This window comes from Blastococcus sp. KM273128 (genome assembly GCF_021698975.1).
Classification (GTDB): Bacteria; Actinomycetota; Actinomycetes; order Mycobacteriales; family Geodermatophilaceae; genus Blastococcus.
Map to the genome: position 1 here is coordinate 1 of NZ_SSXA01000027.1, position 44,997 is coordinate 44,997.

Genomic DNA, 44,997 nt, shown 5'->3' on the forward strand with positions numbered 1-44,997 from the left:
CCGGGCTACCGCGTCCTCACCACACCACCGGCACCACCGCCAGCACCACCGGACCCGGACGACGACCCGCCACCGTTCTGACGGCGCGGCCGGTCCGCCCGCCCCGAGCCGCGCTGACCGGGTGGGCGGGGCCGGCGGTGACCGGCATGCAGGCCGAACAGGCGACGAGGCCTATCCCCAGTAGAGGCGGAAGCCCACGCGCCGCCGGCCGTCCTCGGTCAGCGTGGACATGTCGACGATCTGCCGGGCCTGCACGTCGACCGGGTCGTCCGACAGGAGCTCGAGGTACCGCCGGTGCTCGGCCAGCGAGGCGACCGCCGTCTCCACCTGGTCGCTGACGTCGACCTCGTGCGGCGGATCGGTCAACTCCCCCACCGCGATGTACTGGACGCCCGACCACCGCTCCTCGGTGAGCTCCGGGAAGATCCACTCGTTGCCCGCATCGGCCACGGCGTCCAGCACGGACTGCCCGAGGGCCTGGTGGTCGGCGGAGTTCAGGTAGGCCGGTGACACCCCCGGCGGGCTCCACGTCGGCCCGAAGTACCCGGTGACCACGAGCTCGGGCCGGTGCCGCCGGATGGCCGCGGCCAGATCACGGCGCAGGTCGGGGCCGGCGACCAGCACGCCGTCCCGGTGGTCGAGGAACTCCACCTCGCTGACCCCGACGACCGCCGCCGACCGGCGCTCCTCCTGCTCGCGCAGCGGCCCGGCCTCCGCCGGCGGGACGCCGGCCATCCCCGCCTCGCCGCGGGTCGCCAGCAGGTAGTGCACCTCCTTGCCCGCTGCCGTCCAGGTGGCGACGGCGGCGGCGAGGCCGTACTCGATGTCGTCGGGGTGGGCAGCCACGACGAGGGCGCGCTGCCAGTCGTCGGGCATCCGGGTGGGCGGCATGCGCCCCTGCTGCCCGGGTGCACCGCGTCGAAACCTCAGCGCGCCGTCGCCCCGGCCGGCGGCGCGGCACGGACCAGCAGCAGCACCAGCAACCCCCCGGCGACGCCGGCGACCCCGCAGGCCACGAACAGCGAGCCCAGCCCGTCGGCGTAGGCGACGCCCAGGACGTCGGCCAGACCGGCCCGGGCGGCCGGCTCGGCGTTCGCGATCAGTTCCGGAGCCTGCCCCGCCGACAGCGCCGACGCCGTCCCACCCGGCGCGGGGACCTCCCGCATCCGGAGCGTCGCCGCCGCCGCGCTGGTGAACACCGTGCCCAGCGCGGCCACCCCGATGGCGAACCCGAGCTGCCGGGCCGTGTTGACCGCGCCCGAGGCCATGCCGCTGCGCTCCCGCGGCACGGTAGCCAGCGCCGCCGACGCGAGCGTCGGGTTGGCCATCCCGACCCCGACGCCGAGCACGGCGAGGCCCGCGACGAGGGTCCGCCACGACGAACCCGCGTCGACGACCGACATCAGCAGCGCGCCGCTCCCGATGAGCAGCAGCCCGCCTCCCAGCACGAACCGCGGCGGCAGCGTCTGCAGGTACCGCCCGCCACCCGCCGCCACCCCGAAGCTCAGGGCCGACAGCGGGATGAACACGAGCCCGGCCTGCAACGGGGACAGCCCGCAGATCGACTGGAGCCACAGCGAGATGTAGATGAGCTGCGCGAACGCCGCACCGTTGAGCAGCAGCGCGGCCAGCATGATGCCGCTGAAGGAGCGGTCGCGGAACAGCCGCACGTCGAGCATCGGCGCGGCCCGGCGCCGCTCGACCGCCACCCAGGTGGCCAGCACGAGCAGCCCCCCGACCATCGGCCCCCACGAGCCGGGACGGCCCCAGCCCTCGGCGGCCGCGCGGACCAGCCCGAGCACCAGCGCCCCGGCACCGAGGCTGAAGAGGGCGATCCCGGGCACGTCCGGTCGCGGAGCCCCGGGGTGCCGCGCCTCCTGCACCACGCTGAGGGTGAGCGCCACCGCCAGCACGCAGACCGGCAGGTTGACGAAGAAGATCCAGCGCCACGAGAGCTCGGTCAGCGCGCCGCCGATGATCGGCCCGAGCGCCGCCGAAGCCCCGACCACCGCACCCCAGACGCCGAACGCCGTGCCCCGGTCGCGCCCCTCGTAGCTGGTGTTGATCAGCGCGATGGTGGTCGCGAACATGATCGCCCCGCCGATGCCCTGGACACCCCGCGCGGCGATCAGCCAGCCCGGTCCCGGGGCGAGGCCGCAGGCCAGCGACGCCAGCGCGAACAGCACCAGCCCCACGACGTACAGCCGGCGTCGCCCGTACAGGTCCGCCAGCGACCCCGATCCCAGGACGAGGGCCGCCAGGGCCAGGGCGTAGACGTCGACCACCCACTGCAACTGGGTGAACGAGGTGTCGAGGTCGGTGGCGATGTCGGGCAGCGCGACGTTCACGATCGTGACGTCGATCAGGAGCATGAAGGTGCCGGTGCAGATCGCAACCAGCGGGAGCCACGGGCGCACCGGTCAGCAGTGCCCGGTCGGTGCAGTCTGCAACCGACCTGCCCGGGAGACCTGCGTCATGCGCGGCCGCGGGCCACCCGGAGCGCTGCCGCCACCAGCGGGACCTGCAGGGGCAGCCGCACCGCGGCCGCGGCCAGCACCGGCGGCCGCCCCCGCCCGAGCCGGAGGTGGTGCAGGTGCGCGGGCACGAACGCCAGCAGCAGCGCCGCGGCCGACCACCCGCCGGCCCACCGGGTGCGCGGGGCGGCGAGCAGCGCCGCGGCACCGATCTCCGCCACGCCGCTGCCCAGCACCCAAGCGCGCGCCGGCCCGAGCTCCGGCGGCACCAGCCACTCGTAGGTGCGCGGGCGCACCAGGTGCAGCACCCCCGAGCCGCCCAGCAGGGCCGCCAGCCACGTCGCGCTCCCCGGCTTCCGCATCCGCCCACCGTAGGGTGACCCGCCGTGGGCGCCCTCGACCTGCTGCTGGTGGCCGGGGTGGCCCTCCTCGCGGGGAGCGTGAACTCCATCGCCGGCGGTGGGTCGCTGATCCTCTTCCCCACGCTCGTGGCGCTCGGGCTGGGCACCGTCGAGGCGAACGTGACCAACTCCGTCGCCCAGTGGCCGGGCTACCTCGGCGGCGTGGTGGGCTTCCGCCCGGAGTACCGCGGCCAGCGAAGCCGGCTGATCCGGTTCTCCGTGGTGGCCGTCCTCGGCGGGACGCTCGGCAGCATCCTGCTGCTGGTCCTGCCGTCCGCGGCCTTCGAGCTCGTCGTCCCCGTCCTGGTCCTGCTGGCCAGCCTGCTCCTGGCGGTGCAGCCGCTGCTCACCCGCCGGCTCGGACGTCGCGGGGACGCCGGCGGTCGCCCGGACCCCTGGTGGCTCTACGTCGCGCTGTTCCTCGCCACCGTCTACGGGGGTTACTTCGGCGGCGCCCTCGGCGTCATCCTCGTCGGCGTCCTGGGCCTGGGGCTGGGCCGCCTCAAGCTCGCCAACGCCCTCAAGTCGGCCATCTCCGCGGTGACCGCCACCGTCACCCTCGTCGTCTTCGGCTTCTTCGGGGACGTGCACTGGGCAGCGGTGGGCGTCGCCGCACCGGCGAGCCTCGTCGGCGGCTTCCTCGGCGCGCGGATCGCCACGCGCATCCCGGCGACGCCGCTGCGGGTCGTCATCGTCACCGTCGGCGTGGCGGTCTCGGTCTACCTGTACCTCCGCAGCTGACCCGGGCGGCGCCTGACCCCGACGGGTGACCGGTCCGCTCCCGGGTTCACGCCGGCGCCGACGGGGCCGATACCGGGACCATGCCTGGTCGCGTGCACTCCCGGCTCTTGCCCGGAGCGCCCCGGTGGCTGCTGGGCCTCGTCGCGCTCGTCGCCCTGCCCACCGCGCTGCTCGCGACCGCCACCCGGCTGGCCCCGGGCACCACCGCCCCCGACCCGCGGCTCTTCCTCCCGCTGCTCCTGGTCCTGCACGTGCTGCTGCTCGCCCTGCTCTGGTGGCGGGTCCGCAGCGTGGCCACCGAGCTGCCGGTGTGGAACCGGTTCGCCCTGGGCGCGGCGGTCTTCCTCCTCTGCGTGGCGGCCTCCGCCGTCCTGCAGTTCGTGCCCGTACCTCGTGCCGTGGCCCTCGCGCCGCTCTACTGGAGCGGCGCGCTGGTCTTCCCCCTCTGGTACGGCGCCCTCGTCCGGTGGAACCGCCACAGCACCAGCACCGCCGACCCCAACGACGCCCTCAACGGCATCTCCGCGATCCTGGCGATCGTCGCGATCCTCGACGTGGCGCTGAACCGGCCGGGCACCCGGCTCGGCGAGCTGCCCTGGTGGGAGCTGCAGGCGGTGTTCGCCCAGCTCGCCGTCGGGGCGGTGGTGCTCGGCACCGCGCTCACCCTGCCGTCCCTGAGCGGCATGGGGCGCGACCCGCGCACCTGGCTCATGGTCGCCGCGCAGGCCCTCTGGGTGGTGAGCGCGATCGGCACGCTGGTGGCGGGCGGGCAGGCCGACGGCTGGGGGCCCGTCGCGCACCCGCTGGTCATCCTCTGCCTCGCCGTCGCGGCCACCTGCCGCTCCCGCCGCTCGGCCCCCCGGCCCGCGGACGCAGGGGCGGCCACCATCGGCGCCTTCGTCGTCATCCTCGCCGCCACCGGCACCCTGGCCGTCGGCGCCCTCGTCGACGCCACCCCGCTGGGCATCTGGTGCGCCGGGGCCGCTGCCGTCGGCGCCGGGCTGCGCATGGCGGTCAACGTCCGCGACCTCGCCCAGCTCACCGCCACCCGCCGGGAGGCGCTCACCGACGAGCTGACCGGTCTGGCCAACCGCCGCGCGCTGCTGCGCCACGTCGAGGAGCTCACCGCCGAGGGGACCCCGGTCGCGCTCGCCCTGCTCGACGTGGACAAGTTCAAGGAGGTCAACGACGCGCTCGGGCACGCCGCCGGCGACGAGCTGCTCGGCCTGGTGGCCCGGCGGCTGGAGCCTGCGCTCCGCGCCGGCGACCTGCTCTGCCGGCTCGGGGGCGACGAGTTCGCCGTGGTGGCCGCCCTCGAGCCGCAGGACCCGCAGACCGAGGCCGCGCTCGCGCTCGGCACCCGGCTGCACGGCTGCATGACTGCCCCGTTCCCCGTCGAGGGCATGGTCGTGCACGTGTCGGCGAGCATCGGGGTGACCACGACCGGCAGCGACGCCGCCGGTTCTGCCCAGCTGCTGCGCCGCGCGGACGTGGCCATGTACGACGCCAAGCGCACCGGGATCGGCGTCGTCCGCTACGACGGCGACCGGCACGCCGACAGCAGCGGCCACCTCGCCCTCGTCGAGGAGCTGCGCCGTGCTCTCCCCGCCGGGCAGCTCGTGCTGCACCACCAGCCGCAGGTCGACGTCCGGACCGGGCGCGTGCACGGCGTCGAGGCGCTGGTGCGCTGGGCCCACCCGGAGCGCGGCCTGCTGGGGCCCGCCGACTTCCTGCCGCTGGCCGAGGTGCACGGGCTGATGGGCCCGCTCACCGAGGCCGTGCTCGCCCGGGCGGTGGAGCAGCTCGCCGACTGGCGCAGCCGCGGTCTGGAACTGCGCATGTCGGTCAACCTGTCGGCGAGCAACCTGCTCGACGCCGGGCTGCCCGCCCGCATCGGCGCCCTCCTCGACGAGCACGGCGTGCCCGCCGCGGCCCTGGTGCTCGAGGTGACCGAGACCGTGCTGCTCACCGACCCCGACCGCAGCCTCGCCGTCATCGGCGCCCTGGCCGAGCTGGGCACCCCGGTGAGCATCGACGACTTCGGCACCGGCTACTCGTCGCTGGCCTACCTCCGCGACATGCCCGTGGCCGAGCTCAAGCTCGACCGGACGTTCACCGCCGATCTGCTCACCGATCCCCGCACCGAGGCGATCGTCGCCAGCACCATCGCGCTGGCCCACCGGCTCGGTCTGCACGTGGTCGCCGAGGGCGTCGAGCAGGAGGCCACCCTGGACCACCTCGAGCGCTTGGGATGCGACACGAGCCAGGGCTACCTGCACTCGCGGCCGGTGCCCGCCGAGGCGCTCGAGGCGTGGCTCGCCGGCCTGGGGGCGCCCGCCCGCTGAGCGCCGGCGGTGGTCAGCGCAGGTGCGCGGTGTCGTTCAGCAGCCGCACCGACGAGCGCCCGTCGGAGGACCAGGCCACCGTGCACAGCGAGGCGGCCTCCAGGAACACCCGGTGGACGACGTCGTCGCCCGCACCCAGCCCGGCGGCCAGCAGCAGCTTGATCGGCGTGACGTGGCTGACCACCAGGACCGTCCGCCCGGCGTGCCGGTCGAGGACCCGCTGCCGCGCCCGCGCCACGCGGCGGCCCACGTCGGCGATCGACTCCCCACCGGGGGCGGCCACCGCCACGTCGGCCATGAACCGGCGCACCGCCAGCGGGTGCCGGGCCCGCGCCTCGTCGGCGGTGAGCCCCTCGAGGTCGCCGAAGTCCAGCTCGACCAGGTCGTCGTCGAGCTCGACCGGCAGGCCCAGGCGCGCGGCCACGATCTCGGCGGTCTCCCGGGTCCGGCGCAGCGGCGAGGCGACGACCACCTCGATGCCCAGCTCGGCCGCCCGCTCGCCGGCCGCCTCGGCCTCGGCCCGGCCGGTGCGCGACAGCGCCAGGTCGTTGCGGCCGCTGAACCGGCGCTCGGGGGTGTGCTCGGTCTGCCCGTGCCGCAGCAGGTGCGTCACGGTGGTGACGACGGGCGCCGGCTCCGCGGTCGGCTGGACGTCGTCCTCGGCCACCGTGGGCTCGGCGGCGGCGTCGCGGTGCACCGGCCGGCCGTCCATCGCGCTGTTGGCCAGCGCGTCGGCGGCACCGTTCTGGGCGCGCGGCACCCAGGTGTAGCGGACGCCGCCGAGCTTGCGGGCGATCGCGCGGGCCTGCAGCGCGAGCTGCTGCATGTCCGGGTGCTTGATCTTCCAGCGGCCCGACATCTGCTCCACGACGAGCTTGGAGTCCATGCGCACCTCGACCTCGGCGGAGGCGTCGAGGTCCAGCGCCGCCTGCAGCCCGGCGACCAGCCCGCCGTACTCGGCGACGTTGTTGGTGGCGCGGCCCACCGACGCGGCGCGCTCGGCCAGCACCCGCCCGGTGTCGGCGTCGCGCACGAGGGCGCCGTAACCGGCCGGACCCGGGTTCCCCCGCGAACCGCCGTCGGCCTCCACGACGAACCGGCGGCTCACAGGCCGCTCTCGGCGGTCCGGACCAGGATCCGCCCGCAGTTCTCGCACCGGACCACCTCGTGCGGGTCGGCGTTGCGGACCGCCGCCAGCTCGCGGCCGTTGAGCTCGATGCGGCACCCCTGGCACTGGCGGGCGCGCAGCATCGCCGCGCCGGTCGTGCCGGTCTGCGTGCGCACCCGGTCGTACAGCGCCAGCAACGGCGCGGGCAGGCCCCCGGCCACCGCGGCCCGGGCGCTCTCGTGCCGGCCGGTGCCGTCGGCGATGTCGGCGAGCGCGTCGTCGCGCAGCTGCTCGGCCCGCTCCAGCTCGCCGCGCGCCTGCTCGCGCGCCTCCTGGGCCGCCCGCAGCGTCGCCTCGGCGGTCTCCAGCCGCTCCATGAGCTCGAGCTCCTGGTCCTCCAGGGTCGACTGCCGCCGCGCCAGGGACTCCAGCTCCAGCTGCAGGCTCGTCGTCTCCCGCGCGCTGATCCCGCCGGCGTCCAGGCGCTGCTGGTCGCGCGTCGCGCGCTGCCGGACCGTCTCGACGTCGGCCTCGAGGCGGGCCACCTCGCGCTGCAGGTCGCGCACCTCGGTCTCGGCCCGGACGACGTCGTCGGCGAGCGTCCGCTCGGTCTCCGCCGCCGCCTCCACGGCGGCCGCCTCCGGCAGGGTCCGCCGCCGGTGGGCGAGCTGGGTCAGCGCGACGTCCTCCGCCGCGAGCTCCAGGAGCTTCTGCTGCTCGAAATGGTCCACCTTCACGTGGTCAACCTACCTGTGCACCCACCTGCCCCGGCCTCCGTGCAGGGGCCCGCCGCGAGCGTGCGAGCGGTGGGGGGCACGGGGGTCTTTCTGCTACCTGCGGGCCGATCAGCGCAGCGCCAGCTCGGCCTCCACCGCGGCGACAGCGGCACCCGGGGCGGGCAGCCCGCCGGAAGCCAGCACCACGCCGTCCACGACCAGGGACTTCACGGCCATACCCGCGCGCACCGAGCGGCGCAGCGCGGCGCCCCGCAGCCCACGGCGGCGCCCGGCCCGGACCAGCTCCGGGACCAGCCACAGCTAGTTCGACGGCGACACCACCTCGATGGCGACGTCGTCCGGGAGCCGGGCACGCAGCGCGCGGTAGACGTCGCCGACCGCGTCCGACGCCGGGACGTGGCAGTGCGAGCCGCCCTCGTCGAAGGGCCGGACGTCGCCGCTGCAGCAGCCGCCCCCGCCGACGGGCGCCCGCGCCCCCCGGACGAGGACGACCCGCGAGGTCACCGGCGGTCGTCCTGGTCGGCCCCACCCAGCGGGACGTCGGAGGTCGCCTCGTCGGGGTTGGCCCGGGCGACGACGGACTCCCGTCCGGTGCCCGTTCCGTCGACAGGCACCGCCGGCCGCTCCCGCCGGGCCGCGAGCAGCGCGATCGCCGCCTCGACGATCAGCCACACCGCCAGCACGAAGATCAGCGCGTCCAGCGGCGCGAGCACCCACTGGTCGTCGCGGACGAAGTTGCGCAGGTTCACGAGCAGCGCCCACGTGGTCATGACGAGCAGGAACACCAGCGGGATGAGCGCAGCGATCGGGTTGCGACCGCGCCGCGTGACCCACACCGCGACGACCGAGAGCGCGAGCCCCGCCGTCAGCTGGTTGGTGGTGCCGAACAGCTGCCACAGGACGCCGAAGGTGTAGCCGGCCTCCCCGCCGCCGGGCAGCAGCGCCATGGCCAGCGGGATGACCACCGCGACCGTGGTGGCCACCGTCAGGTTGCGCGACAGCGCCCGCACCCCGATCAGCTCACCGATCTCCTGGACGACGTAGCGCTGCAGCCGGACGCCGGTGTCCATCGTCGTCGCCGCGAAGCTGATGACGACGACGGCGGCGAAGATCGTCGCGAGGTCGAGCGGGATGGCCAGGTTGTTGGCGAACTGCGCGACGCCGTTGACGAAGTTGCCGACCGCGCCGCCCGAGGCGGTGGCGAAGTCGGGGTACAGCGCCTCCCAGTCGGCCTGCGACGCGGCGACCCCGGAGGTGGCGGCCAGGACGGCGCCGGTGGCCAGGGAACCCTCGCCGACGGCGCCCATGTAGCCCACGTAGCGGGCGTCGGGCTCCTTGTCGAGCTGCTTGGACGTGGTCCCCGAGGAGACCAGCGAGTGGAACCCGGAGATCGCCCCGCAGGCGATGGTGATGAAGAGGAAGGGGAAGAAGCTGGGCGAGCCCTCGGGCACGTCGTTGACCACCGGCGCCGCGATGGTGTTCATGCCGACGATCACGCCGAGGCCGATGACGCCGAGGGCGATGAACAGCTGGTGGCTGTTGATGTAGTCGCGCGGCTGCAGCAGCACCCACACCGGGATGCGCGAGGCGATCCAGGTGTAGATGAACAGCAGCACGACCCAGACGTTGCGCGTCTGCTCCACGCCGAGCGCCTCGGCGAGCCCGTCGAGCGAGATCGGGAAGGCGTTGCCGACCAGGATCAGCGCGTACAGCACGATCACGCCCGCGATCGACGGCAGCAGCGCCGAGGAGCGGGTCCGGTAGATGTACACGCCGATCGCGATGGCCAGCGGGATCTCCAGCACGATCGGGATGACCGCGCCGGGGTTGGCGACGAACAGGTTGCCGATGACGACGGCGAACACCGCGCGAATTAGCGTGAGCAGAAAGAAGATGGTCGCCAGAAGGAGCTTGCACGGACAGGCTTAGTGAAGTCGTCGGCCAGGGTGCCGATGTTCGCCGACAATTCGCAAAGGACGGGACCCAACTCGACCCAACGATCGTCGGGTCGGGTTGGGCCTCGCGATGAGATATGACCTGCTGGTGTCAAGCGCAGCGGTGGTTCGGGCAGTGACCGTAGAGCGAGTAGCCCGTGATGTGGGGATAGGGATTGTAGTTCCACACAGGCCGGCATTCGTATGTGCTCCACGAACCTACCGCCACTGATGCGCTCCCGACAGCGGTGCACGACGCCTTTGAGGCATACCAGCCATAGTAAGTGTGTGCCTGTGCCGCGCCGGGCGTGAGCATTACTGCAAGTGACGCCAGGGCAGAGACTGCGAGCAGTCTCGCGGATACACCTTTTGCCGTTGAGCTCTTCAATGCAGACATCGCGGACTCCTTGGCTTATTGGCGGTATTGCGGATGAAGGGAAGCTGGCAGTGATCCAGCTCACAGTCAAGATGCCGTGGGCGTGTCGGTAGCGACACGCGCCATCCTCGATCGAAGCGGGATGAGAGTCCTGACTTCGCCCATGCCAAATCGTGCGCTTGCGGGGGCCGCAAGCTCCGTTGATGTGTTGTCGTTGGTCGACGCGCGACACCACGGCCCGTAGGTCGACGGCCGCAGCCGAAGGAACCGCGGCCGCGGGGTCAGCCCGCGCGGGCGCTCCAGGGGTCGGTCCGCGCCGCTGCGACGGCGACCTCGACCGCGCCGTCGAGGTCGCGGCGCAGCCGGTCGGCGGCCACCGGCAGCCAGGGCCACTCCGAGGCCCAGTGCGCGACGTCGCACAGCGCCGGCCCCGGCACCTCCCGCGCGTCGGAGACCGGGTGGTGCTTCAGGTCGCTGGTGAGCAGCACATCGGCCCCGGCCCCGGCCGCTGCGCCCAGCAGCGAGCCCCCGCTGCCGCCGCACACCGCGACGGTGGCGATCCGCCGGTCGGGGTCCCCGGCCGCCCGCACGCCCCCGGCCGTGGCCGGCAGGGCCGCGGCCGCGTGCTCGGCGAAGGCCCGCAGCGTCATCGGCTCCGGCAGCCGGCCCACCCGGCCGAGCCCGGCGCGCGGGTCCGCGGGCGAGGGCTCCAGCGGCACGGCGTCCAGGAGGCCGAGCGCGCCGGCCAGCGCGTCGTTGACCCCGTGCTCCGGGGCCCGGTCGGCGTTGGTGTGCGCGACGAACAGCGCGGCCCCGGCCCGGACCAGCCGGTGCACCAGCCGGCCCCGCGGGTCATCGGCGGGCACGCCGTGCACCGGGGTCAGGAACAGCGGGTGGTGCGTGACGAGCAGCTGCGCGCCGGTCGCCACCACCTCGTCGACGACGGCGGCCGTCGGGTCCACCGCGAACAGCACCGAACGCACCGGCTCGGCGGGATCCCCGCACACCAGGCCGACGGCGTCCCAGCTCTCGGCGAGGGCGGGGTCGTAGCGGGCGTCGAGGGCGGCGAGGACCTTCCCGAGCTGCACGGTCACGGCTGGTCAGCGTAGGCGTGGCCGCGCGCCGCCGGTCCGCCGGAATGCCAAGCTCCCCCCGTGGGCGAGCGGCGGCGTCGGGAGCGGACGCTGCGGGCCCCGGCCTGGCTCGAGGAGCTGGTGCGCACCACTCCCCCGCCGGTGCCGTGGCGCGACGTCGCCCGGTTCGCCGTCTCCGTCCCCGCGCCCCTGGCCCTCGCCGTCGCGGTGGGCGGCGGGCTGGAGCCCGGCGACGCGCTCGGCGCCGGGGTGTTCGGCACGATCGGCGCCCTCGCGGCGAGCCTGGCGCCCCAGCCCGGGCCGCTGCGCGAGCGGCTGCGCCGGACCCTCGCCGCCACCGCGTTCGGCACGCTCGGCCTGCTGGTGGGCCAGTACGCCAGCGGTGGCGGCTGGGCACCGGTCGTCGTCATCGCCGCGCTGTCGGCCGCCGCCGCGCTGATCAGCGCGGTCAGCGCCGCGCTCTCCCTGGGGGCGCTGCAGCTGCTGGTCTACACCGCCCTCGCGTCGGGGCTGGAGACACCGCTGCCGGTCGCCGCCGAGGTCGGCTTCTTCCTCTGCGGAGCGGCGTGGGCGACGGTGGTGACCCTCGCGCAGGCCCGCACCGAGCCGCTGGACCCCGACCGGTCGGCCGTCGCGGCGGTGTTCACCCGCATCGGCGAGCTGCTGGCGGCGGTGGGTGACGACGCGGCACCCGAGGCCCGCCGGGCGCTCACGAAGGCGCTCAACGCGGCCTACGACCGGGTGATCCGCAGCCGCAGCAGGTCCTCCGGTCGCAGCCGCGAGCTCTCCGAGCTGGCCGGGGTGCTCAACGCCGCCGCCCCGCTCGTGGAGGGTGCGGTGGCGGCTGCCCGCGCGGGGGTGCCCGCCGACCCGGACGACGTGACCGCCGTGCACTCCCTGGCGACGGCGGTCGCCGGCAGCGGAAGGCTCACCGAGCAGCGGCCGGGCCCGCTGGAGGAGGGCCACCCCGCCGTCCGGGCCGTGCGCCACGGCGTCCGGCTGGTGTGGAACGTGGTGGGCGACCCCGAGGAGCGGGCCGGCGCCGCCGCGGCGGTGCCGCGGCGGGACACCCGCACGCGCCTCCAGGACCTCGCCGACCGGACGCTGGCCAGCGCCGACGCCCGGGCCTTCGCCGTCCGCCTGTCGCTGTGCATGACCGTCGCCGAGATCGCCCGCCAGTACCTGCCGATCGAGCGGCCGTACTGGGTGCTGCTCACCGTCGCGATCGTCCTGAAGCCCGACTTCGGATCGGTCTTCACCCGCGCGGTGCAGCGCGGCGCCGGAACGCTGCTCGGGGTGCTGCTCGGCTCCGCGCTGCTCGCGGTGCTCCCCCGCGACGGCTGGGTGCTGGTGGCGCTGGCACTCGCGGCCGGCGTGCTGCCGTGGGCGCGCGACGCGAACTTCGGGTTGTTCTCGGTGTTCCAGACGCCGCTGATCATCCTGCTGCTCGACCTCGCGCTGCCCGGCGGGCCGGGGGTGGTCGGCGCGCGGCTGCTCGACACCCTCATCGGCTGCGCGATCGTGCTGGTGTTCGGCTACCTGCTGTGGCCGCAGACCTGGCGGGCGCCGCTCGACGAGGCGCTGCGCGAGGCCGCGCGGGCCCTCGACGCCTTCGTCGAGGCCGCGTTCACCGGCAGCCCGACCGAGCGCCGCCGCGCCCGGCGCCGCAGCTACCGCGCGCTCACCGAACTGCAGACCCAGCTGCAGCGGCGGCTGGCCGAACCACCGCCGATCAGCACGCGCGCCGCGGCCTGGTGGCCGGTGATCGTGCAGCTGGAGCGCACCTCCGACGCGGTCACCGAGGCGGTCATCGCCAGCCGCGGCGGGGAGCCGGCCCCGGACCTCGCCCAGGTCGCGGTGCTGCGCCGGGCGATCCGCGGGCTCGAGGAGGACGTCCGGTCCCGCGCCGTCCCCGACGACGCCGAGCTGCACGCCGAGGGGGTGCTGGCGCCGGTGGCCCGGGAGGTCGACGCCGCCCGCCGGCTGGTGCGCGAGGCCGCTCCCGGGCGGCGCGGCGGGCACTGAGCCGCGCGCTCCTGTTGCGGCCCCCGCCCCGGGGCCCTGGGATGGCGCCGTGGCCGGCGATCCCCCGCTCCTGACCCTGCCCTCGCTCGACGAGCCGCCCCCTCCGGGCTCGCGGACGGTGACCACCGACGACGGCGTCGACCTGCACGTGGAGTTCGACGGGAAGCCCGACGCGCCGCTCACCGTCGTCCTCTCCCACGGGTTCACGGCGCGGCTGGCGGAGTGGGAGCCGCAGCGCCCGGCGCTGCGCGGCCGGGCCCGGCTCGTGCTGTGGGACCAGCGCGGGCACGGCCGCTCGGGCTGGACGCCGCTCACCCGGGCCACCATCGACCGCACCGGGCGCGACCTCGGCCAGGTGCTCGACGCCGTCGCCCCGACCGGGCCGGTGGTGCTGGCCGGCCACTCCATGGGCGGCATGAGCATCCTGGCGCTGGCGCGGCAGCGCCCGGAGCTGTTCGGCACCCGCGTCGTCGGCGCGTTCCTGCTCGCCACCTCCGCGGGCGGGCTGGTGGGCGGCCTGACCGGGTTCATCGTGGCGGTGCTGCGCCGGCTGCACCTGCTGCGGGTCTACCTCTGGCTGCTGCAGCGGATGGCCCCGGCCCTGGAGCGACGGCGCCGGCGCGGCACGGTCCTGGGCCGGCGGGCCATCCGGCGGCTGCTGTTCGGGCGTGACGACGCCGACCGGCGCTCGGTGCGCATGGTGCAGCAACTGCTGGAGGAAACCCCGTTGCCGGTGACCATGGCGTTCTACGCGACCTTCCTCGACCACGACGAGACCGAGGCGCTCGAGGTGCTGCGCCGGGTGCCGGTCACCGTGGTGGCGGCGACCCATGACCGGCTCACCCCGGAGGCGCACGGCCGGCGGATCGCCGAGGCCGTGGGCGCCGACCTGACCGTGGTCCCGGGGGCCGGGCACAGCGTCAACATGACGCGCACCGAGGTGGTCAACCGCGCGTTCACCGGGCTGCTGGACCGGGTGGAGGGCTCCGCGCGCCGGGCGGGTTGACCGGTGGCCGTCCGGGGCAGGCAGGATGTGTCCGCCGCCACAGGTCGATGTGCGTGCACGCACCACCACACCTAACGTCGGCGGCTCCGGAACCGGACGGCCGAGGAGTGAGACGTGGACCGGATGAGTGCCCTCGACAGCGGGTTCTACTTCGCCGAGAGCGAGAACACGCCCATGCACGTGGGCTCGGTGGCGGTCTTCGAGGGACCTGCCCCGAGCTACGGCGACGTCGTCCGGCTGCTGCTGAGCAAGCTGCCGCTGGTGCCGCGGTACCGGCAGCGGGTGCGCGAGGTCCCGCTGCAGCTCGGCCGCCCGATGTGGGTCGACGACCCGCACTTCCAGATCCTGTACCACGTGCGGCACACCGCTGTCCCCTCACCCGGCGGTGACGAGCAGCTGCGCAACCTGGCCGGCCGCGTGCTCGGCCAGCGCCTGGACATGGCCAAGCCGCTGTGGGAGCTGTGGCTCGTGGAGGGCCTCGCCGAGGGGCGCTGGGCGCTGATCTCCAAGGTGCACCACTGCATGGTCGACGGCGTCGCCGGCACCGACCTCATGCAGCTGATGTTCGACCTGGACCCGGACGCCACCCACGACGACCCCCGCGACTGGACGCCGCGGCGCGACCCCTCCGCGCTCTCCCTCGTCGCGGGCGCGGTCACCGAGGCGGCGACGCAGCCGCTGCGCACCCTCGCCTCCCTGCCGACGGTCGGCAGCGCCGTCAAGGGCGTGCGGGGCTGGACCGAGTCCGGCCGCACCCTCGCCCGCACCGTGCCCTCGCTGGCCAAGCAGGCGATCACCCCGACCGCCCGGTCGCTCAACGGGCACATCGGCCCGCACCGGCGGTGGGCGTGGACCCAGGGCCGGTTCGAGGAGTTCCGCACCGTGCGCACCGCGCTGGGCGGCACGGTGAACGACGTCGTGCTCACCGCGATCACCCGGGGCTTCCGCGACCTGCTCCAGGGCCGCGGCGAGCTCTCCTCGGAGCACCTGGTGGTGCGGTCGATGGTGCCGGTCTCGGTGCGGTCGCAGCAGCAGCGCGGCTCGCTGGACAACCGGGTCTCCGCCGTCTTCGTCGACCTGCCCGTGGGTGACCCGGACCCGGCTTCCCGGTTGCGCACGATCCGCGGCCAGATGGACGAGTACAAGAAGGCGATGCAGGCCGTCGACGTGCCCTCGATGATCTCGATGGGCGACTTCGTGGCCCCGACGCTGCTCGCCATGGGGGTGCGCGCCGCCATGCAGGCCGGCCAGATGTGGTGCCAGGCGGTGACGACGAACGTCCCCGGCCCGCGCGTGCCGCTGTACGTGCTGGGCAAGCGGATGTGCTCCGCGCACGCCTACGTGCCCATCGCCGGCGGGACCCGCTGCTCCATCGGGATCTTCAGCTACCTGGACACGATGACCTTCGGCATCAACGCCGACTTCGACGCCTTCCCCGACGTCGACGTCCTCTCGGGCGGGATCCGCCGCGGCATCGAGGAGCTGCTGGAGCTGGCCCGGGCCGCCGACGGGGAGGCCGGCGCCGACCGGCCCACCGGCGGGAAGCCGAGGACCTCGGCAGCCGCCCGGTGAGCCCGGGGAAGGAGCGCGGGGGCCGTGCGCGCGGGTTGACCGTCGCCGTCACCGGGCCGACCGGCACCTTCGGCGCCGGCCTGGTGCCGCTGCTCCAGGACGACGACCGCGTCGAGAGCGTCATCGGGATGGCCCGCCGGCCGTTCGACCCGGCCGAGCGCGGCTGGACGAAGATGACCTACCGGCAGGGCGACGTCCGCGACCCCGAGGCGCTGCGCGAGGCGTTCGCCGGGGCCGACGTCGTCGTCCACCTGGCCTTCCTCATCACCGGCAACGCCTCCAGGCAGACGACCCGGGCGATCAACGTCGACGGCACCCTCAACGTGTTCCGCGCGGCGGCCGCGGTCGGTGCCCGGCGTTTCGTCTACGCGTCCTCGGTCGCCGCCTACGGTTTCCACCGCGACAACCCGGAGCGGATCGCCGAGGACTGGCCGGTGCGCCCCGCCTCGCGGCTGTTCTACGCGCAGGAGAAGGCCGAGCTCGAGCAGCTGCTCGAGGAGGAGTCCGCGGCCGCCCCCGAGCTGGACCTGTACCTGCTCCGCCCGCCGGTGGTGCTCGGCCCGCACGCCGTCGGCGGCAAGGACGTGCTGCCCGGCCCGCTGGCCCCGGTGGGCCGCCGGCTCTTCGGCCGGCCGCGGCGGCTGCCCGTCCCCGTGCCGCTGCTGGTGCCGCAGCACCCGCTGCAGTTCGTGCACCAGGACGACGTCGGGCAGGCACTGCTGCTGTGCGTCCTCGGCGCCGGCCCACCTGGGGCGTACAACATCGCCGGCGAGGGTGTCCTCACCGCCGCCGACGTCGCCCGGGAGTTCGGGGCACTGGCCATCCCGCTGCCGGCCGCGCCGGCGCAGGCCGCCGCCCGCGCGTTCGCCCGGCTGCCGTTCCTGCCGCCCGCGGCGGAGTGGGTCGAGGCGGCGAGCCGGCCGGCGATCATGGACACCACCCGCGCCCGCGAGGAGCTGGGCTGGCGCCCGCGCTACACCGGCCTGGAGGCGCTGCGCGACACGCTCAGGCCCGGGAGCCGGTGAGCTCCGCGTCCCGCATCCAGTCGCGCACCTCGGCGACGAGCCGCGCCGGCTCCTGCAGCTGCGGCACGTGCCCGACGCCGGACCACTCGGCGTAGCGCCAGTCCGGGTGCCGCCGGGCGATGTCGCGGGCGGCCTCGACCGGCACCAGCCGGTCGCGGTCGCCGTGGACGAGCAGCACCGGGACGTCGATCGAGGCCATGGCGGCCCGGTAGCGGCGCGGGTCGGCGAGCACCCGGAGCAGCGAGCGGGCGGCGCCGAGGAAGGCGCGGTCCATGCCCTGGACGTCCCGCCGTTCCTCCAGCAGGGTCACCGGCCGGTCGATGACGTCGGCGGGCACGCCTTCGGGGTCGACGCCGACCAGTTCCAGCATCTCCCGCACGCGGGCCAGGGCCGAGGTCCGCTGCCGCCGCCACAGCAGGAACCGCTCCCCGACGAAGGGGATCGCGTACAGCGCGAACATGACGGCCACGCGGGGGTCGAGCGACCGGCGCCCCCCGGGGACGGCCGGGTCGAGCAGGACCAGGCCGCGCACCGCCTCCGGGTGCTCGCCGGTCTCGAGGATCGAGATCATGCCGCCCATCGAGTTGCCGACGAGCACGGCCGGCTCGCCCACCACCTCGGTGAGGAAGCGGTGCAGCACCGCGACGTTGGCCGGCACGCTGGCCGTGCGCCCGCCGGGCTCGCTGCGGCCGAAGCCGGGCAGGTCCAGCGCCAGCACGCGGCCGTGCTCGCGCAGCGCCGGGGCGACCAGGTCCCAGTTCAGGTGGGAGCCGCCCAGCCCGTGCACCAGCACCACCGGTGGCCCGTCGTCGGCTCCCCCGAAGTCGAGGTAGTGCACCGGGCCCCCGAGGTCCACCGTGCAGCTCCGCCCGGGCGTCGCGTCCTCGCGCATCCTGCTCCCTCCGTCGTCCGTACGGTGGCACGCGGTGCCGGCTGCCGCAGCACCGCCCCGTGCCGCGCAGAACCGGACGTGAGCGTCCGCTATGACCCAGGACACAGTTCGGCAACATGTGCCCGCGCGTTCCTGGCCGGCAGGTGTGAGCCAGGCCGCATCTTGGTAGGGCCCTTCCACGAATGGACGGCAGCCAGGAGGACGACGTGGCACGACTGCAGGGTGATGGTCCGGCGCTCCCGCTCTACCTGAGCGAGCCGACGCGGGCGTTCGCGGACTACGGCCTCTACCTGGCGGCCCGCCCGCTCGTCCAGCGGCTGCCGAAGGGCGACGGCCACCCCGTGCTGGTCCTCCCCGGCCTGCTCGCCGACGACGCCTCGACCTGGGTCCTCCGGGCGACGCTGCGGCGGCTGGACTACCGCGTGCACGGGTGGGGGCTGGGCCGCAACATCGGCCCGACCGCGGTCTGCGTCAACGGGATGCGCGACAAGCTCGACTACCTGCACAACCGGTACCGCCGCGAGGTCACGGTCATCGGCTGGAGCCTGGGCGGCATCTTCGCCCGCGACCTCGCCCGCCAGTGCCCCGACGCGGTGCGCCAGGTGATCACGCTGGGCAGCCCGTTCCGCATCGAGCGGCACAGCCAGACCCGCGCCTCGAAGGCGTTCGACCGCTACGCCCACCTGCACGTGGAGCAGCGCGAGTTCCCCCTGGAGCCCGAGGGGTGCCCGCTGCCGGTGCCGGCGACGTCCATCTACTCGCACTACGACGGGATCGTGCACTGGCAGACCTGCCTGAACACCCCCGGCGAGCGCTGCGAGAACATCGCGGTCACGGCGAGCCACCTCGGCATCGGCCACCACCCGGCGGCGCTGTGGGCGGTCGCCGACCGGCTGGCCCAGCCCGAGGGCGAGTGGGCCCCGTTCCGGGCCCCGGCGTTCCTGCGGCCGGCGTTCCCGAAGCCCGCCGAGCCCGCGGCGCGCGGGCCGGTGGGCGCCGCCGCGGCTTGACCCCAGCCGCGACAGCCGACTGTCGGCCCGTGGTCCTCTCCCACGTCCGGAGACGACCACGGGCCGACACTCGGGTGCCGGGAGAAGTGGGCGCGACAGGGTTCGAACCTGCGACCGCTCGGTTGTAAGCCGAGAGCTCTACCGCTGAGCTACACGCCCCGCGCGCCCTAGGGTAGGGGCCCCCTCGGGCGCCCGTTCTCAGGCCGCGAGCGCGGCGACGGCGTCCTTCCAGCCGGACTGCTCGCGGGCGTCGCCGGGGCCGTTGACCTCGGCGAAGGAGATCGCACCCTCGGCGTCGACCAGGAACGTGCCGCGCAGCGCCATGCCGGCCTTCTCGTTGAACACGCCGTAGGCCTGCGCGACGGCGCCGTGCGGCCAGAAGTCCGACAGCAGCGGGAACTCGAAGCCCTCCTGCGCCTTGAACGCCTTGAGGCTGAAGACCGGGTCGGTGCTGATGGCCAGCACCTTCACGCCCGCGTCGGTGTAGTTGGCCAGCTCGTCGCGCAGCTGGCACAGCTCGCCGGTGCAGATGCCGGAGAAGGCGAACGGGTAGAAGACCAGCAGCACGGGGGCGCCGCGGAGGTCGGCCAGGGACACCACCTGCTTGTCCTGGTCCGGGAGGCTGAACTCGGGCGCGCGGTCACCGACGGAGAGGCTCATGGCGCCACATGCTGCCTCAGCGGCGGCTGCGGGCCGCCTTGGGGGTGACCAGCCGGATGCCCGACCAGTCCTTGGCCGCGGAGATGCTGCTGGTCTGCGAGAGCCCGGCGGTGGGGGCGACCTCGGTGACGTCACCCGGCTCGACATGCCCGGGGCGCCCCGACTTGGGCACCAGGAGCCAGACGACGCCCTCGTCGGCCAGCGAGGTCAGCGCGTCGGTCAGGGCGTCGAACAGGTCACCGTCGTCCTCCCGCCACCACAGGACGACGACGTCGGCCACCTCGTCGGTGTCCTCGTCCACCATCTCGCTGCCGGAGGCCTCGACGATCGAGTCGCGCAGGTCCTCGTCGGCGTCCTCGCTCCAGCCGAGCTCCTGCACGACCATGCCCGGCTTGATGCCCAACCGGGCCGCCATGCCGGTGCTGTCGACGCTCATCCCTGCTGCTCCTCCATGGGTCGGCCTGCTGCTGGCCTGGTGTGGGGTGGACGGTGCCCGGCCGGGCCGGCGACCGCGGGGGGCCGCGTCACGAACGGACCGTGCGGGCGGCGGACGGACAGGCGGCGGTGATCGACACGACCAGCGGGAGAACCACCCGCACCCCGGTCATGTCACCCCTCTCGCCGTCGTCGAGCGCCCGTTGCCCGGCCCTGGCGGCCGGGTGTCCGGACGGCGCCGTCCTGTCGAGGCACCGCAGGCGGAAGCGTAGGGCATAGCGGGCGGGGCGCAAGCCTGCCCGCACCCAGCGCACCGGTGCGTAGCGCCGCGTGTCCGACCGACACGACTTCGCCGGCAGATGGGCTCGTGACGTGACGCGGACGACGTCGTCGGGAGACGATGGGGCCATGAGCGCACCGCAGCAGCCGGACGGCGACCCCGCCCGCGCAGGACAGACCCGCGCGGTCATCACCGACGGGCTCCCCAGCCAGCTGGTCGACACCGACCCCGACGAGACGCAGGAGTGGCTGGAGTCCCTCGACGCCGCCATCGACCACGGCGGCCGCGGGCGGGCCCGCTACCTCATGCTCCGGATGCTGCAGCGCAGCCGCGAGCAGCAGGTCGGCGTGCCGGGGCTGCGCAGCACGGACTACATCAACACCATCCCGCCGGAGCGCGAGCCCTGGTTCCCGGGCGACGAGCACGTCGAGCGGCGGATCCGCGCCTACATCCGGTGGAACGCCGCGATCATGGTCCACCGCGCGCAGCGGCCGGGCATCGGCGTCGGCGGGCACATCTCCTCCTACGCCTCGTCGGCCTCCCTCTACGAGGTCGGCTTCAACCACTTCTTCCGCGGCAAGGACCACCCCGGCGGCGGCGACCAGATCTGGTTCCAGGGGCACGCCTCCCCCGGCATCTACGCCCGCGCGTTCCTCGAGGGCCGGCTGAGCGAGGACCAGCTCGACGGCTTCCGGCAGGAGGTCAGCCACCCCGCCGGCGGGCTGTCCTCCTACCCGCACCCGCGGCTGATGCCCGACTTCTGGGAGTTCCCCACCGTCTCGATGGGGCTCGGCCCGCTCAACGCGATCTACCAGGCGCGGTTCAACCGCTACCTGCACGCGCGCGGCATCAAGGACACCTCCGACCAGCACGTGTGGGCGTTCCTCGGCGACGGCGAGATGGACGAGCCCGAGTCGCTGGGCGTCATCGGCCTGGCCGCCCGCGAGGAGCTGGACAACCTCACCTTCGTCGTCAACTGCAACCTGCAGCGGCTCGACGGCCCGGTGCGCGGCAACGGCAAGGTGATCCAGGAGCTGGAGTCGTTCTTCCGCGGGGCCGGCTGGAACGTCGTCAAGGTGATCTGGGGCCGGGAGTGGGACCCGCTGCTGGCCGCCGACCGCGACGGCGCGCTGGTCAACCTGATGAACTCCACGCCGGACGGCGACTACCAGACCTACAAGGCCGAGGACGGCGCCTTCGTCCGCGAGCACTTCTTCGGCCGCGACGCCCGCACCCGCAAGCTCGTCGAGAGCATGAGCGACAAGGAGATCTGGAACCTGTCGCGCGGCGGGCACGACTACCGCAAGGTCTACGCGGCGTTCAAGGCGGCGGTGGAGCACAAGGGCCAGCCGACGGTCATCCTCGCCAAGACCATCAAGGGCTGGACGCTGGGCAGCCACTTCGAGGGCCGCAACTCCACCCACCAGATGAAGAAGCTGACCGCCGAGGACCTCGCCGCCTTCCGCGACCGGCTCTACCTGGACATCCCGGACTCGGCGCTGGACAAGACCCTGCCGCCCTACTACCGGCCCGACCCGGACTCCGACGAGATGCAGTACATGCTCGAGCGGCGCCGGGCCCTCGGTGGGGCCGTCCCGCGCCGCCGCTCGGAGTTCAAGACGCTCAAGGCGCCCGACGACAAGGCGCTCGACGTCCTCCGGCGCGGCTCGGGCAAGCAGGAGGTGGCGACGACGATGGCGTTCGTCCGCCTGCTGAAGGAGCTGCTCAAGGACAAGGAGCTCGGCCCGCGCTTCGTGCCGATCATCCCCGACGAGGCGCGCACCTTCGGGATGGACTCCCTCTTCCCGGCGCAGAAGATCTACAACCCGGCCGGCCAGCGGTACACCTCGGTCGACCGCGAGCTGATGCTGACCTACAAGGAGTCCGAGCAGGGGCAGATCCTGCACGAGGGCATCAACGAGGCCGGCTCGACGGCGTCGTTCACCGCCGTCGGCACCTCGTACGCGACGCACGGCGAGCCGATGATCCCGATCTACATCTTCTACTCGATGTTCGGGTTCCAGCGGACCGGCGACTCGATCTGGGCCGCCGCCGACCAGATGACCCGCGGTTTCATGCTGGGCGCCACGGCCGGGCGGACGACGCTCAACGGCGAGGGGCTGCAGCACGAGGACGGGCACTCGCTCCTGCTCGCGCAGACCAACCCCGCGGTCGTCTCCTACGACCCGGCGTTCTCCTACGAGGTCGCGCACATCACCCGCGACGCGCTGGCCCGCATGTACGGCGAGGACCCGGGCGCCCCGCTGGGCGGCTCCCGCTCCCCCGACGTCATGTACTACCTGACGGTCTACAACGAGCCGTTCAGCCAGCCGGCCGAGCCCGAGGGCCTGGACGTCCAGGGCCTGCTCGCGGGCATGTACCGCTACGCGGAGGGGCCGGTGACCGACGGGCCGAAGGCGCAGGTGCTGGCCTCCGGCGTCGCGGTGCCGTGGGCGCTCCGGGCGCAGGAGCTGCTGGCGCAGGACTGGGGCGTGAGCGCCGACGTCTGGTCGGTCACCTCGTGGAACGAGCTGCGCCGGCAGGCCGACGAGTGCCAGGAGCACAACCTCCTGCACCCGGAGGAGGAGCCCCGCACGCCGTACGTCACCACGCGGCTGCAGGAGACGGTCGGCCCGGTGGTCGCGGTCTCGGACTGGATGCGCGCGGTGCCCGACCTGATCGCGCCGTTCGTGCCCGGCGGCATGGCCACGCTCGGCACCGACGGCTTCGGCCTCTCCGACACCCGCCCGGCGCTGCGGCGGCACTTCCACGTCGACGCCGAGTCGATCGTGGTGCGCACGCTGGCCTCGCTGGCCGACGAGGGGCAGGTCGACCGCGCGAAGGTGCGCGAGGCCGTGGAGAAGTACCGGATCCGGGACGTGCAGGCCGCGCCGGCCGACGAGCGGTCGGACCCGAGCCCCGCCACGTGAAAGAGGACCCCCTCGCCCCCCACCGCTCGCACGCTCGCGGCGGGCCCCTGCGAGGGGGCCAGCGGCGGGGCACGGTCAGTGCCCCGCCGCCTGTTCAGCGTTCGCGGTGGTGGCGGATGACGTCGGCGTAGACGCGGCCGCTGTCCTTCACGGTGCGGCGCTGGGTCTCGTAGTCCACGTGCACCAGCCCGAACCGCTGGGCGTAGCCGCGGGCCCACTCGTAGTTGTCCAGCAGCGACCAGGCGAAGTAGCCGCGGACGTCCACGCCGTCCGCCATGGCGGTGCGCAGCGCGGCGAGGTGCCGCAGCAGGAAATCGACCCGCTGGGCGTCGTGGACGGCGCCGTCGGCCGAGACCTCGTCCTCCCACGCCGAGCCGTTCTCGGTGATGACCAGCGGCAGGCCCGGCGCCTGCTCCCCGATCCAGCACAGCAGCCGGGTGAAGGCCTCCGGGCTCACGCCCCAGCCCATCGTCGTCGTGACGCCCTCGGGGTCGAGCTCGACGACGTCCTCCCCGCCGATGAACGACGTCGGCGGCATGCCCTCGGGGCGGGCACCGGCCCGCACCGTCTCCTCGAAGTAGTAGTTGACGCCCAGCCAGTCCAGCGGCGCGCCGATGACCTCGAGGTCGCCGTCCTCCACCGGGAGGGGCGCGCCGGCGGCCGCGAGGTCGGCGACGACGTCCTCGGGGTAGGCGCCGGTGACCAGCGGTACCAGGAACATCCGGTTCTGCTGGCCGTCGAGCCGGCGCGCGGCGTCGACGTCCTCGGGCCGGTCGCTGGCCGGGGACATCGGCGTGAAGTTCAGCGTGATGCCCAGGTGGTCGACGCCGCGCTCGCGCAGCACGCCGGCGGCCAGGCCGTGGCCGAGCAGCAGGTGGTGCACCGCCCGCGAGGCCGAGACGGCGTCCCGGACGCCCGGCGCGTGCGCCCCGGACTGGTGGCCCAGGAGCGCGCTGACCATCGGCTCGTTGAGCGTCGACCAGTGCCGCACCCGGTCACCGAGGGCGTCGTGGACGATCCCGGCGTAGTCGGCGAAGCGGGCCGAGGTGTCGCGCGAGGTCCAGCCGCCGCGGTCCTGCAGCGCCTGGGGCAGGTCCCAGTGGTAGAGCGTCAGCCAGGGGTCGATGCCCTGCTCGAGCAGCTCGTCGACCAGGCGGCGGTAGAAGTCCAGGCCGCGCTGCTCCACCCGGCCGGCGCCCTCGGGCAGCACCCGCGGCCACGAGACGGAGAACCGGTAGGCCGACAGCCCCAGCTCCTTCATCAGCGCGACGTCCTCGGGGTACCGGGTGTAGTGCTCGACGGCGACGTCACCGGTGTGGCCCTGGAAGGTCCGGCCCGGGGTGTGGCTGAAGGTGTCCCAGATCGAGGGCCCGCGTCCGTCGACGTCGACGGCGCCCTCGATCTGGTAGGCGGCCGTGGCGGCGCCGAAGAAGAACCCCGGCGGGAAGGTGAGCCCTGCGGCGAGCTCCGGACGGCTGTCGGTCGAGGACATGGGCGCGCTGCTCCTTGGCGGTCGGTCGGTCCGGGGGCGCCGGCCGGCAGCGTGCCCGCACCGGCGCGGTGAGAACGCTCTCACACCTCGTGCGGTCGCCGCACCGGCACTACGGTGACCACCCGGTGGCCCGCTGCGGTCGCCGCCCGCCACGCCGAGGAGCTGCCATGACGACCACCGGTCCGCGCCCTCCGACGCCCACGCTCGAGCAGGTGGCCGCGCTCGCCGGGGTCTCGCGCGCCACGGTGTCGCGGGTCATCAACGACTCACCGCGGGTCAGCCCGGAGGCCCGGGACGCCGTCCACGCCGCCGTCGAGGCGCTGCGCTACGTGCCCAACCGGATGGCCCGCAGCCTCGTCACCCGGCGCACCGACACGATCGCCCTGGTCCTCTCCGAGTCGAACACCCAGATCTTCGCCGACCCGTTCTTCGCCCGGATCGTGCGCGGGCTGTCGGCCCGGCTGGCCGACACCGAGCTCAACCTGGTCCTCCTGGCCGCCCGGGGCCGCCGGGAGCAGGAGAAGGTGGCCCGGTACGTCCAGCAGGGGCACGTCGACGGCGTCATCCTCATCTCCCTGCACCGCGACGACCTGCTGCCCGACCTGCTCGCCCGCTCCCCCGTGCCGCTGGTGCTCTCCGGGCGCCCCTTCGACGGCCGGCCGGTGCCCTACGTCGACGCCGACAACGTGGGCGGGGCGGTGGCCGCCACCAGCCACCTGCTGCAGCTGGGGCGCTCCCGGATCGGCACCGTCGCGGGCCCGCTGGACATGGTGGCCGGCCTCGACCGGCTGGCCGGGTACCGGGCCGCCCTGGCCGCCGCCGGGGTGCCGGCCCGCCCGGAGCTGGTCGCCGAGGGCGACTTCACCGAGGCCGGAGGCGCCCGGGCGATGGCCCGGCTGCTCGGCGACGTGCCCGACCTCGACGCCGTCTTCGTCGCCTCCGACCCCATGGCGGTCGGCGCGCTGCGGGTGCTGCGGGCGGCCGGGCGGCGGGTGCCCGAGGACGTCGCGGTGGTGGGCTTCGACGACGCGGAGGTCGCCGCCACCTGCGACCCGCCGCTCACCACCGTGGCCCAGCCGCTGGACGAGATGACCGGTGGGCTGGTCGACCTGCTGCTGGAGCGGATCGGCTCGGGCGGCGCGCCGGCCGCCGGGTCCCGCGTCTGCGGCACCGCCCTGGTCCGCCGCGCCTCGGCCTAGCCGCGCAGCGCCTGCAGGGCCATCTGCGCGTAGAGGGCGACCCCGGCCGGCAGCGGCTCCTCGTCGAACACGACCAGGTTGGAGTGGTTCGGCGGGGCCGTGGCCGGGTCCACCCCGTGCGGGCGGGCGCCGAGCCACGCCATCACGCCGGGCACCCGCTGCAGCACGTAGGAGAAGTCCTCGGCGCCCATGAGCGGCGCCGGCATCAGCACGGCCGCCTCCGGGCCCAGGAGCTCGGCCGCCGTCGTTAGCACGTGCGCGGCCATGCCGGGGTCGTTCATCGTCACCGGGTAGCCCTCGATGTGCTCCCAGTGCAGCTCCATCCCGTGCGCGGCGGCGACGTGCGTGGCCACCCGCTGCACCGAGGCGACGACGTCGGCCCGCCGCTGCGCCGAGAGCGTCCGGATCGTCCCCTCCAGGAAGGCGGTGTCGGGGATGACGTTGTTCGTGCTGCCCGCCTCGATGTGCGCGACGGTCACGACCGCGGGGTCGAAGACGTCGACGCGGCGGGTGACCATCGACTGCAGGGCGAGCACGATCTCGGCCGCGACCGGGACCGGATCGGCCGCGGCGTGCGGCTCGGAGGCGTGCCCCCCGCGCCCGCGGAGCGTCATGCGCCACTGGTCGGCCGCGGCCATCACCGGCCCCGGCCGCAGGTTCACCGTGCCGCTGGGCAGCGTCGAGGAGACGTGCAGCGCGAACGCACCGCTCACCGGCGCCTCCGGGACGGCGTCGAGCAGGCCCTCCTCCAGCATGTAGCGGGCCCCGTGGAAGCCCTCCTCCCCCGGCTGCACCATGAAGACCACCTGGCCGGCGAGCTCCTCGCGGCGGTCGGCGAGCAGCCGGGCCGCGCCGACCAGCATCGCGACGTGGGTGTCGTGCCCGCAGGCGTGCATCACCCCGGGCACCTCCGAGGCGAACGGCAGGGCGCTGTCCTCCTGCACCGGCAGGGCGTCCATGTCGCCGCGGAGCAGGAAGGTCGGCCCCGGCCGGGCGCCGCGCAGCACGCCGACGACCGAGGTGGTCGTGCTGCCGGTGGTCACCTCGAGCGGCAGCTCGGCGAACGCCTCCAGCACCGCCGCCTGCGTCCTGGGCAGGTGCAACCCCACCTCCGGGTGCCGGTGCAGCCGCCGGCGCAGCTCGATGGTGCGGTCGGCGTCGGAGTACGCGGCGGCGAGGACCTCGGCGGGGCTGGTCGGCATGCCCCCACTCTGGCCCACCGGTGCCCGGTGCCGCCCGGTCAGCCCGCCCAGCTCGGCCGGCCGGCGTCGAGCTGCCAGACCAGCACGGTGGCCGACCCGGGGGCACGCACCGGGCCGTCGCCGTGCGGCCGCACGCCGTCGTCGTCGGCGAGGAGCACCAGCCCGGCGGGCGGCACGACCTCCTCCCCCGGCGCGGCGCGCCGCACCCACAGCCGCGCGTCCGCCCGCGCCAGGTCGACCCAGCCGCCGGGCGACCGGTGGACCGCGTGCGCCGCGGGCTCACCCGGCGCGGCGCTGCGCAGGTAGCACTGCAGCACCCGGGCACCCCGGCCACCGGCCACCTCGTCGTGGGCGAGCCCCGCTCCCGCACGCAGCACGGCGACGTCGCCGGCGGCCAGGTCGGCGCCGGCGCCCCACCGGTGGTGCAGCTCCCCGGCCAGGACGACGGCGACGACGTCGACGGCGCGGTGGTCGTGCCGCCCGTAGCCCTGACCGGGCCCGAGCCGGTCGTCGGCGAGCCGCAGCAGCGGGCCCAGCGAGCCGTCCCCGGGGTCGAGCACCACCCGGGAGACCGGGCCCTCCCCGCCCCCGGCGGGGGCACCGGTCGGGGGAACGTCCACGGGCCCACTCTCCCCGATCCCGGTCGGCGTGACACGCTGACCCGGTGAGCCGGGTGAGCAACCACCCGCCGAGCGACGCGACGCTCCGGCGGCTGGAGCGCGCGTCGGGGTCGTTGGCCACGCAGGCCGTCGCCCGCATGGACGACGAGCTCCCCTGGTTCCGCGCGATGCCGGCCGACCAGCGTTCCTGGGTGACCCTCGTGGCCCAGGCGGGGATCGCCTCGCTGGTCGAGTGGTGCCGCAACCCGGGCCGGCCCCCGCGGCTGACCGGCGAGGTGTTCGGCGCGGCACCCCGCGAGCTGGTCCGGGTCGTCGCGCTCAAGCAGACCGTCGACCTGATCAAGGTCACCGTCGAGGTGATGGAGGAGCGGGTCGCCTCCGTCGCCGAGCCCGGGGACGAGCAGACGCTGCGGCTGGCGGTGCTGCAGTTCAGCCGCGAGGTCGCGTTCGCCACCGCGCACGTCTACGCGAGCTTCGCGGAGAGCCGGGGCGCGTGGGACGCCCGCCTGGAGGCCCTGGTGGTCGACGCGCTGGTCCGCGGCGAGCGCTCCGAGGAGCTCTCCGGCCGGGCCGCGGCGCTGGGCTGGGCCGCGGGCACGCCGGCGGTCGTGGTGGTCGGCGCGACGCCGACCGGGGCCGCCGACCCCCACGGCGGCGTGCGCCGGGCCGCCCGCTCGCTCGGCTGCGACGTGCTGGTCGGGGTGCACGCCGACCAGCTGGTCGTCGTCCTGGGCGGCACCGGCGACCTGGAGGCGGCCGCGGAGCGGGTCGCGGACGAGTGCGGGGAGGGCCCCGTGGTCACCGGCCCGGTCGTCGACGGGCTGGGGCGGGCGGCCCACTCCGCCGCGGCTGCGCTGGCCGGCCTCCGGGCGGCGGGCGCGTGGCCCGAGGCGCCGCGCCCCGTCGCCGCCGACGCCCTGCTGGCCGAGCGCGCCCTCGCCGGCGACCCGCTGGCCCGCACCGCTCTGCACGACCAGGTCGCCGCGCCGCTGCGCTCGGCCGGCGGCGGCGTGCTCGAGACCGTGCGGGCCGTGCTGAGCACCGGCGGCAACCTCGAGGCGAGCGCCCGGGCGATCTTCGTGCACCCGAACACGGTGCGCTACCGGTTGCGCCGGGCGGCCGAGCTGACCGGGCTGTCGGCGACCGATCCGCGGGGCAGCTGGACCCTCCAGGTGGCCCTCGCGCTCGCCGCGCTGGACCGCGACCGCTCCCTCTGGCACTGACCCGGACGTCCGGTTCCCACCACGGATCGGCGCATCGACGCCCCGAACGCCCGCGGTATCTGTAGGAACCCCACAAAGATCAGCGGTGTGCTTTCGTGCCCGGTCGCCGCGCGCGGAACCGGTGACCACTGGCACGGTGAGCAGGTGCTCGCCGTCCTCGCCCCGGGTCAGGGTGCGCAGAAGCCCGGGATGCTGACCGACTGGCTCGACCTCCCCGGCGCCGAACCGTTCTTCCGCTGGGCCGGGGCGATCGCCGGTGCCGATCTGCTCGAGCTGGGCACCACCGGCGACGCCGAGGCGATCAAGGACACCGCGGTCACCCAGCCGCTCGTCGTCGCGATGAGCCTGTTCGTCGCCCGGGAGCTCGGCGGGCTGCCCGGCCCGGTGGCGCACACCCCGCACACCGGGCGCGACGTCGTCATCACCGGGCACAGCGTCGGCGAGCTCACCGCCGCGGCGCTGGCCGGCGTGCTGAGCGTCGAGGCGGCGATCGCGCTGACCGCCGTCCGCGGCCGGGCCATGGCCGCCGCCTGCGCGCAGACCCCCACCGGCATGTCCGCCGTCCTGGGCGGGGAGCCCGACGAGGTGCTCGCCGCCCTGGAGCGGCACGGGCTCACCCCGGCCAACATGAACGGCGGCGGCCAGGTCGTCGCCGCCGGCCCCCTCGACGGGCTGGCCGCGCTCAAGGCCGAGCCGCCGGCCAAGGCGCGGATCATGCCGCTGCCGGTGGCCGGCGCCTTCCACACCGCCTACATGGCCCCGGCCCGCGAGGAGCTCGAGGGCCTCGTCGGCGGCCTGCGCCCGGCCGACCCGAGCCGGCTGCTGCTCTCCAACGCCGACGGCGCGGCCGTCGACTCCGGCACCGAGGTCCTGGCCCGCCTGGTCAGCCAGGTCACCAGCCCCGTCCGCTTCGACTCGTGCCTGGCGACGATGCGCGAGCTCGGCGTCACCGCCGTCATCGAGCTGCCGCCGGCCGGGGCGCTGGCCGGGCTGGCCAAGCGGGAGTGGAAGGGGTCCGGCATCGAGGTGCTCGCCGTCAGCACGCCCGCCGACCTCGACCGCGCCCGCGAGCTCATCGACGCCGAGCGCGGCCGCAGCGAGGCCGAGCACCTGCCCGACTGGCGCATGGTGGTCGCCCCCGCCCGCGGGACGGTCAGCCCCGCGGAGATCGCCGAGGGCACCCACCTCCCTGCCGGCACCCCGCTCGGCTGCATCCGCGGCCGCCGCGAGGAGGTCAACGTCTCCGCCGGCTACGACGGCGTGCTGGCCGAGTGGCTGGTGCACGACGGGGACCTCGTCGACGCCGGCGACCCCATCGCCCGGCTCTACCCGGAGGTGACCGCGTGACCACGCTCAAGCTCGACCAGGGCGCCCCGGGCGCCCGGATCCTCGGGTTCGGCAGCTACCGCCCCCGTCGACGGGTCACCAACGACGAGCTCGCCCAGCGAATGGAGACCAACGACGAGTGGATCCAGGCGCGGGTCGGCATCGCCGAGCGCCGGTGGGCCGAGCCCGACGAGACGCTCGTGGAGATGTCGGTGGCGGCGGGCGGCAAGGCGCTGGCGGCCAGCGGCCTGGACGCCGGCGACATCGACCTGGTGCTGCTGGCGACGACCAGCCCGCCCAAGGCCATCCCCGGCCTCGCCCCGCGCATCGCCCACCAGCTCGGGGTGCCGCGCCCCGGCGCCTTCGACGTCAACGCCGGCTGCGCCGGCTGGTGCTACGCGCTCAGCGCCGCCTCCGACGCGATCCGCAGCGGCACCGCCCGCAACGCCCTGGTCATCGGCGGGGAGCGGCTCACCGACTACACCAACCTCGACGACCGGGCGACCGCGGTGATCTTCGCCGACGGCGCCGGCGCGGCGGTCGTCACCGCCTCCGACGAGCCGGCCATCGGCCCGGCGGTGTGGGGCAGCGACGGCGACCTGCACGAGGCGATCGCCATCCCCCCGGACGAGACGGGCATGAGCATGGCCGGCCAGGCGGTCTACCGCTGGGCGACGACGAAGCTCACCGACACGCTGGTCGAGGCCATGCGCCGGGCCGGCGTCGGTCCCGAGGACATCGACGTGTTCGCGCCGCACCAGGCCAACCTGCGGATCATCGAGCTGATGGCCAAGCGGCTGAAGCTGCCGGAGCGGACCGTCATCGCCCGCGACATCGTGCGCTCGGGCAACACGTCGTCGGCGTCGGTCCCGCTGGCCCTGGCCGCCCTGCTGGAGAGCGGCGAGGCCAGGAGCGGCGACCTCGCCCTCCTGCTCGGGTACGGAGCGGGCCTGACCTTCGCCGGGCAGGTCGTCGTGCTGCCGTGACCCCTCCGGCCGGGAGCGCCGCCGCTCCCCCCAGTACCCCGGGACACCCGTCCCGGACGTCGACGGCGTCCCCGCCCGGGGCCGCCGTCCCATCCGAGAGAGAGGACCCCGCGTTGGCCAGCACCCAGGAGATCCAGGCCGGACTTGCCGAGATCCTGGAGGAGGTGGCGGGCGTGACCCCCGCCGACGCCACTCCGGAGAAGTCCTTCACCGAGGACCTCGACGTCGACTCCCTGTCGATGGTCGAGATCGCGACCGCCGTCGAGGACAAGTTCGGCGTCGCCATCCCGGACGACCAGCTCGCCAACATCAAGACCGTCGGCGACGCCATCAGCTTCATCGAGAGCAACCAGTAAGAGGACATCCCGCCCCACCACTCGCACGCCCGCGGCGGGGCCCTGCAGGGGCCCCGCCGCGAGCACCCGCACGAGGAGAGATCCCATGAGCCCGTCCACCACCGACGTCGTCGTCACCGGCCTCGGGGCCACCACGCCCCTCGGCGGGGACGTGGCCGGCACCTGGGACGCGCTGCTCGCCGGCCGCTCGGGCGTCAGCCGGATCACCGAGGAGTGGGCGCAGGAGTTCCCGGCCCAGCTGGTCGCGCGCCTGGCCGCCGACCCGGTCGGGCAGCTGGACCGGGTGCGGGCCCGGCGCCTGGACCGCAGCCAGCAGGTGGCGGTCGTCGCCGCCGAGCAGGCCTGGGCCGAGTCCGGCGCGGCGGGTTCCGGCGTCGCCCCCGAGCGCATCGCCGTCGTCATCGGGACCGGCATCGGCGGCGCGCTGACGCTGCTCGGGCAGGACGACGTGCTGGAGGAGAAGGGCCCCAAGCGGGTCTCGCCGTTCACCATCCCGATGCTCATGCCCAACGGGCCGGCCGCCGCCGTCGGCCTGGCCGTCGGCGCCAAGGGCGGCGTGCACGCCCCGGTGAGCGCCTGTGCCTCCGGCGCGGAGGCGATCCGCTGGGGCCTGGACCTGCTGCGCCTCGACCGCGCGGACGTCGTGCTCGTCGGCGGCGCCGAGGCGTGCGTCCACCCGCTGCCGATGGCCGGCTTCGCCGCCATGCGCGCCATGTCCACCCGCAACGACGAGCCCGAGCGCGCCTCCCGCCCGTTCGACAAGGGCCGCGACGGCTTCGTGCTCGGCGAGGGCGCGGCCGCGCTGGTGCTGGAGCGCGCGGACTCCGCCGCCGCCCGCGGTGCCCGGGTGCACGCCCGGCTCGCCGGCGCCGGGGCGACCGCCGACGGCTACGACCTGGTCGCCCCGCACCCCGAGGGCGAGGGCGCCGGCCGCGCGATCACCGCCGCGCTGCGCGACGCCGGGCTCTCCCCCACCGACATCGGGCACGTCAACGCGCACGCGACCTCCACCCCGGTGGGCGACACCGCCGAGGCCGCGGCGATCCGCTCGTCGCTGGGCGAGCACGTGCTCGTGACCGCCACCAAGAGCCAGACCGGGCACCTGCTCGGCGCCGCCGGGGCGCTGGAGTCGGTGTTCACGATCCTCGCGCTGCGCGAGCAGGTCGTCCCGGCGACGGCGAACCTCGACGACCCCGACGACGACGCCGCCGTCCAGGCCCTCGACATCGTGCGCCGCGAGCCGCGCAAGGCCCAGCTCACCGCGGCGGTCAACGACTCGTTCGGTTTCGGCGGACACAACATCGCGCTCGTGTTCACCACCGCCTGAAGCACGACCCCGCCCCCCACCCCTCGCAGGCTCGGGCGAGCCTCCGGACGGGGCCACACGACCCGGAGGTACCCGTGACGACAGTGCAGGCCGCGCCCACCGTGACAGCGCCCGACCCCCGCGACCCGGAGGACCGGCTCCGGCGGTTCTTCGACGCGGGCTCGGTGCAGCTGCTCGGCACGCGCGACACCTCCGGGGTGCTGGCCGCCCGCGGCACGGTGCAGGGCAGCCCCGCCATCGCCTTCTGCACCGACGCCACGGTGATGGGCGGGGCGATGGGCGTCGACGGCTGCCGGCACATCGTCGACGCGATCGACGCCGCCCTGCGCGAGCGGGTGCCGGTCATCGGCATCTGGCACTCCGGCGGGGCGCGGCTGGCCGAGGGTGTCACCGCCCTGCACGCCGTCGGCGAGGTGTTCGCGGCCATGGTGCGGGCCTCCGGGCGCATCCCGCAGATCTCGGTGGTGCTCGGCCCGGCCGCCGGCGGTGCGGCCTACGGCCCGGCGCTGACCGACCTGGTGGTCATGGGCCCGGCCGGCCGCGTGTTCGTCACCGGGCCGGAGGTGGTCCGCTCGGTCACCGGCGAGAACGTCGACATGGAGAGCCTGGGCGGGCCGGACACCCACGGGCGGCGCAGCGGCGTCGTGCACGTGGTCACCGACTCCGAGCCCGCCGCGCTGGAGACCGCCCGGCTGGCCGTCGACCTGCTCGCCGCCCAGGGCGGCTTCGCCCCGGCCGGCGACCAGCCCGGCACCGACCTCGCGGCCCTGCTGCCCGCGCAGACCAACCGGGCCTACGACGTCAAGCCGCTGGTCTCCTCGCTGCTCGACGAGCCGGGGCTCGAGCTGCACCCGCGGTTCGCGCCCAACGTGGTCACCACGCTGGGCCGGCTGGCCGGGCGCACCGTCGGCGTCATCGCCAACAACCCGCTGCGGCTCGGCGGCTGCCTGGACTCGGCGTCCGCGGAGAAGGCGGCGCGGTTCGTGCGGATGTGCGACGCCTTCGGCGTGCCGCTGGTCGTGCTGGTCGACGTGCCCGGCTACCTCCCCGGCGTCGGCCAGGAGTGGGACGGCGTCGTCCGCCGCGGCGCCAAGCTGCTGCACGCCTTCGCCGAGGCGGTGGTCCCGCGCGTGACGCTGGTGACCCGCAAGTCCTACGGCGGTGCCTACATCGCGATGAACTCCCGCTCGCTGGGCGCCACCGCCGTCTTCGCCTGGCCCGGCGCCGAGGTCGCCGTCATGGGCGCCAAGGCGGCCGTCGGCATCCTGCACCGCAAGAAGCTGGCCGCGGCCCCTTCCGGCGAGCGCGAGGCGCTGCACGCCCAGCTGGCCGAGGAGCACGAGCGGATCGCCGGCGGGGTGAACCGGGCGCTGCAGATCGGCGTCGTCGACGAGGTGGTGGAGCCGGTGCGCACCCGGCAGCGGCTGGTCGAGGCCCTCGCGGCCGCCCCGCACGGTCGCGGGGCCCACGGCAACATCCCGCTCTGACGTGGGAAGGCCGTCCCGGCGCCGCTTCCCCGACGGCGCCCGGACGGCCCGCTCCAGGCTACGACGACCTCCCGGCCCAGGCGGGGGTGTCGTGCTCCGATCGTGACCTTCAGACCACCTGGTGCAGCCAGGTCACCGGGCTGCCGTCGCCGGCGTGCCGGTACACCTCGAGGTCGGCGTCCCAGGCCGCGCCGAGGAGTTCGTCGACCCCGTGGCGGAACGCCTCGATCGAGCTCGCCGTGGCGGCCAGGTGGCGCAGCTGCTGCTCGGTGACGATGAGGTCGCCGTTGGCGCTGGTGGGCGCGCGGAAGACCCCGTGACCCGGCACGTACGACATGCGCTCGCCGTCGTTGCCGTGGCTGGCCTCCTCGGTGACCTCGAAGCGCAGCATCGGCCACGCGCGGAGGGCAGCGACGAGCTTGGCGCCGGTTCCAGGCGAACCCGTCCACGCCACTTCGGCACGGTAGGCACCGTGCGCCGCGGGCTGCTCAGCCCACGACAGGGAGACCGGCGCGCCGACGACGCGTTCCAGCGCCCACTCGACGTGCTGGCAGAGCGCCTTCGGGCACGAGTGCACGAAGACGACACCCTGGGTTGACCGTCGCTGCACCGGGCACCTCCATCGACTCGATCGGTCTCGTCTTCCCCTACGGACCCATCGATTCGGTGACGCGCCGTTATCGGCAGTGGCGGAGCAGGGCTCCCGCGACAAGTTTGCACGATGGTGACCCGATCGCGCCAGCCCGGGTGCGACTCCTGGGACTAATGTGGCGATCGTCCGCCCGGCTGGCGCCTTGTCGCTGGTCAGCGAGCCATACCATCTGACGTCGTGCTGGTCCAGCGGTGTCAGCGTATTCACAGCAACCGGCACCCCGTGGACGCCGCACCGGTCCGGATCGATCCGGAACCGCCCAGGTGCCTGAAGACGTCCGGTGACGCTCCGTCACGAGATGTCCGGACCGTGGCGAGCGGGCGCGAGCGCGCGACCAGCGCATCCGGTCGCCCGGGCGTTCACCCTGCGTCGCCCCTGGGCCACGCGGCGTTGACGAACCCGCCTCAGGCGTCCAGCACGCCCACGCGGTCGCCGCCGCCGCTCTTCGCCCGGTACATGGCGACGTCGGCCCGGTGCAGGAGGTCCTCGACGTCGTGCCCCGGCTCGACCTCGGCCAGCCCGACGCTCGCGGTGACGCGGTGGCGCCGCCCGGCGAGCGCGACGGCGGCCCGCAGCCGGTCGGCGAGCAGCGCGGGCGGGGAGCCGCCGGTCACGTCGGCCAGCACGGCGAACTCGTCGCCGCCCAGCCGGGCCACGGTGTCGGTCTCGCGGACCGCGCTGCCGAGCGCCGCCCCGACCGCGACGAGGAGGGCGTCACCGGCTGCGTGGCCGTCGGTGTCGTTGACCGCCTTGAAGCCGTCGAGGTCGACCAGGCAGACCACCGTCCGGCGCCCCCGCCCCGCGGTCGCCACCGCGGCGGCGAGCCGCTCCAGGAACAGCCGGCGGTTGGGGATGCCGGTGAGCGGGTCGGTGGAGGCGAGCACCTCCTGCGTGCGGATCAGCAGCGACTGCCGGTCGTGGGCGGCCCAGGAGTTGGCCGACGACATCGCGCAGACGATCGTGAACACACCCATGACGGCGAGGAAGAACATGCCGTTGGTGGTCGCTCCCGGCAGGACGATGAAGAACAGGTAGCCGGCCATCACCGCGCTGCCCATAACCACCACGCCCGCCGGCGGGTACGCCGCGGCCATGAAGGTCAGGGCGAGGAAGAGCAGCGCGTCCAGCGGGCTCGCGGCCCCGCCGTCCAGGCGGGTGGCGACGACGACCACGACGACGGTGGCGAGCGTCCACCCGTAGAAGAGGGTCGGCCCGCGCCAGTCGCGCATCATCGCCGGCAGCGGGAGCAGCAGGACCGCCGGAGCGGCCAGCGCCACGGCGGCGGCGAGCACGACCAGGGACACGTGCCCACCGGCCGGCCCCTCGGCGAGCAGTGCGTAGCCGATACCCACCAGCGCCGAGAGCTCCGTGACCAGCACGCCCATGCGCACGTGCCGGACCCAGAAGGCGACGCGGCCGTCGTCGGCGGCCAGGGGCCGGTACAGCCCGGAGAGGGCGCGGCCCAGCGCGGCGCGCCGGTGCCGCTGCGCCCGGCGGTCCCGCACCGCTGCTCCGCTCACCTGCTGGCGATCGGCCGCCGCCACCCGATGCTTGACGCCGCGCTCACCCCGGCGGGTGACCGGTGCCACGGGAGGCGATGCCTGCCCGGGCAGGCCGACGGGTAGGGGCCACGGCGTGGGCGCACACCAGGGCATGGCCGAGGCGGGGCGGGAGGCCGTCTCCGGGATGGTGCTGGAGGCGTGGGACGCCTTCCTCGCGCAGGCGGGGTCGGTGGACCTGGACCGCCCCTCGCGCCTGCCGGGGTGGCGGGCGCACGAGATCTGCGTGCACCTGGGGTGCTGGGACGACCACGCCGCCCTGACCGACCTGATCGCCTCGGCGCGCTCCGGCGGGGCGGGGACGCCACCGGACCCCGACGCGGTCAACGCCCGGGTCGTCGCCGCCCACCGCGACGCCTCCCGCGAGGAGGTGCTGGCCGGGCTGCGCCGCAACCGCGAGGCCACCGCGCGCTACCTCGCCGACGAGCCCGTGGAGCTGGACACCGCGCCGGCGGTCTCCGTGGTGGGCCGCCTGCCGCTGCTCAGCGTCGTCCTGGGGCAGGCCTACGAGCTCGCCGTCCACGGGCTGGACCTGGTCTCCTGCGGCGCGGAGCCGCCGCCCGCCGGCGTGCTGCGGTCCGGGCTGGCCGCGCTGACCGACGTCACGGGCGCGCTCGCCGCCTCGAGCGGCATCTCCGGGCGGGTCAGCCTGGTCACCCCCGACGGCGGGTGGGGGTTCACCTCCGCCGGTGGGGGCTGGCAGGTGCGCCGGGTGCCCGCGGGGGTCGTGGACGGGCCGGCGGTCGAGGCCGCGGCGGACCTCCTGCTCGACGCCGCGTCGGGCCGGGTCAACCCCGTCCCCGCGGCGGCCCGGCGCCGGCTGAAGGTGCACGACGTGCCCGGGCTGCTGCAGCTGGCCCCGATCGTGCAGCAGGTGCCGGGCATCCCCGGCGGGCCGATCCTGCAGCTGGCCGCCCGCACCGTCGGGGGCGCCGGCGGGGTGCTCGGCCGGCTGTTCGGCCGGGGCTAGGTGGCGCTCCCGCGGGCGAGCCGCGCCCCCCGCCCGCGGGACCACCAGGCGGCCCCGGCCGCGACCACGAGCAGCCCGACCACGACGACGGGGACGACGAGGGAGGTGCTCAGGTGCGCCACCAGCACCCCGGCCGAGGCGCCGACGCCCACCTGCAGCACCGTGCTGGGGAGCAGCCCCACGGCGGTGGCCGCGGCGAACGGGCCCGGCCGGACGCCGGCGGCACCAGCCCCGTAGTTGACGGCGACGAAGGGCACGACCGGCACCAGCCGGCTGACCAGCACCGCGACGAAGGTGCGGCCGCCGGCCAGCCGGTCCAGGCGCGGCCCGACCAGCCGGCCGACCGCCGGGCGTCCCAGCCAGCGGGCCAGCCCGAAGGCGAGGACGGCGGCGAGCACCCCTCCGGCGAAGGAGACCGCCAGCCCCGCGGCGAAGCCCAGCACCGCGCCGAGCAGGGCCGAGACCACCGACCGAGGCACCGGCGCGAGCAGGACCAGCGCCACGGCGCCCACCAGCACCGGCCAGGCGGCGGCGCCGGCACCGGCCACCACCGCCCGCAGGTGCTCCGCGGACGGCAGGTCCAGCGTCAGCGCCGCCACCCCGCCGCCGAGCAGCAGGGCGCCGAGCGCCGCTGCCCGCAGCCAGGTCCGATCCGCCGTCCGCACGCCCCGATACTGCCCGAGGGCGAGCGCCGGACCGGTCAGCTGCAGCTACCGCCCAGGGAGATGCCGCGCTGCGCCAGCCACGAGACCGGGTTGGCCCGGTCGGCGTAGAGGCCACCGCGGTGGGTCTCGAAGTGCAGGTGCGGCCCGGTGGACTGGCCGCGGTTGCCGACCTCGGCGATCTGCTGCCCGCCGCTGACCACCTGGCCCGGCGACACGAAGAACTGGTTCACGTGGCCGTAGACGGTGATGACGCCGTCGGGGTGCTGGATCGCGACGGCGAGCCCGAAGCCGCTGGCCGGCCCCGCCTGCAGCACGACGCCCGGCTCCGGCGCGTAGATCGGGGTGCCGATCGGCGCGGCGATGTCGATGCCGAGGTGCATCGTGCCCCAGCGCGCGCCGTAGCAGGAGGTCACCCGTCCCTGGGTGAGCGCGGCGCCGCCGCCACCCGGGGCGGCCGCCACCGTCATGACCGCCGCCTGCTCGGCCGCCTGGGCCTCGTCGTACGCGCGGGCGGCGTCCTCGGCGCCCTTCACCTCGAGCAGCCGGATCTCGGCGTCGCGGAGCTGCTGGTCGAGCCCGGCCTTCTCCGCCGTGAGGGCGTCGAACTCGGCCTGCGCCTCGACGAGCAGCCGGTCGGCCTCGACCTGGGCCTGCTGCGCCTCCCGCGCCAGGGCGTCGCGCTCGGCGACGGCGTCCTTGGCCTCCTGGTCCAGCCGCGCCTCGCGCGCCTCGGCGACCCGCAGCTCCTCGAGCACCCGGGCGCGGTCCTGGCCGAGGAGGTCCAGCGTCGCCGCCTGCTGCAGCAGCTCACCCGGCCCCTCGGCGTGGAGGACCATCTCGATCTCGGTGAACGCCTCGTCGGTGCCCATGTAGGCCTCCCGGCCCAGGGCCGCGACGTCGTCCTGGGTGCGCCCGACGGCCTCCCGGATGGCGGCGAGCTCGGCGGCGACCGCATCGGCGTGCTGCCGGGCGCGGTCCAGCTCGGCCTGCGTGGCCAGGACGGCGCCGCTGGCCTCCTCGGCCCGCAGCGTCATCTGCTGCAGCCGCTCCTCGGCCTCGCGGACGCGCTGCTCGAGCGTCTGCACCTCGGCCGCGACGCGGTCGTGCTCGCTCTGGGCCGCGCTGGGGGCCGCGGAGGAGGCCGGCGCGCCGAGCAGGGACAGCGACAGGAGAGCGGTGAGGGCGATGGCCGCCCGGCCGGCTGCCCGGCGTGGGCGCCGCAGGGCGCCCGTCAGGTGGTGCGTGGTCGCCAAGGCGACGTTCTCCGTTCCTCGGTCCGCCTACCAGGTCAGCTGACGGGTTCGGGCCGGAACGTGCCCTACCTGCCTGCCCGTGGAGGCGCAGGCGGGATTCACCCCAGAAACATGGGTCCCCGGTCCCCGCGGCGGTCAGACCGCAGAGTTCGGCGGGGCCCGCCCGAGCCCCCGGGTTCGGGAGCGGGATCGGGTGGGCCGCGAGAGACGGTACAAGCCGAACCTGCAGATGTCACAGGGAGGTAACGGACCATCTCGGTCCGCCACTCGGGCACCGGGTCGTGCCGCGGGTACCGCGGTGCCGTCTGGCAGGCTGGTACGTCCGGGGCCGGTAGCTCAGCAGGTCAGAGCATGGGACTCATAAAACCTAGTCACTTCCCCGCGTCGGGTGCATTCCACGCTCAGCGCGCCGCCGAGGACATCGCGGCGGTGGTCACCCCCGACCCGCCATAGATCACACCGTTCCTCCAGCGTGGCGGCCTGGCGGAGTCACACGCCGGTGAGCGGCGGCCTCACCCGGTGCGGCGCCGGCAACCCGTTGACATGCGACGTCGCAGTAGAGGGAATCCGCTCAGGACGACCGTGCGGGCGTCGTCCTGCAACTGCTCCGCCGAGTGGTCCGGCACGCGGCGCATCAGCCGCCGCACGGTCTCCGGCGCCGCGGTGCCCGGCCGAGGCGCGGCCCGTGCCCAGGGGTACGCGAGAGGGGTCGCGGGTCGGCCTACTGCCCCACGATGGACAGAGCTGGCGGTTCGGCCGGCACAGGGGGCTGCGGGGTCAGCGCCCCGGGAACGAGGTCCAGCGCGGCGAGCATGCGTGCGGTCTCGACGAAGTCGGTCACCGGTGCGGCATCCATGTCGTTGCGCCAGGCGATCGCCAGGGACGACGGTGGTAGCCCGTCGACGGGGATGAACGTCAGTCCAGGGCGGTCGTAGAAGCGCTGTGTCGAGGCCTGGGTGAAGGCGACCCCGCGACCGGACAGGATGGCCTCGAAGCACTCGTCGACGCTGCCCACGTCTGCGCCGAGCCTGACGGCGTGGGCGCCCCGGCTGTCGGTGGCCAGCCAGAAGTCCCGCCAGTACTCCGGGGCCCGGCGGGCGACGAAGGCCTCGTCGAGGACCTCCTCCACGCTGACCTTGGGCCGGCCGGCCAGCGGTAAGTCGGCCGAGGTGACGAGCAGGCGCGGCTCGACGAAGAGCGTCTCGATGCTGAGCCAGTCGTGCACGAGCAGCGGCGGCCGGACGAAGGCGACGTCGACGCTGCCGTTGGCCAGCCCGACGTAGGGGTCGGCGAAGTCGTGGGAACGCATCTCGACCAGGACCCGGGGGTGCCGGGTCTGGAATGCGGTGAGGATCTTGGGAGTCAGCTCGGCGGCGGCGTTGGCCTGGAACCCGACGACGAGGGTGCCGCGCACGCCGCGCGAGGCCTCCCGGGTCGCGGCGACCAGCCGGTCGGCGCCGGTGAGCAGGCGGTGGGCTTCCTCCAGCAGCACCTTGCCCACGGCGGTGAGTTCGACGTGGCGGCTGGTGCGGTCCAGGAGACGCGCGCCCAGGGAGTGCTCGAGCTTGCGGATCTGCACGCTGAGGGAGGGCTGGGCGATGTGCAGACGCGCCGCGGCGCGACCGAAGTGCAGTTCCTCGGCCACAGCGACGAAGTACCGGAGTGACCGCAGCTCGGGGGTGTCCGGCATCACCCGAAGGTAGGCCCTGGCCCACGCGAAGACCAATAGAACGTGGCTATCGCTCGGTAGGGAGCAGGTATTGGACGTGTGGGCGGCGTCACCGTCTGATGGTGACGCCCGCCACGGGGACCCCCGGGCTGGTCACCCCGTACCCCTCCGAGAGGACTCAACGATGAGTGCGCCCACCCGCGCTCCGTCGGCCGAAGAATGGGCCGCGGCCTTCACCGACGCCAGCAACACCGACCCCGAGATCCAGGCGCACGGCAAGTACTTCACCTGCTCCTACCTCCTGGACGCCACGGAGCGCACCTACGTGATCCAGGTGGAGTCCGGCAAGGTCACCCACGTCACCGTGGATCCGGGCCCGCTCGACGTCCCCTACCAGTTCGCTATCCGTGCCTCGGCCGAGACCTGGCGCGGGTTCGGCGAGGAGACCCCCGCCGCCATGTTCCACGGCATCTGGGCGGCCAGCTTCCAGCGCGACATGAAGCTCGAAGGCGACGTCCTGGTCCTCATGCAGAACCTGCGCTGCATCACCCGCCAGGTCGAGCTCCTGCGCGTCGTCGGCTCCCCGGTCTGAGGAAGGAAATTCCCATGAGCAACAGCAAGATCTCGCCCGTCACCGGTCACTACGTGAGCGTCGACGTCGACGGCCTCGAGTACAAGGTCTTCTACCTGGAGAACGGGACCGGCCAGCCCATCCTGTGCCAGCACACCGCGGGCTGCCACAACCACCAGTGGCGCGGCCTGTTGGAGGACGAGGAGATCACCGCCAACTACCGGGTCATCGCCTACGACCTGCCCCGCCACGGCAAGTCCGACCCCCCGGAGAACACCGAGTGGTGGAAGGAGGAGTACCAGCTCTCCGCCGAGCACTACTCCAACTTCATCATCGCCCTGGCCGACGCCCTCGAGCTGGAGAACCCCATCTTCATGGGCTCCTCGTTCGGCGGGAACGTGGCCCTGCAGCTGGCCCTGCGCCGGCCCGACCGGTTCGCCGGCGTCCTGAGCGTCGAGGGCGCCGACTACTCCCCCGGCTTCTACCTGGACTGGTGGCAGCACCCGCACGCCAACGCCGCCCAGGTCTGCGCCAGTGGCACCTGGGACCTCATGGCCCCCCAGTCCCCCGAGGCCGACCGCTGGAAGACCTGGTTCTACTACACCCAGGGATCCGAGGCCTTCAAGGGCGACCTGCACTTTTACTCCGTCGACCACGACCTGCGCGGCAGGCTCGGCGAGATCGACGGCGAGAAGTGCCCGGTGGTGATGATGACCGGCGAGTACGACTACCTCACCACCCCCGAGGACAGCGAGCGCACCGCCAACGCCATCACCAACGGATCCTTCATCTACATGCCCGCGATCGGGCACTTCCCGATGAGTGAGAACCACGCGGTGTTCCGCACCTACCTGATCCAGGCGCTGGAGCTGCTGCAGGCCAAGCGCGAGAAGCCGGCCGCCGCTCTCGCCTGACCGCGTGCCGCGGCCGAACATCGAAGGGACCCCGCAGTGCAGCAGGCAACGACCCCCATCCGTGTCGCCGGCGCCCCGGTACTGGGTGAGGAGACCAGACCGGTGACCCGCCCGGACGGCGGTGACCCCGTCGGTCACGTGACCGTCGCCGAGCCCGGACACGTCGAGGCCTCCGTGGCCGCCGCACACGAGGTCGCACCGCAGTTCGCGGGCCTCCCCGCCCACCGCCGGGCCGACGCCCTCGCCCACGTCTCCCGCCGGCTGACCGAGTCCCGCGAGGAGCTGGCCGCCGTCATTGTCGCGGAAGGCGGCAAGCCTATCCGGTGGGCCCGCGCCGAGGTCGACCGGGCTGCGGCGACCTTCCGGCTGGCCGGGGAAGAGGCCCGCCGCTGGGTCGGTGACCTCCAACGGCTGGACACCGACCCCTCCGGGGAAGGACGCATCGCCCTCAACCGGCGCGTCAGCCGCGGACCCGTCCTGGGCATCACCCCGTTCAACTTTCCGCTCAACCTGGTCGCCCACAAGGTCGCCCCCGCCCTCGCCGTCGGGGCCCCCATCGTGCTCAAGCCCGCCCCAGCCACACCGTTGTCGGCCCTGTTCCTGGGGGACCTGCTCGCCGAGACCGACCTCCCGGCCGGGTCGTGGTCGATCCTCACCGTGCCCAACGAACGAATGGACCCGCTGGTCACAGACCCGCGGCTGCCCGTGGTGTCCTTCACCGGCTCCGGCCCCGTCGGCTGGGGCATCCGCGACCTGGTGCCCCGCAAGCACGTCACACTCGAGCTCGGCGGCAACGCCGCGGTCATCGTCTGCGCCGACTGGAACACCCCCGCCGACCTGTTGCACGCCGCCCAGCGCATCGCCGCGTTCGGCGTCGGCCAAGCCGGCCAGTCCTGCATCTCCGTGCAGCGGGTCATCGCCGACCGCAGCGTCTTCGACCAGCTGCGCGACCTGGTCGTCGCCGAGGTAGAGGCGCAGGTGCTCGGTGATCCCGAGGACGAGGAGACCACCCTGGGCCCTATGATCGACGAACGGGCCGCCCAGCGAGCGCACAGCTGGATCACCGAGGCCACCGATGCTGGCGCGCGCGTGCTCACCGGCGGTGGGCGCGACCACGCCCGCCTGCAGCCCACCGTGCTCATCGACGTGCCCCTCGGCGCCCGTGTCGACCGCGACGAGGTGTTCGCCCCTGTGCTGTCACTGCGGGCCGTGGACGGACTCGATGCTGCCTTCGCCGCGGTCAACGACTCCGACTTCGGGCTACAGGTCGGCGTGTTCACCCGCGACATCGCCACCGCCTTCCGCGCACACCGAGAGCTCGAAGTCGGAGGCGTCATCGTGGGCGACGTGCCCAGCTACCGCGCCGACCAGATGCCCTACGGCGGCACGAAGGGCTCGGGCATCGGACGTGAAGGCGTCCGCTTCGCGATGGAGGACCTCACCTTCGACCGCGCGCTCGTCCTCACCGGCGTGGATCTGTAGCGACGACCCGAGCGCGGCGCCACCACGACTGTCGACCCCGCCCTGCCCGGGACCGCGTGCCTCGACCTCACCCCGGGCGGTGAAGCAGGGCGCACCGAGCCTGCATCTACACGCCTGCAGCCCGATGGAGGTGGTGAACGGCGCCGCCCGCATGGGGGTCTCCGTGCCCGCTGACCAAGGGCAAGCTGCCCACCGCCCAGTGGGTCGAGGTCATCCAGGCTGGCCACCGGCTCGACTCTGGGCGTCGTCAGGTGCTTGCCGGCGGGGTCAACGACATCGACGGCACGCTCATGGAGAAGACGATCTCCCGGATGGTCGGCTCCGAGCACGGCTCCGCCAAGAGCCCCCAGGAACTGGCCGAACTCGCCATGGGTGCCGGCCGGCCGGTGCGCCAACGGACCATGACCTACGGCTCCGTGCCCGAGGAGCGTGCCGCCGCGACCGCCCGCGGAGGAGCGCAGCGACGGTCCCTCGTGGTGCTCCCCCGGTGAAGGACATCCGTGAACCTGCGACCCGTCAGCCAGACGCGCGCGTGACACAGTTCGCTGCGTCAAACGCGAGACGGCCAACGGCTCCGGCTATCCTGAGCGCGGAAATGACACAGCTATGACACGGAGTCCCTTGTGTCAAACCGGCCCTATCATCCGCTGTTTGCAGGAGGCAACAGCCGTCTGAACTGGGAAAACAGTAGTTCGGGGCGGTAGCTCAGCCGGTCAGAGCATGGGACTCATAATCCCTGGGTCGTGGGTTCGAGCCCCACCCGCCCCACCGACATACGTGCAGGTAAACGGCCTGGTGTGTGATCGTCGATCTTGACGGTATGGCTCCGTGCCCACACGGTGCCCACACTACGTACCGTGACGTCTGGTGACAGAGGCCTGGTGGGCGCGTCCACGCGTTCGGGACTGCTGCACGGATAGGTGACATCTGATCTGTGGTGCCGAGAGGTGCCGCTGGAAGGATGTTCACCGTGCCCAAGCCCTACCCCAAGGAGTTCCG

At 74.6% G+C, this 44,997-nt stretch carries 39 protein-coding genes, 2 tRNA genes and 1 riboswitch; of the genes, 21 read left to right on the forward strand and 20 right to left on the reverse strand.

The features are described 5' to 3' along the window. Positions 1–171 precede the first annotated feature (171 nt). Genes E9529_RS10165 through E9529_RS10175 form a run of 3 tightly spaced genes read right to left on the reverse strand, consistent with a single transcriptional unit; the run spans position 172 to position 2,836 of the window. Positions 172–891, reverse strand: a complete 720-nt coding sequence (locus tag E9529_RS10165) for a PIG-L deacetylase family protein (protein WP_236831038.1) — start codon at positions 889–891, stop codon at positions 172–174. Between the two features lie 35 nt (positions 892–926). Next, on the reverse strand, positions 927–2,417 hold the full coding sequence (locus E9529_RS10170; RefSeq protein ID WP_236831039.1) for an MFS transporter: 1,491 nt from the start codon (positions 2,415–2,417) through the stop codon (positions 927–929). Between the two features lie 56 nt (positions 2,418–2,473). Then, a complete protein-coding gene (locus E9529_RS10175) occupies positions 2,474–2,836 on the reverse strand; it encodes a hypothetical protein (protein ID WP_236831040.1) in 363 nt (120 codons plus the stop codon). Positions 2,837–2,860: 24 nt separating this feature from the next. Between E9529_RS10175 and E9529_RS10180 the strand changes: the two genes are divergently transcribed. Both E9529_RS10180 and E9529_RS10185 read left to right on the forward strand, forming a co-directional pair. Further along, complete coding sequence (locus E9529_RS10180; RefSeq protein ID WP_236831041.1) at positions 2,861–3,616, forward strand: sulfite exporter TauE/SafE family protein; 756 nt, start codon at positions 2,861–2,863, stop codon at positions 3,614–3,616. Between the two features lie 107 nt (positions 3,617–3,723). Further along, entirely contained in the window at positions 3,724–5,961 is a 2,238-nt protein-coding gene (locus tag E9529_RS10185) for a bifunctional diguanylate cyclase/phosphodiesterase (protein WP_236831042.1), read from the forward strand. A gap of 13 nt (positions 5,962–5,974) precedes the next feature. Here E9529_RS10185 and E9529_RS10190 read toward each other — a convergent pair whose 3' ends face one another. The 5 genes from E9529_RS10190 to E9529_RS10210 all read right to left on the reverse strand — a co-directional run bounded on the left by E9529_RS10190 (position 5,975) and on the right by E9529_RS10210 (position 11,210). After that, positions 5,975–7,069, reverse strand: a complete 1,095-nt coding sequence (locus E9529_RS10190) for a bifunctional RNase H/acid phosphatase (protein ID WP_236831043.1) — start codon at positions 7,067–7,069, stop codon at positions 5,975–5,977. Next, entirely contained in the window at positions 7,066–7,806 is a 741-nt protein-coding gene (locus E9529_RS10195; protein WP_236831044.1) for a zinc ribbon domain-containing protein, read from the reverse strand. The genes E9529_RS10190 and E9529_RS10195 overlap by 4 nt, the downstream gene beginning before the upstream one ends. Positions 7,807–8,106: 300 nt before the next feature. Then, a complete protein-coding gene (locus tag E9529_RS10200; RefSeq protein ID WP_236831045.1) occupies positions 8,107–8,310 on the reverse strand; it encodes a hypothetical protein in 204 nt (67 codons plus the stop codon). Beyond that, the gene (locus E9529_RS10205; protein ID WP_374201337.1) at positions 8,307–9,710 is read right to left on the reverse strand and encodes a carbon starvation protein A; all 1,404 of its coding nucleotides are present in this window, start codon (positions 9,708–9,710) and stop codon (positions 8,307–8,309) included. The genes E9529_RS10200 and E9529_RS10205 overlap by 4 nt, the downstream gene beginning before the upstream one ends. 687 nt (positions 9,711–10,397) lie before the next feature. After that, positions 10,398–11,210 (reverse strand): Nif3-like dinuclear metal center hexameric protein, encoded by an 813-nt coding sequence (locus E9529_RS10210; protein ID WP_236831047.1) that lies wholly within the window; start codon positions 11,208–11,210, stop codon positions 10,398–10,400. A 60-nt stretch (positions 11,211–11,270) separates the two neighbouring features. Here E9529_RS10210 and E9529_RS10215 point away from each other — a divergent pair, with 60 nt between their 5' ends. The 4 genes from E9529_RS10215 (at position 11,271) to E9529_RS10230 (ending at position 16,838) form a co-directional block, all read left to right on the forward strand. Beyond that, a complete protein-coding gene (locus E9529_RS10215; protein ID WP_236831048.1) occupies positions 11,271–13,235 on the forward strand; it encodes an FUSC family protein in 1,965 nt (654 codons plus the stop codon). Positions 13,236–13,284: 49 nt separating this feature from the next. After that, positions 13,285–14,241, forward strand: a complete 957-nt coding sequence (locus E9529_RS10220) for an alpha/beta fold hydrolase (RefSeq protein ID WP_236831049.1) — start codon at positions 13,285–13,287, stop codon at positions 14,239–14,241. Positions 14,242–14,364: 123 nt separating this feature from the next. Then, entirely contained in the window at positions 14,365–15,813 is a 1,449-nt protein-coding gene (locus E9529_RS10225; protein WP_236831074.1) for a wax ester/triacylglycerol synthase family O-acyltransferase, read from the forward strand. After that, complete coding sequence (locus E9529_RS10230) at positions 15,810–16,838, forward strand: NAD-dependent epimerase/dehydratase family protein (RefSeq protein WP_236831050.1); 1,029 nt, start codon at positions 15,810–15,812, stop codon at positions 16,836–16,838. The genes E9529_RS10225 and E9529_RS10230 overlap by 4 nt, the downstream gene beginning before the upstream one ends. On the opposite strand, the gene E9529_RS10235 is transcribed toward E9529_RS10230, so the two are convergent. Next, on the reverse strand, positions 16,819–17,730 hold the full coding sequence (locus tag E9529_RS10235) for an alpha/beta fold hydrolase (RefSeq protein ID WP_236831051.1): 912 nt from the start codon (positions 17,728–17,730) through the stop codon (positions 16,819–16,821). The two genes, E9529_RS10230 and E9529_RS10235, sit on opposite strands and share 20 nt — an antisense overlap. A gap of 206 nt (positions 17,731–17,936) precedes the next feature. Here E9529_RS10235 and E9529_RS10240 point away from each other — a divergent pair, with 206 nt between their 5' ends. Then, positions 17,937–18,740: a triacylglycerol lipase gene (locus tag E9529_RS10240; protein ID WP_236831052.1), complete on the forward strand. Its 804-nt coding sequence runs from the start codon at positions 17,937–17,939 to the stop codon at positions 18,738–18,740. Positions 18,741–18,827: 87 nt separating this feature from the next. Here E9529_RS10240 and E9529_RS10245 read toward each other — a convergent pair. From E9529_RS10245 to E9529_RS10255, 3 genes are all read right to left on the reverse strand, one after another. After that, a tRNA-Val gene (locus tag E9529_RS10245) sits at positions 18,828–18,899 on the reverse strand. Between the two features lie 39 nt (positions 18,900–18,938). Next, the gene (locus tag E9529_RS10250) at positions 18,939–19,400 is read right to left on the reverse strand and encodes a peroxiredoxin (RefSeq protein WP_236831053.1); all 462 of its coding nucleotides are present in this window, start codon (positions 19,398–19,400) and stop codon (positions 18,939–18,941) included. A gap of 16 nt (positions 19,401–19,416) precedes the next feature. Further along, positions 19,417–19,836: a DUF3052 domain-containing protein gene (locus E9529_RS10255; RefSeq protein ID WP_091934642.1), complete on the reverse strand. Its 420-nt coding sequence runs from the start codon at positions 19,834–19,836 to the stop codon at positions 19,417–19,419. A gap of 407 nt (positions 19,837–20,243) precedes the next feature. On the opposite strand from E9529_RS10255, the gene aceE reads away from it, so the two are divergent. Continuing rightward, on the forward strand, positions 20,244–23,045 hold the full coding sequence (gene aceE, locus E9529_RS10260; RefSeq protein WP_236831054.1) for a pyruvate dehydrogenase (acetyl-transferring), homodimeric type: 2,802 nt from the start codon (positions 20,244–20,246) through the stop codon (positions 23,043–23,045). A gap of 94 nt (positions 23,046–23,139) precedes the next feature. On the opposite strand, the gene E9529_RS10265 is transcribed toward aceE, so the two are convergent. Continuing rightward, entirely contained in the window at positions 23,140–24,537 is a 1,398-nt protein-coding gene (locus E9529_RS10265; protein WP_236831055.1) for a GH1 family beta-glucosidase, read from the reverse strand. Positions 24,538–24,704: 167 nt separating this feature from the next. Here E9529_RS10265 and E9529_RS10270 point away from each other — a divergent pair, with 167 nt between their 5' ends. Beyond that, a complete protein-coding gene (locus E9529_RS10270; protein ID WP_236831056.1) occupies positions 24,705–25,736 on the forward strand; it encodes a LacI family DNA-binding transcriptional regulator in 1,032 nt (343 codons plus the stop codon). On the opposite strand, the gene E9529_RS10275 is transcribed toward E9529_RS10270, so the two are convergent. Both E9529_RS10275 and E9529_RS10280 read right to left on the reverse strand, forming a co-directional pair. Continuing rightward, the gene (locus E9529_RS10275; RefSeq protein ID WP_236831057.1) at positions 25,733–26,938 is read right to left on the reverse strand and encodes a M20 family metallopeptidase; all 1,206 of its coding nucleotides are present in this window, start codon (positions 26,936–26,938) and stop codon (positions 25,733–25,735) included. The genes E9529_RS10270 and E9529_RS10275 overlap by 4 nt on opposite strands. Before the next feature lie 38 nt (positions 26,939–26,976). Continuing rightward, on the reverse strand, positions 26,977–27,558 hold the full coding sequence (locus tag E9529_RS10280; protein ID WP_236831058.1) for a pirin family protein: 582 nt from the start codon (positions 27,556–27,558) through the stop codon (positions 26,977–26,979). Positions 27,559–27,602: 44 nt separating this feature from the next. On the opposite strand from E9529_RS10280, the gene E9529_RS10285 reads away from it, so the two are divergent. From E9529_RS10285 to E9529_RS10310, 6 genes are all read left to right on the forward strand, one after another. Then, positions 27,603–28,781: a CdaR family transcriptional regulator gene (locus E9529_RS10285; protein WP_236831059.1), complete on the forward strand. Its 1,179-nt coding sequence runs from the start codon at positions 27,603–27,605 to the stop codon at positions 28,779–28,781. 87 nt (positions 28,782–28,868) lie between these two features. Continuing rightward, complete coding sequence (locus tag E9529_RS10290) at positions 28,869–30,128, forward strand: acyltransferase domain-containing protein (protein ID WP_236831060.1); 1,260 nt, start codon at positions 28,869–28,871, stop codon at positions 30,126–30,128. Beyond that, entirely contained in the window at positions 30,125–31,093 is a 969-nt protein-coding gene (locus E9529_RS10295; RefSeq protein WP_236831061.1) for a beta-ketoacyl-ACP synthase III, read from the forward strand. Before E9529_RS10290 ends, E9529_RS10295 begins: the two co-directional genes overlap by 4 nt. A 113-nt stretch (positions 31,094–31,206) precedes the next feature. Next, positions 31,207–31,449, forward strand: a complete 243-nt coding sequence (locus E9529_RS10300; protein WP_091934614.1) for an acyl carrier protein — start codon at positions 31,207–31,209, stop codon at positions 31,447–31,449. Between the two features lie 85 nt (positions 31,450–31,534). Beyond that, the gene (locus E9529_RS10305; RefSeq protein WP_236831062.1) at positions 31,535–32,776 is read left to right on the forward strand and encodes a beta-ketoacyl synthase; all 1,242 of its coding nucleotides are present in this window, start codon (positions 31,535–31,537) and stop codon (positions 32,774–32,776) included. Between the two features lie 74 nt (positions 32,777–32,850). Further along, positions 32,851–34,263 (forward strand): carboxyl transferase domain-containing protein, encoded by a 1,413-nt coding sequence (locus tag E9529_RS10310; RefSeq protein ID WP_236831063.1) that lies wholly within the window; start codon positions 32,851–32,853, stop codon positions 34,261–34,263. Between the two features lie 109 nt (positions 34,264–34,372). Here the strand turns inward: E9529_RS10310 and E9529_RS10315 are convergent, their stop codons facing one another. Together E9529_RS10315 and E9529_RS22700 are read right to left on the reverse strand one after the other, a co-directional pair. After that, positions 34,373–34,873 (reverse strand): DUF3145 domain-containing protein, encoded by a 501-nt coding sequence (locus tag E9529_RS10315; protein ID WP_236831064.1) that lies wholly within the window; start codon positions 34,871–34,873, stop codon positions 34,373–34,375. A 446-nt stretch (positions 34,874–35,319) separates the two neighbouring features. Then, the gene (locus E9529_RS22700) at positions 35,320–36,435 is read right to left on the reverse strand and encodes a diguanylate cyclase (protein ID WP_236831065.1); all 1,116 of its coding nucleotides are present in this window, start codon (positions 36,433–36,435) and stop codon (positions 35,320–35,322) included. A 115-nt stretch (positions 36,436–36,550) separates the two neighbouring features. Here E9529_RS22700 and E9529_RS10325 point away from each other — a divergent pair, with 115 nt between their 5' ends. After that, positions 36,551–37,444 (forward strand): maleylpyruvate isomerase N-terminal domain-containing protein, encoded by an 894-nt coding sequence (locus E9529_RS10325; protein ID WP_236831066.1) that lies wholly within the window; start codon positions 36,551–36,553, stop codon positions 37,442–37,444. Here the strand turns inward: E9529_RS10325 and E9529_RS10330 are convergent. From E9529_RS10330 to E9529_RS10340, 3 genes are all read right to left on the reverse strand, one after another. After that, entirely contained in the window at positions 37,441–38,109 is a 669-nt protein-coding gene (locus E9529_RS10330; RefSeq protein ID WP_236831067.1) for a TVP38/TMEM64 family protein, read from the reverse strand. The genes E9529_RS10325 and E9529_RS10330 overlap by 4 nt on opposite strands. 35 nt (positions 38,110–38,144) lie before the next feature. Beyond that, positions 38,145–39,362, reverse strand: a complete 1,218-nt coding sequence (locus E9529_RS10335; RefSeq protein WP_236831068.1) for a M23 family metallopeptidase — start codon at positions 39,360–39,362, stop codon at positions 38,145–38,147. Positions 39,363–39,369: 7 nt separating this feature from the next. Continuing rightward, positions 39,370–39,527, reverse strand: a riboswitch (cyclic di-AMP (ydaO/yuaA leader). 556 nt (positions 39,528–40,083) lie between these two features. After that, a complete protein-coding gene (locus E9529_RS10340; RefSeq protein WP_236831069.1) occupies positions 40,084–41,052 on the reverse strand; it encodes a LysR family transcriptional regulator in 969 nt (322 codons plus the stop codon). A gap of 163 nt (positions 41,053–41,215) precedes the next feature. Between E9529_RS10340 and E9529_RS10345 the strand changes: the two genes are divergently transcribed. From E9529_RS10345 to E9529_RS10365, 5 genes are all read left to right on the forward strand, one after another. Further along, positions 41,216–41,623: a hypothetical protein gene (locus tag E9529_RS10345; protein WP_236831070.1), complete on the forward strand. Its 408-nt coding sequence runs from the start codon at positions 41,216–41,218 to the stop codon at positions 41,621–41,623. A 14-nt stretch (positions 41,624–41,637) separates the two neighbouring features. After that, complete coding sequence (locus tag E9529_RS10350; RefSeq protein ID WP_236831071.1) at positions 41,638–42,516, forward strand: alpha/beta fold hydrolase; 879 nt, start codon at positions 41,638–41,640, stop codon at positions 42,514–42,516. A 102-nt stretch (positions 42,517–42,618) separates the two neighbouring features. Next, positions 42,619–43,998: an aldehyde dehydrogenase family protein gene (locus E9529_RS10355; RefSeq protein ID WP_236831072.1), complete on the forward strand. Its 1,380-nt coding sequence runs from the start codon at positions 42,619–42,621 to the stop codon at positions 43,996–43,998. A gap of 251 nt (positions 43,999–44,249) precedes the next feature. Continuing rightward, positions 44,250–44,489: a hypothetical protein gene (locus tag E9529_RS10360; protein ID WP_236831073.1), complete on the forward strand. Its 240-nt coding sequence runs from the start codon at positions 44,250–44,252 to the stop codon at positions 44,487–44,489. Between the two features lie 203 nt (positions 44,490–44,692). Then, a tRNA-Ile gene (locus E9529_RS10365) sits at positions 44,693–44,766 on the forward strand. Positions 44,767–44,997 lie beyond the last annotated feature (231 nt).

Bases quoted from the DNA above. Each gene is read 5' to 3' on its own strand.
- E9529_RS10165 (WP_236831038.1), bottom strand. From the start codon at position 891: ATGCCGCCCACCCGGATGCCCGACGACTGGCAGCGCGCCCTCGTCGTG.
- E9529_RS10175 (WP_236831040.1), bottom strand. From the start codon at position 2,836: ATGCGGAAGCCGGGGAGCGCGACGTGGCTGGCGGCCCTGCTGGGCGGC.
- E9529_RS10225 (WP_236831074.1), top strand. From the start codon at position 14,365: ATGAGTGCCCTCGACAGCGGGTTCTACTTCGCCGAGAGCGAGAACACG.
- E9529_RS10235 (WP_236831051.1), bottom strand. From the start codon at position 17,730: ATGCGCGAGGACGCGACGCCCGGGCGGAGCTGCACGGTGGACCTCGGG.
- E9529_RS10250 (WP_236831053.1), bottom strand. From the start codon at position 19,400: ATGAGCCTCTCCGTCGGTGACCGCGCGCCCGAGTTCAGCCTCCCGGAC.
- E9529_RS10255 (WP_091934642.1), bottom strand. From the start codon at position 19,836: ATGAGCGTCGACAGCACCGGCATGGCGGCCCGGTTGGGCATCAAGCCG.
- aceE (WP_236831054.1), top strand. From the start codon at position 20,244: ATGAGCGCACCGCAGCAGCCGGACGGCGACCCCGCCCGCGCAGGACAG.
- E9529_RS10265 (WP_236831055.1), bottom strand. From the start codon at position 24,537: ATGTCCTCGACCGACAGCCGTCCGGAGCTCGCCGCAGGGCTCACCTTC.
- E9529_RS10270 (WP_236831056.1), top strand. From the start codon at position 24,705: ATGACGACCACCGGTCCGCGCCCTCCGACGCCCACGCTCGAGCAGGTG.
- E9529_RS10275 (WP_236831057.1), bottom strand. From the start codon at position 26,938: ATGCCGACCAGCCCCGCCGAGGTCCTCGCCGCCGCGTACTCCGACGCC.
- E9529_RS10305 (WP_236831062.1), top strand. From the start codon at position 31,535: ATGAGCCCGTCCACCACCGACGTCGTCGTCACCGGCCTCGGGGCCACC.
- E9529_RS10340 (WP_236831069.1), bottom strand. From the start codon at position 41,052: ATGCCGGACACCCCCGAGCTGCGGTCACTCCGGTACTTCGTCGCTGTG.
- E9529_RS10345 (WP_236831070.1), top strand. From the start codon at position 41,216: ATGAGTGCGCCCACCCGCGCTCCGTCGGCCGAAGAATGGGCCGCGGCC.
- E9529_RS10350 (WP_236831071.1), top strand. From the start codon at position 41,638: ATGAGCAACAGCAAGATCTCGCCCGTCACCGGTCACTACGTGAGCGTC.